Raw genomic sequence first — 56,211 nt, 5'->3', positions numbered from 1 at the left:
GCGCTTCGTCGCCATTCGACACCGCCGTTGACCAGCACGTTCCCTGTTGCCTCACGCTGCCTCCGGCCGCTGATCGGACACCGCCAGCGCGGCCAGGGCCGACGCCACCGCGTGGGAGGCGGACAGGTCCAGCCGGGCGCTGGTGCCGCGCGCCTTGTGGCGTACCTCGGCGGCGGCGAGGGCCAGAAGTTGCGGCAGCAGGTCCGTGCAGCGCCTGGCCACCCAGCCGGTGCCCGCGGTGGCCAGCCACCAGAGGCCGGCGCCGCGGCCGGGTGCCGCGGACTCGGGCTCGGCGGAGGGCGCGGGGCCGAGGGCGATCCCCGCCTCGGTGAGCAGGGCGTGGAAGCGGAGGGCGAGCTGCCGGTGCCCCCGCTCCCCGGGGTGCAGCCGGTCCGCGCTCCACATCGCGCGGTCCGTCAGCCAGGCGCCCTCCGAGGCGTGCAGATGAACGGCTCCGTGGCGCTCGGACAGGGCGTGCACCACGGTGTTGACGGCCCGCTGCCGCCGGGCGAGGGGCCTGGCGAGCGCCCCGGGCAGGCCGAGCATCGCCCCGGGATCGGGCAGGCAGGCGGTGAGCAGCACCGCTCCGCGCTCCCGGAGGGCCCCGTAGACCGCGTCGAGGCGGGCGGTGACGGCGTGGATGTCGAAGGTGCACCGCAGGGTGTCGTGACGCCGATGACGACCGAGGCGACGTCCGGGCGGAGTTCGAGCGCGGCGGACAGCTGCCGGTCCAGGACGTCGCGCGTCTGGGCGCCGCTGACGGCCAGGTTGACGAACTCCACGCCCGGCCGCACGCCCACACCCACGCCCGGCCCCTCCCCCGGCCCCTCCCCCGGCCCCGCGTCCGCTCCGAGGCCTTCGGCGAGCAGCGCGGCCCAGCCCCGCCGGCCGCCTTCGACGGGGTCACCCACGCCCTCGGTGAGGGAGTCACCGAGGGCCACGAACCGCGGGGCTCTCATCCCACGCCCTCCCGCACCGGGCGCCCGACGGTCGCGTCGTGCGCGGCGAGAAAGGAGTCCACCGCGGTCCCCCAGCCGAAGCACTCGGCACGCGCGCGTGCCGCCTCCCGGCGTTCGCCCTCGGACCGGTCCAGCAGCAGTTCGACGGCGTCCGCGAAGGACTCCCCATTGTCGGCCGCCGTGGCGCCGGCCGATCCGATGACCTCCGGCAGCGCGGAGGAGAAGCTGGCCACCACGGGCGTACCGCAGGCCATGGCCTCCAGAGCAGCCAGCCCAAACGTTTCGGCGGGACCGGGCGCCAGGGCCACATCGGCGGAGGCCTGCAGCGCGCCCAGCGTCTCGCGGTCGCCCACGTGCCCCAAGAAGGTCACCGGCAACCCCTTGGCCCGCTGTTCGAGCCTGCCGCGCAGCGGCCCGTCCCCGGCGACGACCAGTACGGCCCGCCGCCCGCGCGCGAGCAGCGCCTCCAGGGCGTCGACGGCCGTGCCGGGCCGCTTCTCCACGGACAGCCGGGAGCACATCACCAGCAGGACCTCGTCCACGCGCGCGTGCCGTTCCCGCAGCCCACGGTCGCGCAGGGCGGGGTGCCGTGCCACGAGGTCGACGCCCAGGGGCGCCCGTACGACGTTGCGCGCACCGATCCGTACGAACTCCCGTTCGGCGAACTCGGTGGTGCACACCACCCGCGAGTAGGTGTGGCCCGTACGGACGTTGAGGGCGTCCGACGCCCGCCGGGCCATCCCCTCCGGCAGCCCCCAGGTCCGCAGCACGCCGTCGGCGGTCTCGTGCGAGACCATCACCGCGCGCACCCTGGCCCGCCGCGCCCACTTCCCCGTCCAGCGCAGCGTGGTCCGGTCGGAGACCTCCAGCCGGTCGGGCTCCAGCGACTCCAGGAGGCGGGCCACCCGGCCCTTGTCCGTGAGAACCCGGTAGCCACCGGTCCCCGGCAGCAGCGGTCCGGGCAGGGTGATCACCCGGCCCTGCTCGGTCGCGCGGTCGGTGTACCGCTCGCCGGGCACGACCAGCACGGCCTCGTGCCCGGCCGCCTCGTATCCTCGGCCCAGCTCCCGCAGGGCGGTCCGCAGTCCGCCCGAGGAGGGCGCGACGAAGTTGGCGAGCCGCACGATCCGCAGCCCCGTCCGGGCACCGTCCGTCCGTGCCCCCTCGACAGCGGCCCCGCTCATGCCGCCACCGCCGTCCGCGCCGTCAGCACGTCGGCGTAGTGCCCTATGAGCTGATCGCCGACGGCCGCCCACGTGCGTCCCTCGACCATGGCCCGTCCGGCGGCCCCGTAGGCGGCCCGCAACGCCGGGTCGGCGGCGAGCGACCATACGGCATCGCGTACGGCGGCCGCGTCGCGCGGCGGGACGAGGAGCCCCGTGCGCCCGTGGGCGACGAGGTCCAGCGGCCCCCCGGCGGCGGGAGCCACCACCGGCACCCCGCTGGCCATGGCCTCCTGCACGGTCTGGCAGAAGGTCTCGAAGGGCCCGGTGTGGGCGAAGACGTCGAACGAGGCGAAGATCCGCGCGAGTTCGTCGCCGGTGCGGCGGCCCAGGAAGACAGCCCCCGGCAGGGCTTCGCGCAGCCCGGGTTCGCTCGGCCCGTCGCCCACCACCACGACCCGCACGCCCTGCAGACCGCACACTCCCGCGAGCAGTTCGATCTGCTTCTCGGGCGCGAGACGGCCGACGTATCCGACGATCAGCTCACCGTTCGGCGCCAGCTCGCGGCGCAGCGCCTCGTCGCGCAGGTCGGGGCGGAACCGGACGGTGTCGACGCCACGCGGCCACAGACTGACCCGGGGCACACCGTGTGCCTTCAGGTCGCGCAGGGCCGCGCTGGACGGGGCGAGGGTGCGGTCGGCGGCGGCGTGCACGGAGCGGATGCGCCGCCAGGCCGCCGCCTCACCGGCGTGCACGTAGGTGCGGGCGTATCCGGCGAGGTCGGTCTGGTAGATGGCGACGGCGGGAACACCGAGACGGGCGGCGGCCGCCATGCCGCGCACGCCGAGGACGAAGGGACTGGCCAGGTGGACGATGTCGGCCCGGTGCTCGACGATCGCCGCGGCGACCCGGCGGCTGGGCAGGGCGACGCGGACCTGGGGGTAGCCCGGGAGCGGGAGGGAGGGGACGCGGACGACGGGGCACGGCGCCTGGAGGTCGGCTCCGGCCCCCTGGGCGGTGGCCGGGGCCACGACGAGCGGGGCGTGCCCCCGCGCGACGAGGTGCCGTGCGGTCTGCTGGGCGCAGTGGGCCACACCGTTCACATCAGGGGGAAAGGACTCGGTCACGATGACGACACGCATACCCGTGTTGTCGTCGGGCTGGACGTGGCCGCGTCAACGTGGATCTTTCCGCGCGGGGAACGTCCCATGAGCGTTGCGCTGCACACCTGTCCAGGTCAGGCCGTGTCCATGCCCTCCTGACCTCCGGGTCGCCGGATGTTCACACTGCGGGCATGTCAGGACCGATCCGACTGCGTACGGCTGTCTGTACGTCGTCCTCCTCGGCCGGGTCGGCGGCGAGCCTGCGGAGTTGGTCGACGACTCGCGCGTCTCCCGTCTCGGCGTGCCGGGCGGCGATCTCGCGGGTGGTCTCCTCGCAGTCCCAGAGGCACTCGACGGCGAACCCGGCCGCGAAGGAGGGGTCGGTGGCGGCGAGCGCTCGGGCGGCGCGGCCGCGGAGGTGGGAGGAGGCGGTCTCGCGGTAGATGTGGCGCAGGACGGGCGCGGCGCAGACGATGCCCAGGCGCCCGGCGCCGTCGACGAGCGTCCACAGGGTCATCGCGTCCGGTCCTTCGCCGCGCACGGCCTCGCGCAGCGCGCCGAGGACCAGGTCGCCGTCCTTGGCCCCACCGAGGCAGGCGAGCATCCGTCCGGCCGCGGCGCCGAGCGGATCGGGCCGGTGCACCCAGCCGCGTGCCCGGTCGACGGCGGCCACACTGCGCATCCGTTCGAAGGCGTCGACGGCGGCCTCCACGACCATCGCCGTACCGTCGGTCACGGCGCCCTCGATCAGGTCGAGGGCGTCGGGATCGTTGCCGTCGGCGAGGTAGCGCAACGCGGTGCAACGGGCGCCGTCGTCGCCCGACCTGGCGGCGGAGAGGATCTCGGGCCGATCCTCGGGGCCCGCGACGGCGGTCAGACACCGGGCGGCCGGCACATGGAGCACCGCGCCACGTTCGATGCCCTGCTGGGCCCACTCGAACACGGCCCTGACGCTCCACCCCGGCCGGGGTCCGCTCGGCCGCATCTGTCGCTGCCAGCGGTCGAAACAGCCCGTCTCCTGGGCGGCGCGCACGCGGGTGGCGATCGCCTCGCGGGGATCGTCGGCCCACAGCCGCCAGGGCCGTGGTTCGAAGGCGTCGCGGACGGTGGCGGCCAGCTCGGCCTCGCCCTCCGGATCGGTGGTGAAGCGGGCCAGGACGGGTTCGGCGAGGGAGCGCAGCCCCTCGTCGTCGTCCCTGAGGGCCAGCTCGTCCAGGGCCCAGGCCCAGCTGGTGCCCACGGCGGCGTACCTGCGCAGCAGTTCGAGTGCGTCCCGCCTGCCGTACGAGGCGAGGTGCCCGAGGACCGCGAGGGCAAGCCCGGTGCGCGACTCGTCGGTGTCGAGCACGTCCTCGGCGTCGAAGAGGTGCCGCTCGATCTCGTCGAGCTCGCCGCTCAGATCGAGGTAGAGACGGGCGTAGTACAGGGAGCGGTTCTCCACCTGCCAGTCGTGGCGGGGGTCGCTCAGCACACAGTGGTTCAGTGCCGCGAGCGCCTCGGCCCGCGGGGCGGTGAGCGCGTGCAGGGTGCCGTCGCCGCGGCCCCGCTGCAGCAGGCCGAGCAGCGTACCGCTGGGCGCTATGACCGGTTCGAACATGGGAAACAGCCTCACATCAAGCGTCGACGCAACCGGGAATCCTGCATTACCTGGCCGCGTGACCACACGTCGGAGCGCCCGCCGTCTCTTGCTTGCTGAAGACCATCTTCCTCTGCCTCTCGTCGGTGGCCCATGCGGACCGCATCACGGCCCACGCGGTGCGGCAACACCTGCCCAGCCATCATGTCCGTGAATCACGACGTCATGATGACCCGGCGGTTCTCGCTGCCGCGACCGAAATTTCCGGCGGCCCCGTACCGCCTCCCCCGTCTTTCGTGTTGTGCCTGGTCAGAACATGTTGATCAGTGTGCCGCGAACAGTTCGAGCAGTTCCGTCTTGCCGAACATGCGGGCGGTGTCGACCGCGTTCGGAGTGCCCGCGGCCGGGTCGGCCCCGCCGTCCAGGAGGACCCGGATGACACTCTCCTCGCCCTTGAAAACCGCCCCCGCGAGAGGGGTCTGGCCGCGGTCGTTGACGCGGTCGGCCTCGCCGCCGCGGGCCAGGAGGGCCCGTACGGCGTCGGCGTGACCGTGGTACGCGGCGAGCATCACGAGCGAGTCGCCGCGGTCGTTGGTGAGGTCGGCCGGCACACCCGCGTCGACGTACGCCACGAGCGCCTCGGTCTCGCCCCGCCGGGCCAGATCGAAGATCTTGGTCGCCAGCTCCACGACCTCCGGGTCGGGGGCTTCGCTCATCGCCGGGACCACCTCTCACATACGCGCTTCGAGCCGAACGGGTGAATCGCCAGGGTACTGGCTCGAAGCGCACATCAGGGGACAGAGCCGAGGCAAAGATCACACCGAGTCCCCTCGCGCGCAACAGCCCAGCTCGGACGGCCCAACGCCGATTCGGCCGCCAGGGTGAAATCTTCGGAATTTCACCCATATGCACCTTTTATCGTATGGATACATGCTGTGACCTTGGAAGAACTCATGGTGATTGTCCCCATCAACCAGGAGAGCCCAAATGATCCTGAACATCTCAGGCGTCGTCCTGCTCGGCGTCATCGTCTTCCTGTTCTTCCGCAAGGACGGACTGAAGGCCTCGCACTGCATCGTCGTCACGCTCTTCGGCTTCTACCTCGCCAGCACGAACATCGCCCCGAGCATCACAGCGGGCGGCGAGAGCCTCGCGAGCCTCCTCGGCGGGATCAAGTTCTGACCCGCCCCCTCTTCCGCACGCACCCCCAGGAGACAGCCGTGGCCCGGGTCCCCCTCCCCCGCATTCTGAGCACCGGTGGCGCGCACCTCGCCAGGAGCCGGGAGCTGGCCCGGACGGCGGCCGACGGCGCCACCGACGTCCTCCACCCGTTGATCACGATCACGCGTGGACTGCGCCGGCTGGTCGCCGCCGGGCGCCGCAGATGGGCCGAGACCCCGAAGGAACGTCGCGGGTCACTGCTCTTCCTGGCGGCCTCGATCGTCCTGGTCGTGACCCTGGTGCCGTACGGCCTGCTGCTCGCCGTCATCGCCCTGATGGCGGCGGCAGCCTGGGCGGGCCGCGGGAGCGCCGCCACCGAGCCGGCCGGCCCCGACGAGTCCCAGACCCAGCGCCTGCGCTCCCTCTACGAGGCCCTGGTCCCCTGCTTCTCGGCCGCCGAGGACCCCGAGCCGCTCTACGCGCACGGCGGGGCCTGGGACAAGGCCTTCCCCACCTACGCGTTCGACGCCACCGGCCGTGTCTGCCATCTGCTGATCCGCTACCCGGCGTACTTCACGGACGGCGATCCCGAGGCCCGCGCGCGCATCGAGCAACTGCTGCACACCAAGGCGGGACGCGGCCGCGAGTACCGCTTCACCTGGGACGAGGAGGGCAACGAGCTCACCGTCGCCGTCCTCCCCCCGCTCGCCACCGACATCACCGCCCAGCGGTTCGTGACGGCACCGGGCGAGACGGTCCTCGGCTTCACCGACGAGACCCACGTCCAGCGCACCCTGCCCCTCTCCTTCGGGGAGGAGCAGCGGGATGTGCCGCCGGTCGTCTGGCGCACCGGCGCCCGGTCCACCGAACCTCATCTGCTGGCCGTGGGCGAGCCCGGCAGCGGCACCACGACCCTGCTCCGCTCGATCGCCCTCCAGGCGCTCCAGCACGGCGACGTCGTCATCGTCGAGGGCGGTGGCAGCGGTGAGTACGCGTGCCTGACCGGCCGCGACGGGGTGCTCGCCGTGGAGAGCGGGCTCTCGGGGGCCCTGGCGAGCCTGGAGTGGGCGTCCCAGGAGACGGAGCGCCGGCTGATCGCCACGAACCGGGCCCGCCAGGCAGGCAGGCCGGCGCCGGACGACATCCGTCGCCCCCTCTGGCTCCTCCTGGACCGCCCGAGCGTGCTGACCCACCTCGCCGCGGCCGAGGGCCGGCCCGACCCGCAGTCCCTCCTCCAGATCCCCCTCAGGCACGGCCGCGCGGTCGACGTCACCGTCGTGATCACCGAACAGTTCGACCACCTGGACGCCCTCACGGACGCGGTACGTCAGCACACCCGCGCGCGTGTCGTCCTGGGTCCCGCCTCCCCCGAGCAGGTCGAGACGGTCCTGGGCGCCGCACCTCCCACCACGCCCACCCCGGACATGCCCCCGGGCCGCGGCTACGCCCGCCTGGGCCTCGCCCCCGCCCTCCGCCTCCAGGTGCCCACCACCCCGGACCCCTACGACGACATCACCCCCGAACCCCACCGCCAGGCAGTCCTCGACCTGCTCCCACCCCACACGACCCCGGCGGACGCCCTCACGAAGACGGCCCCGGTGGAGACCTGAGCCCCGCACGTCCCGTCCGGCCCCAGGCGCGCGACCGTCCCCGCCGCAGGCTCCTCCCCCGCCGCCGGTCGTGCCGCCAGGGGGCGGCGTGAGGGTCCGGCGGATGGACGGCGCGACGCCCGGCTAACTCCGGTGGGCGAACCAACTCCCGTCCCGCTCCCGCCGCCGTCCACCCACCCACCGGACCCTCACGCCACGAACGTCCGCGGCCCCTCGCCCCCGCCGGACGCCCCGTCCCGCACCAACCGCGCCGCCGCCGCCAGCCGCGCCGCCGCCTCCTCGGCCACCGCTCCCCCCACGGTGAACGGCAGCCGCACATACCCCTCGAACGCCCCGTCCACCCCGAACCGAGGCCCGGACGGCACCCGAACCCCCACCCGCTCCCCCACCTCGGCGAGCCGCGACCCCGAGAGCCCCCCGGTGCGGACCCACAGCGTCAGCCCACCCCGAGGCTCCGAGAACTCCCAGTCCGGCAGCTCCCGGCGCACCGCGGCCACCAAGGCGTCCCGGTTCTCCCTGGCCTGCTCCCGCCGCACCCCCACGGCCTGCGTCCAACCCCCCGTGCTCATCAGCCAGTTCACGGCCAACTGCTCCAACACGGGCGTCCCCAGATCCGCGTACGCCCGAGCCGCGACCAGACTCCGGATCACATCCGGCGCCGCCCGCACCCACCCGATCCGCATCCCCGCCCAGAACGCCTTGCTGGCCGACCCGACCGTGATCACCGTGGACCCCGCCGGATCGAAGGCGCACACGGGCCGCGGCATCTCCACGTCGTCGAGCCACAGCTCGCTCATCGTCTCGTCCGCGACGAGCACCGTCCCGGCACCCCGAGCCGCGTCGACGAGCCCCCGCCGACGGTCCTCGTCGGCGAGCGCCCCCGTCGGGTTGTGGAAGTCGGCGACGACGTACGCCAGTCGGGGCGCCGCGTCCCGCAGCACCTGACGCCACCGGTCCATGTCCCACCCGGCGAGCCCGTCCGCCATGGCGACCGGCACCAGCCGCGCCCCCGCCTCCCGCATCAACTGCAGGATGTTGGCGTACGACGGCGACTCCACCGCGATCCGCTCACCGCGCCCGGCGAAGAGGTGGCAGATGGCGTCCATGGCGCCCATCGCGCCGGTGGTCACCATGATCTGCTCGGGCATCGTCGGAATGCCGCGCGCGGTGTACCGGTCGGCGAGCATGGAGCGCAGGGCGGGCAGTCCGGCCGGGTAGTCGCCGTGCGTGTGGGCGTAGGGCGGCAGTTCCTCCAACGCGCCCTGCACGGCCCGGGTGAGCCAGGGCTCGGGAGCGGGCAGGGCGGCACAGCCCAGGTCGATCATCGAGCCGAGCGCCTCGGGGGGCAGCGGCTCCAGGCCACGCGCGGGCAACGGCTTCCCCGCCGGTACCGCGGTCCAACTGCCCGCTCCCCGCCGGGACTCCAGGAACCCCTCCGTGCGCAGCGCCTCGTAGGCCGCCGCGACGGTCGTACGGCTCACGGAGAGGGAGAGCGCCAGCTCCCGCTCGGCGGGCAGCCGGGCGGCGACGGGCACACGGCCCTCCAGCACCAGCAGACGGATCCCGTCGGCGAGCGCACGGTAGGCGGGCGGGCGGCGGGTGCCGGGGCCGGCGGGACGCTCCTGCTGCGAGGTGAGCAGCCGCGCGAGCTGCGCCGCGCCGACCGCCGAAGTCCACTGCGCCATGATTCCAGTCCACCTTCCGCGAATTGGCCATGGATGCCATCTTTCTTCAAGCCACAGAGTGTCATGCGTCAGGCCACCGGCACCACCAGGGGGGAACGTCTTGCCCGCACAGCACGAGCCACAACAGGATCCGCATCAGGACCCACAGCAGGACCCACCGGCATCCGCACAGCGGCATCGAGGTCGCCGGTTGGTCCAGCTCTACATCGGTCTCGCGCTGTACGGCGCCAGCTCCGCGCTCCTCGTACAGGCCGGTCTCGGACTGGAGCCCTGGAACGTGCTGCACCAGGGCCTGGCGGAGCTGACCGGGCTGACCATCGGGGTGGTGTCGATCGTCGTGGGGGCGGTGGTGCTGCTCCTGTGGATCCCGCTCCGCCAGCGCCCGGGCCTCGGCACGGTCTCCAACGTCTTCGTGGTGGGCATCGCGATGGATGCCACCCTGGCGCTGGTGCCGGAGGCGCACACCATGGTCGTCCGGATACCCCTGCTGGCCGCCGGGATCGTACTGAACGGCGCGGCGACCGGGCTCTACATCGCGGCCCGCTTCGGCCCGGGCCCGCGTGACGGCCTGATGACGGGGCTGCACCGGCGTACCGGCCGCTCGCTCCGGCTGATGCGGACGGCCGTGGAGGTGGCGGTGCTGGCGAGCGGCTTCGCCCTCGGCGGCACGGTCGGGGTGGGCACCCTGCTCTACGCCCTCTGCATAGGCCCCCTCGCCCAGTTCTCCCTGCGGGTGTTCGCCGTACCCTCGGAATCCGGCAGCACGGTCGTCGCCACCGGTCCATCGAAGCGAGCCATACTGCCCGGGTGACCGCCCTCATACGCCACCCCTACCTCGACCACCCGGGCCCGATCGCCTTCGCCCACCGGGGCGGAGCGGCCGACGGCCTGGAGAACACCACGGCCCAGTTCCGGCGGGCGGTGGAGTCGGGCTACCGCTACATCGAGACCGACGTCCACGCCACGCGCGACGGCAAGCTCGCCGCCTTCCACGACGCGACCCTGGACCGGATGACCGACGGGGCCGGTCGGATAGCCGACCTGACGTGGAGGGAGATCCGCCACGCGCGCGTGGCGGGCGTCGAACCGGTCCCCCTCTTCGAGGAGCTCCTCGAAGAGTTCCCCGACGTCCGCTGGAACGTCGACGTCAAGGCGGAGCCCGCGCTGCACCCGCTGCTCAATCTGATCGCCCGTACCGACTCCTGGGACCGGGTCTGCGTAGGCTCCTTCGCCGAGTCCCGAGTGGCCCGCGCCCAGCGCCTCGCCGGTCCGCGCCTGGCCACCTCGTACGGCACGAGCGGCGTGCTGGCGCTGCGGCTGCGGTCGTGGGGTGTCCCCGCCACGGTGCGCCGCTCGGCGGTCGCCGCGCAGGTGCCCGAGTCGCACGCCGGGGTGCCCGTGGTCGACCACCGTTTCGTACGGGCGGCCCACGCGCGCGGGCTGCAGGTGCACGTCTGGACCGTGAACGAACCGCAACGCATGCACCGGCTCCTGGACCTGGGTGTCGATGGCATCATGACCGATCACATCGACACGCTGCGCAAGGTGCTGGAGGACCGGGGGACCTGGGTCTGACACCCTCGCGCGGCCCGTTCACGGGGAAGCGAGGGGCACGGGTGGGCACCGACACCGTGCGGACGGACGCGGCCGACGAGGCCGCGGGCAGACGGCGCGAACAGCGCGGCTGGTACTTCTACGACTGGGCCTGCTCCGTCTATTCGACCAGCGTCCTGACCGTGTTCCTCGGCCCCTATCTGACCGAGGTCGCCAAGGCCGCCGCCGACCCGGACGGCTACGTCCACCCGCTGGGCATACCGGTCCGCGCCGGCTCCTTCTTCGCGTACTCGGTGTCCCTGTCGGTGATCCTGGCCGTGGTGATCATGCCGCTGGTGGGCGCGGCCGCCGACCGTACGGGCCGCAAGAAGCCGCTCCTGGCCGCGACCGCCTATGTCGGCGCCGCCGCGACGGCGGGGATGTTCTTCCTGGACGGCGAGCGCTATCTGCTCGGCGGCGCCCTGCTGGTCGTGGCGAACGCGGCGCAGTCCGTGGCGATGATGCTCTACAACTCCTACCTGCCCCAGATCGCACCGCCCGAGGAACGCGACGCCGTCTCCTCCCGGGGCTGGGCCTTCGGCTACGCGGCCGGCTCCCTGGTCCTGGTCGCGAATCTGATCCTCTTCACCGCCCACGACTCCTTCGGCATCTCCGAGGGCATGGCCGTCCGCATCTGTCTGGCTTCGGCGGGCCTGTGGTGGGGCGCCTTCACCCTGATCCCGCTGAACCGCCTGCGCGACCGGCGCCGCCCGGCCGGAGAGTCCGCGGGGGCCGAGGGCGCGACAGCCCCGGGACTGCGTCAACTGGCCGCGACCGTCCGTGACATGCGGCGCCACCCGCTGACCCTGAGCTTCCTCCTCGCCTACCTCGTCTACAACGACGGCATCCAGACGGTGATCTCCCAGGCCTCGGTGTACGGCTCCGAGGAACTCGACCTGGAGCAGTCCACGCTCATCGTGGCCGTGCTGCTGGTGCAGATCCTGGCGGTGGGGGGCGCCCTCGGCATGGGCCGGCTCTCCCGCCGCTACGGCGCCAAGCGCACGATCCTCGGCTCCCTGGTCGCCTGGACCCTGATCCTCGCCGCCGGCTACTTCCTCCCGGCGAGTGCCCCGCTGTGGTTCTTCGTCCTCGCCTCGGGCATCGGTCTGGTCCTCGGCGGCAGCCAGGCCCTGTCCCGCTCCCTCTTCTCCCATCTCGTCCCGCCGGGCAAGGAGGCCGAGTACTTCGCCGCGTACGAGATGAGCGACCGCGGCATGAGCTGGCTGGGCCCACTGCTGTTCGGCGTGACCTATCAGCTGACCGGAAGTTATCGAGACGCGATCATCTCGCTGGTGGCCTTCTTCGTCCTGGGATTCGCCCTGCTCACGAGGGTCCCGGTGCGCCGGGCGATCAGCGACGCGGGCAATCCCGTGCCGGACAGGATTTAGCGCCGGAGGCGAAAGGGCTGTAGTGTACGCGTTTGGCCTGCCAGGCGTACCGTTACTGCGCGTCAAAGATGCCGAAACGCTGGGTGACATCTGCTGTCAGATGTGACAAACCGGGCGCCGGTGGGTACTGCACTGGTTGACAAGGCTGCGGCTACGACGGCGACGCACTACCCGGAACGGGACACGGAACGGGAATCTTTACCGCCGACCGGACGTTGACCGGATGACGACGACAGCGACACCTGTCCTGTGGGCGACAAGCCCGGGAGGCACGATTCATGAGTGAGCGAGCTCTTCGCGGCACGCGCCTCGTGGTGACCAGCTACGAGACGGACCGCGGCATCGACTTGGCTCCGCGCCAGGCCGTGGAGTACGCATGCGAGAAGGGGCACCGCTTCGAGATGCCCTTCTCGGTCGAGGCGGAGATTCCGCCGGAGTGGGAGTGCAAGGTCTGCGGGGCCCAGGCACTCCTCGTGGACGGCGACGGCCCTGAGGAAAAGAAGGCCAAGCCCGCGCGTACGCATTGGGACATGCTGATGGAGCGGCGCACCCGTGAGGAGCTCGAAGAGGTCCTCGAAGAGCGCCTGGCGGTTCTCCGCTCCGGCGCGATGAACATCGCGGTACATCCGCGAGACAGCCGCAAGTCCGCCTGACCCCTCCGGGGGCCGGACGGACACACAGCGCAACCGATGACCGCGGGCGCCGTACGATCATGTACGGCGCCCGCGGTCTTCGGCATGCCTATGTCGGGCCCCGAAAGGGCCGCAGACCGTGAAGGGGCGCGGGGAACTGCGCGAGAACCCCCACCGGACGATCAGCTGCAGGCCGAAGGGCACAGGCCCTTGAGGACGGGACGGGTAGGGGCGGCGGGGGGCGAGGACCCGCTTCAGCGATTCAGCGGAGGACGAGGCCCCTCCGACGAGCCCTCCCCGGCACCCGCGTCGTCCCGGATGACCTCCCCCTGTACGACCTTCCCGTCAGGCCGATGCATACGCGCCTGCTGAAAGGCGTCCCCGAAGGTCCCCGCACCGGCCGCACGGATCTTCCGCTCGAAGGTCCGCTCCGTATAGCGTCCCAACGCTTTCTGCACCGGCGGAATCAGCAGCACCAGCCCCACCGCGTCCGAGACCAGCCCCGGCAGCATCAGCAACAGGCCCCCCAGCATCAGGAAGCCGTTGCCCTCACTCTTCCCGGAGCCAGAGCCGGAGTCGGAGCCGGGACCGGCAGCGGCCGCCCCGCCCTGCTGTTGTTGCAGCGTCTCGGACAACGCCCGGAACGCCCGCCGCCCGGCCCGCTTGACCACTGCCGAGCCCCCGACGAAACCGGCGACGAGCAGCAGGAAGACCGTGAACCCGCCGGCCGCGCCCGCGACCACCGTGAGCAGCCAGATCTCCAACACCAGCCACGCGGCGACGCCCAGCGGCAGAAACGTGCGCAGCCGGGAACGCCGGGGCCGGGCGGGGTGGGTCGAGGACGGAACGCCAGTCGTCATGCTCCCAGTGTGCCTGGCCCGGGCTCAGCACGGGATAAGGGGATGATCAGGCCTTCTTGCCGTCCCGTCCCAGCACCTTGCCGACCCGCTCCCCCACGCCCCACGCCGTGACCCGCCACAGCGCCTCGACGAGGATGTCGCGGCTCATCTTGGAGTCGCCCAGCTCGCGCTCGACGAAGGTGATGGGCACCTCGACGACGTGGTAGCCCGCCTTGATCGCGCGGCGGGCGAGGTCGACCTGGAAGCAGTACCCCTGGGAGGCGACCTCGTCGAGGCCCAGTCCTTCGAGGGTCTCGCGGCGGAACGCCCGGTAGCCGCCGGTGACGTCACGGACGGGGACGTCGAGCAGCACTCGGGAGTAGAGGCTGCCGCCGCGGGAGATGAACTCGCGGGATCTGGGCCAGTTCACCACGCGCCCGCCCGGCACCCAGCGGGAGCCGAGGACGAGGTCGGCTCCCTTGAGCGCGGTGAGCAGCCGCGGCAGTTCCTCGGGCTGGTGCGAGCCGTCGGCGTCCATCTCGATGAGGACGCCGTAGCCGTTCTCCATGCCCCAGCGGAAGCCCGCGAGATAGGCCGCGCCGAGCCCTTCCTTGCCCTTGCGGTGCAGCACCTGGACGTGATCGTCCTCGACAGCCAGCTCGTCGGCGAGCTTGCCGGTGCCGTCGGGGCTGTTGTCGTCGGCCACCAGGACGTGCGCGTCGGGAACGGCCTTGCGCACCCGGCCCACGATCGCCTTGATGTTCTCCGCCTCGTTGTAGGTCGGGATGATCACCAAGGCCGTGCCGAGCGGGCCGAACCGCCTCTCCTGGCCTTGAGCCGCGAGGGTCCCGTCGCCGTCGTTCACTGCTGCCCCTTCGAGTCCTCCGTACGCAGGGGACCACCATAGTGGCCGCGGCCTGCGATGGAGTGTCGGCCGGTGTCCAGAGGGGTGTCGATTCAACAGGGGGTGTGCGGGAGCGGGCTCTGTGTAGCCTGTGCGCCGCCGCAGCAGATCTCGCACGCCCGGCGAGGCGGCCGCGGGGTGGGGGACCGCCGCTGCGGATGGGGGCCCGACGCCCTTCGGGCCGACCTGGGGCCCGCTGGCTGCGGGTCGACCGAAAGCCGTTGTCTACTGAGCGTCCGGGCCCCACCCGGGTCGCACCTACCCGACCGGGCCGGAACGTTCCCTCGCCGGAGCGCGAACCCTGGGCCTGGCTGCCAGCGGTGGTGCGCCGGTGCGGCACACCGCCCCTGACCCAGCGGCGCTTCGACGACCGCGCGGAAGTTCCCCGGTCGGACGTCCGGTGGTGGACCCGGCAGAACCTACCCGCCCCCTGCCGCCAACTGTCAACTGTCGTTTGACCTGCGACGATTCCCTCACATGCCTGGTCGGCGGGGAGGATCCGCAGGTGGCGCGGCGCGCCGAACGGCCATGATCGGTTTCTTGTCGTCCGGCGAGATCACTCGCCCGGCCGTACGAAAACCGTTCGCCCCGCGACCACGGTCCGCAGGCAGACGGGCAGGTCGGAGCCGGGGCTCAGGTCGGGCAGGCCAGGGGTGCCCGAACGGGGGTCGGTGGACCAGCGGGCGACACGGTCGTCGGGAGCCTGGACGACGAGTTCGCCGGTGCGCCACACCGCGTAGTCCGCGGGGGCGCCCGGCACCAGGACCCCCGCGTCGTCCCGCCCGATCGCCCGCCAGCCGCCCCGCGTGTGCGCCGTGAACGCGGCGCGCACGGAGACCCGGTGCTCCGGCGTGCGATGGAAGGCCGCCGCGCGGACGGTGCCCCAGGGGTCGAGGGCCGTGACCGGGCTGTCGGAGCCGAACGCCAGGGGTACGCCGGCGCGCAGCAGGGCCGCGAACGGGTTCAGGGTGCGGGCGCGGTCGACGCCGAGCCGCTGGGCGTACATGCCCTCCTCCCCGCCCCACAGCGCGTCGAACGCGGGCTGGACGGAGGCGGTGAGGCCGAGTTCGGCGAAGGCGGCGACGGTGTCCGGGGTGAGCATCTCGGCGTGCTCGACACGGTGCCGGGCCGCCCGCACACGGGCCAGGCCGACCTTCTCGGCCGCCTCCCGCACGCCTTCGACCACCGAGGCCACCGCGGCGTCCCCGATGGCGTGGAAGCCCGCCTGGAGCCCCGCCTCCGTGCAGGCGACGACATGGGCGGCGACGGCGCCGGCGTCCAGGTAGGCCGTGCCGGTGTGGGCGGCGTCGGCGTACGGCTCGTGCAGGCACGCCGTGTGCGAGCCGAGGGCGCCGTCGACGAAGAGGTCACCGGCGGCGCCGACCGCGCCGAGGGCGCGCGCCTTCTCGACGTCGCGCTCCGCCCAGTAGCCGACCACGCGCGGGCCGGGCTCCTCGGCGGCGAGCCGCAACAGCCCCGTGAAGTCGTCCTCGGAGGAGATCTCGGGTCCCGCGCACTCATGGACCGAGCCGATGCCGAGCGAGGCGGCGTGGGCGAGCGCGGCGCGCTGGGCCTCGATGCGCTGGGCGGGGGTGACGGCCCCGAGGGCGGTGGCACGTACGGCGTGGTGGGCGTCGCGGGTGAGCGGGCCGTCCACGAAGGCGTCGGCGCCCGGGACCAGGTCCAGCAGGGCGGTGGTCACGACGGCCGAGTGGACGTCGATCCGGCTCAGGTAGAGCGGGCGTCCGCCGGTGGCCTCGTCGAGTTCGGCGCGGGTCGGGGGGCGGCCCCCGGGCCAGCGGGCGGCGTCCCAGCCGTGACCGAGGAGGACGCGGTCGGAGGGACGGGCGGCTGCGAATTCCCGTACGAGAAGGAGCGCGGCCTCCAGGGAGGGGGCGGCGGAGAGGTCGAGACCGGTGAGCGCGAGGCCGGTGGCGGTGGTGTGCACGTGGGCGTCGGTGAAGGCCGGGGTGACCAGGGCACCTTCGAGGTCCACCACCTCGTCGACGCCGGCCGCGAAGGCGTCGGCTGCACCCTCGGAGCCGACCCAGGCGATCTGGCCGCGCTCCACGACCATCGCGGTGGCGAACGGGTCGGCGGGGCTGTGGACTTCTCCACCGCGGAGCAACACGGTGTTCGACGGGGCGGTGCGATCACTCATGGGGACAGTCTTGCGTGTGCCGGCCGCCGCGTTGCACCAGGGCCGCGGTTCCGGGGCACCCGGTGCCGCCGCCGCGCCCACCGTTCCGCCCGCGCAACGACCGACCACAGCGGCGAACGGCCGTCAGATCCTCGGGGGCCTGGCCTCGTACGGGGTCGACAGGACCACGGTCGTGCGGGTCGAGACGCCCGCGAGGGAGCGCAGTCTCGCGAGGAGTTCCTCCAGCTCGTGCGGGGTCGCCACGCGGACCTTGAGAATGTAGTTCTCGTCGCCGGCGACGCTGTGGCAGGCCTCGATCTCCGGGACGCCGGCGAGGCGTTCGGCGATGTCGTCGGGGGCGCTGGGGTCGAACGGTTTGACCGAGATGAACGCGGTCATCGGCAGCCCCACGGCCTCCGGGTCCACGACCGCGGCATAGCCCCGGATGACGCCACGCTGCTCGAGTCGGCGCACACGCTGATGCACCGCCGACGTGGACAGGCCCGTGGCCTTGCCCAGGTCGGTGTAGCTCATCCGCCCGTCCGCGACGAGCAGCTGCACGATCTGTCGGTCCAGCTCCTCCATGGCGCAAGAACCTACAGGGCGCTTGATCTCCTCCGATACCTGAGCGGCGCAGGTCATACCCGCTTCGTGATGTGCCTGAGAGCCACCTGTGCGCCATACGGGTGACAGCCGGACCATGTGGGGCACCTGCGAGCGGCATGTGACGAAGACCACAGCACCCGAACAGGCTTCGTGATGATCTCGTGATTACCGCCGAGACGGGGCGGGAAGTGCTTGCTGTGGTCGAGGCCGCAGTGCCTTCACGGCCCAGCCCGAGGGGGAGAATCCCATGCAGAGTCTTAAGCGCCCTGGTCGTACCGCACCCAAGCGTCTCCAGGCGGTCGTCGAACCCGAGCCGGAGGGCGTCGAACCGGACGACGAGTTCGACGCGTACGACACCTTCGAGATGTACCGGGTGATCTGCCCGGACTGCGCTCAGCCCATCGCGCTGCTGTCCGACGAGGACAGCCTGCCCGAGCACGCGCGCGTCGTGTCGCCGTGGAACCCGTTCGGGCTCACGGCCTGCGCCGGCACCGGTCGTTCGGCGAGCGAGGCCCGGTCGGCGGACGAGTCCGTGGAGCCGCAGGAGCAGGACACCGCGCTTCTGTTGACGCTCCCTCAGGGCCTGGACTGGCGGACCCAGCCCTTCTCGCACGTCGGCGGCCCGGGCTCGCGCCCGATGCGCGTGCCGGTGATGCGGCGTCAGCAGCCCGATCAGCGCCAGGCCGATCAGCGTCAAGCCGCCTGATTCCGGGCCCGGTTCGGCCCACCACCTCCGCGCCCGGCGGGGCGGGCCCGTCCTGCCCCGTTCGGTTCCGGCGCGAACTCAGACACGATTCCCGGGAACGGTGACCGGCTCGCCCTCGTGCGCGTTGTCCCGGTATGACCCCAACTTTTTCGGTGACCGGGAGTCGGCGTCACATCTTCGTGCCGGCTTCGGCAGAATCGCTTCCGCAAGGGTCGGCCCAGCATCAGGACCCGCCCATCTACCGGGCGCTGATGCGCACTTGGGCCGACCGGGGCCGCACCCTGCCGGGGCGTCACGATCCGGAGTGGGTGCGACTGGCGACGCCGCCGAGCGGCCTCGACCAGTTCGGCACCCCCACGGACCCCTTCGCGGCGCCCGACTTCTTCCGTGGTTCGTTCAGCGTGACTCGGGCCCCGCGAGGTGACGGGCGATGACCATCCGCTGGATCTGATTGGTGCCCTCGACGATCTGGAGCACCTTGGCCTCGCGCATGTACCGCTCGGTGGGGAAGTCCGCCGTGTATCCGTATCCGCCGAGGATCTGGACGGCGTCCGTGGTGACCTTCATCGCGGCGTCGGTGCACAGCAGCTTCGCCATGGCCGCCTGCTTGGAGAACGGCCTGCCCGCGTCGCGCAGCCGCGCGGCGGAGAGGTAGAGCGCGCGGCCCGCCTCCACCTGTGTCGCCATGTCCGCGAGCATGAAGCGCAGCCCCTGGAAGTCGGAGATCGGCCGTCCGAACTGCTGCCGCCCGGTGGCGTAGGCGACCGCTTCGTCCAGTGCCGCCTGGGCCACGCCGATCGCGCAGGCCGCGATGCCGAGGCGCCCGGAGTCGAGCGCGGACAGGGCGATCGCGAAGCCCTGGCCCTCCTCGCCGATGCGCCGGCTGTCGGCGACGCGCACCCCGTCGAAGTGGAGCTGCGCGGTGGGTGAGCCCTTCATGCCCATCTTCTTCTCGGGTGCCGCGGCGCTCAGGCCCTCGGCGTCACCCGGCACCAGGAAGGCCGTGATGCCCCGGGAACCGGAGCCCTCGCCGCCCGTGCGGGCCATCACCGTGTAGAAGTCCGCGATGCCGCCGTGAGTGATCCAGGCCTTGGTGCCGCTGATCACCCAGTCCTCGCCGTCGCGGACGGCCTTGGTCCGCAGGGACGCGGCGTCCGAGCCGGACGAGGGCTCGGAGAGGCAGTACGCACCGAGCAGACGGCCGCCGAGCATCGCCGTCAGATGCTCGATCTGCTGCTCCTTGGTGCCGTAGTTGGCGAGGGCGTGGCAGGCGAGGGTGTGGACGCTGACCCCGAGGCCGACGGTGAGACGTGCCGTCGCCAGCTCTTCCAGCGCCTGCAGATAGACCTCGTACGGCTGGTCTCCACCGCCGTGTTCCGCGTCGTACGGCAGGCCGAGCAGTCCCGACTCGGAGAGCAGGCCGAAGAGTTCACGAGGGAAGCGGCCGGCGTCCTCCTCCTCGGCCGCGTGCGGGGCGATCTCTCGCTGCGCGATCTCACGGACGAGCGAGATCAGATCCCGGGCCTCTTCCGTGGGCAGTTGACGGTCCACCGGCTGCGCGGCGCGGTCGGGCATGTCGACGCTCTCCTCCCTGTCGGGCACTGCGGCGGACACACACCGGGGATGAGGTGGCGCCGCCGGGTCTCACGTGCCACAGCCGATGGTCCTCCTCCGGATCACGGAAGCCGCTGATCAGCGGCGGTGGCGCTTGGAGTATGCCCGATCCGGAGCAGCCAGTCACCAGTTAACGACCGTTCATTAGGACACATTCGGCGACCGCCGCACCCGGCCCGGAATTGGTCCGAACCATTGACCCCAGTGGTCTAGTCCTCTACGTTCTCCCCCAACAACGCGACATCGCGTTCATGCCATCGGCACAGCAGGTCCAGGCAGCACCCCCTCCCCGCCTCGCTCCCCTCCCCCGGAGTCACGATGCTCAGACCGCACAGCCCCCGCGTCCCCGTCAGGACGCTCGTCGCCGCCACGTGTTGCGCCGCCCTCGGCGCCGGGCTCCTCGCCGGAGCGGGCACCGCGACCGCCACGTCCGCGAAGCCCGACTCCCAGCAACCCGCGCCCAGTGCCGCCCGGTCCAAGGTCGTCGGCTACTTCATCGACTGGGGCATCTACGGCCGCAAGTACTACGTCAAGAACATCGAGACGTCCGGCTCGGCGAAGAAGCTCACGCACATCAACTACGCCTTCGGGAACGTCGTCGACGGCAAGTGCGCCCTCGGCGACGCCTGGGCGGACACCGACAAGCCCTTCACCGCCGAGGAGTCCGTGGACGGCGTCGCGGACACCGCGGACCAGCCGCTGAGCGGCAACTTCAACCAGCTGCTCAAGTTGAAGAAGCTGCACCCGAACCTCAAGATCGTGTGGTCGTTCGGCGGCTGGACCTGGTCCGGCGGCTTCGGTGAGGCGGCGAAGGACCCGGAGGCCTTCGCGAACTCCTGCTACGACCTCGTCGAGAACTCCAGGTGGAAGGAGGTCTTCGACGGGATCGACATCGACTGGGAGTACCCCAACGCCTGCGGCCTCACCTGCGACACCAGCGGCAGCGAGGCCTTCGAGGACCTGATGGCCGCACTGCGCAAACGATTCGGCAAGAAGGAGCTCGTCACCGCGGCGATCACGGCCGACGCCAAGCCCGGCGGCAAGATCGACGCGGCGGACTACGCGGGCGCCGCGAAGTACGTCGACTGGTACAACCCGATGACGTACGACTACTTCGGCGCGTGGGACTCGACCACCGCCCCGCACTCGCCGCTGTACCCCTACCCGGGCATCGCCGACAAGCACTTCAACACCGCCGCCACCATCCGGAAGCTGAAGGGCCTCGGCATCCCGTCCTCCAAGCTGCTGCTCGGCATCGGCTTCTACGGCCGCGGCTGGACCGGGGTCACCCGGTCGGCGCCCGGCGGCACGGCGACCGGCCCGGCGGCGGGAACGTACGAGGCGGGCTACGAGGACTACAAGGTGCTCAAGGAGACCTGCCCGGCCAACGGGATCGTCGGCGGCACGGCGTACGCCAAGTGCGGTGACGACTGGTGGAGTTACGACACCCCGCGGACCATCAAGGGGAAGATGGCGTACAAGGACGCACAGGGCCTCGGCGGCACCTTCTTCTGGGAGTTGAGCGGCGACACCGCCGACGGTGAGCTGATCAAGGCGATCAAGTAACCACCGCGACGGGGGACCGGGGTGGGGGTCGGTCGGCGGACCCCCACCCGCGTGCGCTCCCGCTTGCCGGGGGCGCGCGAGGCGATCAAGTGTCCCGGCGGGCCGGCTCCGGCGCGAGATAGGCCGGCGCGAGTTCCTCGATGGCGCGCAGCGAGCCGCCCAGCATCTTGACGAGCAGGTCGCGCATGGTGTCGCGGGGCAGTTCCGGGCGGTCGATCCAGTCGAGGGTGGCACCCTCGACCGCGCACACCCAGCCGAACAGGCCCATGCGGGCGACCGGTTCGATGTCGGTCCTGCCGTACGCGCCCTCGGCGATGGTGGCGACGATCGCCTCGCGGACGCCGTCCCGGATGGCGTGCACCTGGGTGTCGAAACCGACACCGCCACTGACGATCGTGCGGTAGGCGGCCTGGTTGTCCTCCGCGTACCGCAGATAGCAGTCTATGGTCCGGTGGACCCTTTCCACGGGCGGCAGTTGGAGACCACTCGCCGCGAACGTGATCAGATCGGCCACCGAGTCCTCGACGATCGCGAGGTAGTAGCCGCGCTTGGACTTGAAGTAGTAGTAGATCAGTCCCTTGGCCACATGCGCCTGTCGCGCGATGTCGTCCATCGACAACGTGTCGTAGGAGGTGTCGGCGAACAACTTGCGCCCGATGGAGATGAGTTCGGCGCGGCGCGCCAGCGAACGGTCGGTGCCGCGGGCCCGCGGCGGTTCGACTCCACGCTGTTGACTGCTATTCAATTTCGGTCCTGGTCTCCAACTGCCAGCGGGACAACCGCAGTATGACAGACCCTCACCACCAGCTTGTTCGACTCTGATCGACAGAATCGACCGGCGGATCAGGTCACAGCAGACCCAGCTGGGCCACCAGCATCGCGACGACCACGACCAGGGTCCAGCCCATCACATGCTCGACGATCTTCGGGCCGTCGTCCTCGGGCCCGCCCGTGCGGGTCCGGACGCGGGTGGCGGTGGCGGAGGTCGCGGTCATGGCAGCTCGCTGGTGTGATCGGTGTGCGGTGGGCTCCCCCACCGCCCGTCCACCTTGCCACCGCATGGGCGGTTCGCGGCCGAGACCTTGGTCACACATCGGCGCGGCCCCCGCCGTCCGGGAGCCGCGCCGCGCGTGACCCGCTCCGTCAGCGGATGCCCACCGCCGAGAGCGCCGCGCGCTGGCGGGCCGTGGGACGCGCCGGGAAGTACAGGTAGCAGACGCCACCGGTGCCGGAGACGACCTTGCCGGCGGCGTTGTACCGCTTGGTCCGCAGCCAGATGTTCTCCCACTCGCGCCGCCGGTAGACCCGGCGCACCGCCTCGTTGGTCGGCGAGTTCGGGTCGTTGGCGATGACGTCGCCGTCGGCGGTGAAGCCGACCACCGTCATCAGATGCCCGGCGGTGCCGTATCCCGCGCCCGTCAGCTCCTCCGCCAGGAACGACTGGGAGGTGATCGCCGGGATCCCCGCCGCGATCAGCGTCTCCAGGTCGGTGAGCGAGCCCAGCCGGGTCACCACGCCCTGGATGTCCTTGTAGGTGGCGGCGTACGCGGCGTTGAAGGGCCAGTTGCCGCATCCCTCGTACTGGTAGTCGAAGGTGAACCGCGCCGCGTGGCACACCTGCGGGTCCGCGAACGCCGGGTCGACCCAGGCCAGGTCGGCGGCGGTGGGCTTCCGGCCCCAGAACTCTATGACCATCTGCGACGAGGTGGGGCTGCACCAGGCCTCGCCCCCGTTGTCGTACTCGGGGTACTGGCCCTTGTGGATCTCCTGCGAGTAGCGCGGGACGTCCAGCTCCCGGGCGAGGCCGGGTGTCGAGGCGGGGACGGTGAAGCGGTCGGGGACGTCGGAGCCCATCGCGCCGAGCCGCCAGACCGTGGGGGTGAGCCGGGTGCCGGGCGTGCGGTACAGGGTCAGGCGCAGCCGGTACGACGCCAGGCGCAGGCCGGTCGCCGGGTCGTCGATCGCGAAGGTGTCCGTCCAGACGCTGCTCCGGCCGTCCTTCTGGTCGTCGACGGACGTGCGTCTGATGTCCCGGTCCCCGGCCGCCCACCGGCCGAGCACGTACCAGGGCGTGTCGGTGCCGTCGGAGTACGTACCCCGCAACTCGATCCCGATCCAGGTGCCCTCGGGGGTGTGGGCGTTCCAGGACGCGATGGCCTCGGTGGCGGGCACCGTGAGCCGGTGGACCGGGGAGGTCCAGGTCGCGTACTCCCAGGCGGCGGTGCGCCCGGTGTGCGGATCGGTGTAGTCGGCGGTCCCGAGCGGGGTGTCGATCACCAGCCCCGGCCGTGTCCCCGCCTTCGCCAGGGTGCCCCGGGCGCTGCCCGAGCACCAGTCGGGATACGAGGTCCAGGCGCGGTAGTCCGTGAAGCGTTCCGGTGCTCGCGCGGGGCGGACGAGGGCTTCGCCCCGGCCGCTCGTGGTGTCTGCGACCGCCTGATGCGTCGCTCCTCCGACCGCCGCGGCGGCGGTGGTGGCGACGGCTGCGGTCAGGACGGTCCTGCGGGACGGCTCGGAGAGGCTCGTCATCTGTGGGTGACCCCCAGTGGTCCGGAAGGAACGGTTCAGACGCACGGCTGTTCGCCCACTATGGACGCCGGGGAACGACTTCTGCCAGCACCTCGCGCCGCGCCACGCCCGCCAATATTGGTCGACACCAGTGGCGTACCCGAGGCCGCGGGGCACGGTGTTCAATCCATGTATGCACGCCTCCCCCGCTCCCGTGGACCCCGCCGTCGACGAGCTCGCCGCCCGGCTGCGGCGGCTGCCGCCCTCCTGCGGGCCGGTCCGGCTGGTGGGCGTCGACGGGCACGCCGGGTCCGGGAAGAGCACCTTCGCCGGGCGGCTGGCCGACGCGCTCGGCGGCGCCCCCGTGCTGCACCTCGACGACATCGCCACGCACGAGGAACTGTTCGCCTGGACGGACCGCCTGCTGGACCAGGTGATCGAGCCGCTGCGCCACGGGCGGAGCGCGCGCTATGCCCCCTACGACTGGCGGGAGCGCCGCTTCGGCCCGGCGCGCATGCTGCCGAGCGCGCCCGTGGTCGTCGTCGAGGGGGTGGGCGCGGGCCGGCGGGTGCTGCGGCCGTTTCTGGCGTGGCTGGCGTGGATGGAGGTGGCGGAAGGGGAGGCCTGGGCGCGGGGGCAGGAACGGGACGGGGCGGAACAGGGCGACTTCTGGGCCGGCTGGGTCCGGGCGGAGCGTCGGCATTTCGCCGAGGATCCTTCTCGGCCGTTCGCCGATCTGCTGATTCGGCCGGGAAACAAGGGGTACGAGGTGCTCACGGGACCTGCGACGACTCCCGGATCGGCACCTCACCTCACTCAGGGTGACGGGCCATCCGCAATGTGCTGAACTTGTGAAGACGGCCGTCCGAGAAGTTCCCCGAGTGCCCCAACTCGGCTTGACCGGGGGGCCGTACAGGACTTACGTTCTCAATGTGCGGTCATTCGACACCGCCCACATACGCGAAGCCCCCGGTTGTTCCCCCGTGATCGGGGGCTTCGTTCTGCCTTTTCGCGGCTTTCCGGAACTCCTGGGGCACCATTCCTTCACCCTCGGTCACCGTCCGCAATGCGCCCCGTCTGCCCCGACCTCGGAGAACGAGGGTTGCGGCACCCTTCGAAGGGCGACCGACCCGCAGGTACGATGCCCAAGGTGCGACCTTCGGACGGCTGCAGCAACGCACCGGCGCAACTCCCGTCCGCGGCACAGCGGTTCGACGAAGGCTGCCGACGGGCACCGGCCCGTTCGGTTTCCAGCGGGGGCACGGTTTGTGGGGGACGTGATGGACTTCGGCTCGCGGGGCCCCGAGGCCCCGGCCGACCTCGCCTGGCTGCGAGGCGTGGACGCCTACACGATGGGCGCCTATCCGCAGGCGGAGGAGGAGTTCCGCGCCGCGGTGCGGATGGATCCCGGGATGGCCGACGGCTGGCTCGGGCTGCACGCGCTGCGGGTGGACACGACCACCGCGCTGCTGCGGATGTTCCGGCACCGGGAGCGCTTCGGGGAGCAGCGCTCCCGGCACCGCCGCACCCTCAACTCCTGGTACTGGCTGGGCTGGTGGGTGCAGCCGGTGCTGGAGAGTCCGCGTGATCTGCTCCTCGCGCACGCCTCGCACTGGCTGGACGGGCGCCATGTGCCCGAGCTGGACCGGGCGCTCGCGGGGCTCCCGCCGGTCGACGCGGACCACCAGGTGCGGTTTCTGCACGCCTGCCGCGCCTACCTGGTCAAGGACTGGGAGCAGCTGGTCCGGCACACCGATCCGCTGCTCGACGATCCCCTGCTGGGGATCGAGGCCGGCCTGTTCGGCGGGATGGCCCGGGTCCGTCTGGAGACGTACGGGCAGGCCGAGCCGCTGCTCTCCGCGGCGCTGATGCGTTGCCGCAGCGAGCAGCCGCAGCGCAAGGAGCTGCGGTACTGGCTGGCCCGCGCGCACGAGGGCACGGGGCGCAGCGCGGCCGCGCTTCCCCTGTACCGGGCCGTGCACCGGGTCGACCCCGCCTTCATGGACACGTCCGCGCGGCTGGCCGCGATCTCCGAGGGCGACGGGTACGACGACGACGCGAGCGACTTCGCCGCGATCGCGCTCGCCGGGATCGGGCAGGACGTCCTCGACGGCGACGGCCTGGAGCCCTTCTTCGACGCCGAGGGCCGGGACCTGAAGGTGTCCGAGCCCGGACCGCCGCCGTCGGGCGGGCTGCCGCCCGAGGCCGGCGACACCTTCGTACGGGAGAAGTCCGTCGTGCCGGTGGAGCCGCTGTCCCTGCCGGCGGGGCCGACGGATCCGGAGCTGCTGGAGGAGGCGCTGGCGGAGCTGGAGCGGATGGTCGGGCTGGAGCCGGTGAAACGGCAGGTCAAGGCGTTGTCCGCACAGCTGAACATGGCAAGGCTGCGGGCGGGGCAGGGGTTGCCCGTGCAGCCGCCCAAGCGGCATTTCGTCTTCTCCGGGCCGTCGGGGACCGGGAAGACCACCGTGGCGCGAATACTGGGCCGCGTCTTCTACGCGCTCGGGTTGCTGGGCGGTGACCACCTCGTCGAGGCGCAGCGCGCGGATCTCGTGGGCGAGTACCTCGGGCAGACCGCCGTGAAGGCCAACGAGCTGATCGACTCGGCGATCGGCGGGGTGCTGTTCGTGGACGAGGCGTACTCCCTGTCCAACACCGGGTACGGGAAGGGGGACGCGTACGGGGACGAGGCGCTTCAGGTGCTGCTGAAGCGGGCCGAGGACAACCGGGATCATCTGGTCGTGATCCTGGCCGGCTATCCGGAGGGGATGGACCGGCTGCTGACCGCGAACCCCGGGCTGTCGTCCCGGTTCACGACGCGTGTCGACTTCCCCTCCTACCGGCCGCTGGAGCTGACCTCCATCGGGGAGGTGCTCGCGGCGGAGAACGGGGACGTGTGGGACGAGGAGGCGCTCGACGAGTTGCGGTCCATCTCCGGGCATGTCGTGGAGCAGGGGTGGATCGACGAGCTCGGGAACGGGCGGTTTCTGCGGACGCTGTACGAGAAGAGCTGTGCGTATCGGGATCTGCGGCTGTCGGGGTACCCGTCGATTCCGACGCGGGACGATCTGTCGACGCTTCGGTTGCCGGACTTGATGCAGGCGTACGGGGAGGTCCTGTCGGGGCGGGGTCCGCAGGATCCGTCGGCGATGTGAGTTCCTCGCCCCCGCGCCCCTACCACCGGACCCCGTTCGCGCAGTTCCCCGCGCCCCTTGAGAGGGGCGCGGGGAACTGCGCGAGCTGGGGCGGATTCAGCTCGCGAGGGCTTCCTCCGCGGTTTCGCTGCCCCTCGGCTCCGTCACGCGGACCGGCTGGACCTCTCGGTGGGCCGGGTCGCGGACCTCGCCGACCAGGAGCTCCAGGACGTCCTCCAGGGCGGCGAGGCCGAGCACCTTGCCGGAGGCGTCCGCCACCTGGGCCAGATGGGTGGCGGCCCGCCGCATGACCGTCAGCGCGTCGTCCAGCGGCAGCTCCGCGCGCAGGGTGGTCATGGGGCGCCAGATCTGCTGGGGGACGGCACGGTCGGAGTCCTCCAGGTCGAGGACGTCCTTGACGTGGAGATAGCGGCCCATGAACGCGCCGTTCTCCGCGACCACCGGGAAGCGGGAGTAACCGGTGCGGGCGGTCAGCGCCACGACCTGCGCGGGAGTCACCGAGGGAACCACCGTCACCAGGGTGTCCCGCTTGAGCAGGACGTCCGTCACCGGGCGGGAGCCCAGCTCCAGCGCGTCCTCCAGGCGCTCCTGCTCCTCGGGGTCGAGCAGCCCGGCCTGTCCCGAGTCCTCGACCAGCCGGACCAGCTGGACGCTGGTGAAGACGGCTTCGACCTCGTCCTTGGGCTCGACGTGGAAGAGCTTCAGGACCAGGCGGGCGCAGGCACCGAGACCGATCGTGATCGGCTGGCACAGCCTCGCGAAGGCCACCAGCGCCGGGCTCAGCCACAGCGCGGTCTTCTCCGGCGCCGCCATCGCCAGGTTCTTCGGCAGCATCTCCCCGATGACGAGGTGGAGGAAGACGACCACGGCCAACGCGATGACGTAGCCCAGGGGGTGAATCATGCCGTGCGGCAGGTGGATCGCCTCGAAGACCGGCTCCAGCAGCTTGGCCACCGTCGGCTCGGCCACCGCGCCCAGCGTCAGTGAGCAGACGGTGATGCCGAACTGGGCGGCCGCCATCATCTGGGGCAGGTTCTCCAGGCCGTAGAGGACCTGGCGGGCCCGGGTGGTCCCCAGTGGTTCGATCTGGCTGCGGCGGACGGAGACCAGGGCGAACTCGGCGCCGACGAAGAAGCCGTTGGCGAGCACGAGGAGCAGGGCGAACAGGAGTTGGAGCATGCTCATCGGGTTGCCTCCACGGCCGAGGCGGGGTCCGTGACGGGGTGGGGTCCCCTGCCGCGGTTCGCTCGCTTGACGGGGGTGGGTACCGAGCCGCGGGCCCCTTCCGTGCCGGGGACGGTGTCCGTGACGGAAGCGGTGCGGACGAGGCGTACGCGCTCCGCTCGGTAGTGCCCCACCTGGCGCACCGCCAGCCGCCAGCCGGGCAGCTCGGCGCGGTCGCCGGGGGCGGGGATACGACCGAGCAGGTCGGCGACGAGGCCGGCGACCGTCTCGTAGGGGCCCTCCGGGACGTCGAGGCCGATGCGCTGGAGCACATCGACCCGGCAGCTGCCGTCGGCGTCCCAGGCGAGGCGGCCGTCCTCGGGCGGGGCCGCGGCGAGTTCGGGCCTCTCGTGCCCGTCGTGCTCGTCGCGCACCTCGCCGACCAGTTCCTCGACGATGTCCTCCAGGGTCACGACACCGGCCGTACCGCCGTACTCGTCGACGACGACGGCGATGGGCTGCTCGCTGCGCAGTCGGGCCAGCAGCGGCTGCACGGGCAGCGACTCGGGGACGAGGAGCGGGGTCCTGGCGATCCGGCCGACCGGGGTGTGCAGCCGGTCGTGGGCCGGGATAGCGAGGGCGTCCTTGAGGTGGACCATGCCGACGATCTCGTCGATCCGTTCCCGGTAGACGGGGAAGCGCGAGAGACCGGTGGCGCGGGTCAGGTTGACCACGTCCTCGGCGGTGGCCGACGACTGCAGGGCGCTGACCTTGACGCGCGGCGTCATCACGTTCTCCGCGGTCAGCTCGCCCAGGGAGAGCGTGCGGACGAAGAGGTCGGCCGTGTCCTGTTCCAGGGCGCCGGCCTGGGCCGAGTGCCGGGCGAGGGAGACCAGTTCGCCGGGGGTGCGGGCGGAGGCCAGCTCGTCCGTGGGCTCTACGCCGAAGGCGCGGACCAGGCGGTTGGCGACCGCGTTGAGGGCGGCGATGACCGGGCGGAAGAGACGGGAGAAGACGTGCTGGGGGCCCGCGACGAAGCGGGCGACCTGCATGGGCTTCGACACCGCCCAGTTCTTGGGGACCAGTTCGCCGATCACCATCTGCACGGCGGAGGCCAGCAGCATGCCGACGACCACGGACACCCCGGACACGGCGCCTTCGGGTATGCCGATGGCGGTGAAGGGGCCGTGGAGTATCTCCGCGAGCGCCGGTTCGGCGAGCATGCCGACGACGAGGGAGGTGATGGTGATGCCGAGCTGCGTGCCGGAGAGCTGGAACGACAGCTCCTTGAGCGCGCCCACCACCTTGAGGGCCCGGCGGTCGCCCTCGGCGGCGGCCTTCTCGGCCTCCGGTCGCTCGACCGTGACGAGGCCGAACTCGGCGGCCACGAAGAAGCCGTTGGCGAGGATGAGCAGGAACGCGGCTCCGAGGAGCAGCAGGGGGATGGTCATGCCGCCGCCTCGATATGCCGGGAGGGGGCGGCGCAGGTACTACAGGACGATCCGTCCATCGCTGGAGGGAGTCACTCCTCGAATAGCAGGGAGCCCCTGCCTTCCGGGGTGGAACGACAGAGGCGGAGGCGCAACGAAAACGCCTCCGCAAACAGATTAATCAAGACAGGGGCCGGTGCGGCAGGGGCGACGGCCACGAGTCGGCCCTGATCTTGCCCGGGTCGTCCCCGACGCGGGTCCGGGGCCGTCCCGGACGTCGGGTCGGCTCAGCCCTGGCGCGGCTCGGGCTCGGCGACCGAGCGGTCCTCCACCAGCGCCCGAAGCGTCCGGGCGTCCTCGATGGCACGCTGCTTGGCGATGCCCGGCTGGATGCCGAGTGCGGGCAGGCTGGTGCCGTCGGTGAGGTCGAGGAAGACCCAGGGGTCGCCGACCCGCAGGTTCACCTGCACGATCTCCGCCCAGCCCAAGCGGCGCCTGGCGGTGATGTTGACGACGGTCACCCCGGACTCGTCGGCGACCACCTTGGGCCGGGAGAGCATGCACAGCACCCCGGCGAGCATGGCCGCCGTGAAGACGAAGCTGAGCCGCTCCCCCGGGCCGAGCGTGGGCAGCAGCAGCGCGACGACCGTGATGACCACGAAGATCGCGCCCGCGGCGGTCAGCAGCACGGCCCGGGTACGGCCCGGCCGAAAAGTGACGGGCAGGGCGGGCAGGGGGGACTGGTCCGGCATGACGTACGACTCCCCGGCCGTCAGAGGCGGCAGGCGTGGATGGCGGTGGTCAGGATGGCCCGGGCGCCGATGTCGTAGAGGTCGTCCATGATCCGCTGGGCCTCCTTGGCCGGGACCATCGCCCGGACGGCGACCCAGCCCTCGTTGTGCAACGGCGAGACGGTCGGGGACTCCAGGCCCGGCGTGAGCGCGACGGCCTTCTCCAACTGCTCGACGCGGCAGTCGTAGTCCATCATCACGTAGGTCCGGGCCACGAGGACGCCCTGGAGGCGACGCAGGAACTGCTGCACCTTGGGCTCGTTCTCCGAGGACGTGTCGGCGTCGACGCGACGGATGACGACGGCCTCGGACTTCATGATCGGCTCGCCGAAGACCTCCAGACCGGCGTTCCGCAGGGAGGTGCCGGTCTCGACGACGTCGGCGATGACCTCGGCGACGCCCAGTTCGATGGCGGTCTCGACGGCTCCGTCGAGGTGGACCACCGAGGCGTCGATGCCGTTGTCCGCGAGGTGTCCGGCGACGATGCCCTCGTAGGACGTGGCGACCGTCTTGCCCTTGAGGTCGGCGACGCCGTTCGCCGTTCCCGGCTTGGAGGCGAAGCGGAAGGTGGAGCGGGCGAAGCCGAGCGGGAGGATCTCCTCGGCGTTGGCGCCGGAGTCGATGAGCAGGTCCCGGCCGGTGATGCCGATGTCGAGGCGGCCGGAGGAGACGTAGATCGCGATGTCGCGGGGGCGGAGGTAGAAGAACTCCACCTCGTTGGCCGGGTCGACGATCCGCAGCTCCTTGGACTCCCGGCGCTGCTGGTAGCCGGCCTCATGCAGCATCTCCCCCGCAGGTCCGGACAGGGAACCCTTGTTGGGGACGGCGATGCGCAGCATGAGGCGAGCTTCCTTCGTTCGGTTTCGTACGGATTCGTTCAGCGTGGTGTGCGGGGTACGGCTCAGAGGTGGGCGTACACGTCGTCCAGGGAGATGCCGCGGGCGACCATCATCACCTGGACGTGGTAGAGCAGCTGCGAGATCTCCTCGGCGGCTGCTTCCTTGCCCTCGTACTCGGCGGCCATCCAGACCTCGGCGGCCTCTTCGACGACCTTCTTGCCGATGGTATGGACGCCCTTCTCGACCAGCTCAGCGGTGCGGGAAGTGGCGGGGTCGCCGGTGGCGGCCTTGTGCTGGAGCTCGGCGAACAGCTCCTCGAACGTCTTCTTGGACATGGTGAGGCTCAGCCTACGCGCAACCGCCCCTGCCTCAGCGCCAGGGTTCAGATACTGAGCGGAGGGTGGCCGCGGTCGCCACCGCCGCCGTCACCGCCTCGTGGCCCTTGTCCTCGTTCGAGCCCTCGATGCCCGCGCGGTCCAGGGCCTGCTCCTCCGTGTCGCAGGTCAGTACGCCGAAGCCGACGGGGACTCCGGTGTCGACGGAGACCTGGGTGAGGCCCTGGGTGACGCCCTGGCACACGTACTCGAAGTGGGGGGTGCCGCCGCGGATGACGACACCGAGGGCGACGATCGCGTCGTAGCCGCGTCCGGCCAGGACCTTGGCGACGACGGGGAGTTCCCAGCTGCCGGGGACCCGCAGGAGGGTCGGCTCGTCGATGCCCAGGTCGCGCAGGGCACGCAGGGCGCCCTCGACGAGGCCGTCCATCACCTTCTCGTGCCACTGGGCCGCGATGACCGCGACGCGCAGGTCGCCGCAGTTGCGTACGGACAGTTCGGGTGCGCCCTTGCCGCTCACGTTGCTCCTTGGTTCTGAAAACGCTGTGCTTGAAACTCGTACTCGCTGGTCCTACTGGTTGCCGCAGGTGGACGCGGTGGTCGTGTCCAGCCAGGGCAGGTCGTGGCCCATCCGGTCCCGCTTGGTGCGCAGGTAGCGGAGGTTGTGCTCGCCCGCGCGGACGGGCATCGGCTCGCGGTCGGTGACGTCGAGGCCGTGCCGGACGAGGGCGTCGGTCTTCTCGGGGTTGTTGGTCATCAGGCGCAGACTGCGCACACCCAGGTCCCGCAGGATCTGCGCCCCGGCGCCGTAGTCGCGGGCGTCGGCGGGCAGGCCCAGTTCCAGGTTGGCGTCGAGGGTGTCACGGCCGAGTTCCTGGAGTTCGTACGCGCGCAGCTTGGACAGCAGTCCGATGCCGCGTCCCTCGTGGCCGCGCAGGTAGACGACGACGCCGCGGCCCTCGGTGGCGATGCGCTGGAGGGAGGTCTGCAGCTGGGGGCCGCAGTCGCAGCGCAGCGAGTGGAAGATGTCGCCGGTGAGGCATTCGGAGTGGACACGGACGAGGACGTCCTCGCCGTCGCCGATCTCGCCGTGGACGAGGGCGACGTGTTCGACGCCGTCGACGGTGGAGCGGTAGCCGTAGGCCGTGAAGTCACCGAAGGCGGTGGGGAGTTGGGTCTTCGCCTCGCGCCTGACGGTGGGCTCGGAGTCACGGCGGTAGGCGATCAGGTCCTCGATGGAGATGATCGTCAGGCCGTGCTTGCGGGCGAACGGGATCAGTTCGGGCAGGCGCAGCATGCGGCCGTCCTCGCCGGCGATCTCGACGATCGCGCCGGCCGGGCGCAGGCCCGCGAGGCGGGCGAGGTCGACGGCGGCCTCGGTGTGGCCGTCACGCACGAGCACCCCGCCGGTGCGGGCGCGCAGCGGGAAGATGTGGCCGGGGCGGACGAAGTCGCCGGGCTCGGCGGTGCCGCTCGCCAGGAGTTGCAGGGTGGTGGCGCGGTCGGAGGCGGAGATGCCGGTGGTGACGCCGTGCTGGGGGCCCGCGTCGACGGTGACGGTGAAGGCGGTGCGCATGGACTCGGTGTTCTGCTGCACCATCTGCGGCAGTTCGAGCCGGTCCAGCTCGTCGCCCTCCATGGGGGCGCAGATCATGCCCCGGCACTCGCTCATCATGAAGGCGATGATCTCGGGGGTGGCCTTCTCGGCGGCGATGACGAGGTCACCCTCGTTCTCGCGGTTCTCGTCGTCCACGACCACGACGGGCCGGCCCGCCGCGATGTCGGCGATGGCCTGCTCGATCGGGTCGAGCCCGAAGTCCTCGATGCCGTCGGTGCTGTACAGGATCGGCGCCGTGCTCATGCGGGAGCTCCTTCCAGGGCGGGCTTGCGGGAGCGCAGCCACCAGTCGCGCATGCCCCACAGGACGAGCGCGCCGTAGATGATGTAGACGAATCCGGAGAACGCGTAACCGTTGGCGAAGTTGAGGGGTACGCCGACGAGGTCGACGAGCAGCCAGGCGAACCAGAACTCGACCATGCCGCGCGCCTGGGCGTACATGGCGACGATGGTGCCGGTGAAGATGTAGGCGTCCGGCCAGGGGTCCCAGGACAGGGTCGGGAAGGCGGTGAAGAGGCCACCGACGGCGAGGGTGCCGAGCACGGCGCCGGCGACCAGGTAGCCGCGCTCGCGCCAGGTGGCGAAGCGCGGGGTGATGGCACCGTCCGCGGACTGCCCCTTCGTGCGGTTCCACTGCCACCAGCCGTACGCGGCGACGGCCATGACGATGACCTGCTTGCCGGCACTGCCGGTGAGGTGGCCGACGAAGGCCCCGAAGAGGACCAGGCCGGAGAGGAACTGCACGGGCCAGTTCCAGATGGAGCGGATCGCGCCGAGGGCGAGGGCGATCAGCCCGAGGATGTTGCCGATCATGTCCGACCAGAGGATCTGCTGGCCGAAGGCGGTGAAGGCGACGGCGTTCAGGGAGTTCACTGTCCCGCTCCCCGGGTGCCCGCCGCCCCCTGGCTCCCGAGCAGGCGCTCGACGTACTTGGCGATGACGTCGACCTCCAGGTTCACCGGGTCGCCGGGCTGCTTGCGGCCGAGTGTGGTCAGGTCGAGCGTGGTCGGGATGAGGCTGACGGTGAAGTAGTCGGGGCCCGCGTCGACGACGGTGAGGCTGATGCCGTCGACGGTGATCGAGCCCTTCTCGACCACGTACCGGGTGAGGTCCGCCGGGAGCGAGATCTTGACGATCTCCCAGTTCTCGGACGGCTTGCGCTCGATGACCTGGCCGGTGCCGTCGACGTGCCCCTGCACGATGTGCCCGCCGAGGCGCTCACCGACGGCCATCGGGCGTTCGAGGTTGACGCGGGAGCCGACGCCGAGGGCGCCGAGGCTGGAGCGTTCGAGGGTCTCCGCCATGACGTCGGCGGTGAACCAGTCGTCCTCGTGCTCCACGACCGTGAGACAGACACCGTTGACGGCGATGGAGTCGCCGTGCTTCGCGCCCTGGGTGACGACGGCGCCGCGCAGACGGAAGCGGGAGGAGTCGCCGAGATTCTCGACGGCGGTGACCTCACCCAGCTCTTCGACGATTCCGGTGAACACTTCCCGGGTCCTCCTGCCTCGTGGGGCACGGACTCCGGGGCTGTCGAAGACGACAGACAGAGCGGACCACGGCACAGGGAGCGACGCCGTGTGGAAGACCCACCCCTGTCGAGGTAGGCCAAAAACAGACGGCGGCGCGCACGAATGCCCGCCCGCCGCGCACTGCCTCCCATCCGGACTTTAACCGTCGGTCCAGGAATTTCACCTGGTCAACCGGCCGCTGGAAGCGACCGGGTCGCGGACTGTAACCGCCGGTTCGGACTTTCACCGACCCCGGAGTGCGCTGCTTCTGGTACATGGCCAGTGTGCCACGCCCGGTCTGCACCCATGCGGGTGAGGGCTGTGGGGTGGCTCACAGACAACATCACTGGACTTCTCCGGCGGGCAGCGACGCCCTTCGACTATTACTGACCAAGGGTCAACTTCCGTGACGGGGACTCCACTCGAAGGGGTCATGACCCATTGACCAGCTTGGTCTAGTCCTTTTAAAGTCTGCGGTCGCGGTACCCGCCTCGAACGGCCCGGCGGCGGTGACGACGGCCCTTGCCCCGCCGCCGGGTCCCCCGCACTGCCGGCCCGGGCCGGGACCCGCAAGCTGGAGTCGTGGGACGGCAGCCGAGCGGGGCGGTTCCGACCGCCTTCCGCCGCGCCCGTTCCCGTCGACGAGTCGCGTCGACGCGAAGGGGATGGACAGCATGACCACGATCCTGGTGACCGGTGGCACCGGCGTCCTCGGCCGGCCCGTCACCGAGCGGCTGCGGGCGGACGGACACGACGTGCGGGTGCTCAGCCGGCACGCGCGGACGTACGCCGTCGATCTCGTCGCGGGCGGGAGCGGGCTGGACGCGGCCGTGGCGGGGGTGGACACGGTCGTGCACTGTGCGACCTCGCCGCGCGGCGGCGACGAGAAGGCGGCGGAGCATCTGATCGAGGCGGCGCGGCGGGCCGGGGTACGCCATCTGGTCTACATCTCCATCGTCGGCGTGGACCGGGTGCCGCTCGGCTACTACCGGTCCAAGCTGGCCGTCGAGCGGATGGTCGAGGGGTCCGGCCCCGGCTGGACGATCCTGCGCGCCACCCAGTTCCACGATCTTCTCGTGCTGCTCTTCCAGAGTCTCTCCAAGCCGCCGGTCATGATGCTTCCCGCCGGGGTGAGCGACCAGCCCGTCGCCGTCACCGAGGTCGCGGACCGTCTGGCGGAACTGGCCGTGGGCGCCCCCGCCGGCCGCGTCGACGACATGGGCGGCCCCGAGATCCTCACCTTCCCCCAGCTGGCCCGCGCCTACCTGACGGCCACCGGTCGCCGCCGCCCCCTCCTGAACGTCCCCCTGTTCGGCAAGGCCTACCAGGGCTTCAGGGACGGCGGTCACCTCACCCCGGGGCGGGCCGTGGGACGGGGGACGTTCGCGGAGTACCTGGAGCAGCGGTTCGGGGCGAGGCCGGGCTGAACGTCCGAGCTGGGGGTGTTTCGAAAGTCCTGTGCGGTGCCCGCGGTGTCCGGTGCGTGCTCTCGGCGTGCCGGACGAAAGCCCTCGTACCGGACGTACTTGGGGTTTCGGCCGGTGCGGCGGTGGGGGTCCCTCCCGCTCGAGCGGAGCCGAGAGTGGGGGAGCGTGCCGGGCGCCGTGGATGCTGTGCGGGACCTCCGAAATACCCCCTAGCGCGCGGGCGGTCCGAACAAGTCGTCCTGGGCCGTCTCCCGGGCCATGAGCAGCGCGCCGCGCAGTACGGCGGCCCCGCCGAGGCCGCCGGCCCTGACCTCGGTCGGTAGCGGCGACATCGCCGCCAGCCGCCTCCCCACCCTGACGGCGAGCTCCTCCCCACCGGCCTGCCCGACCTCACCGCCGAGCACCACACAACCGGGGTCGAGCACGGCGACGACCGAGGCCACGCCGATGGCCAGGCGGTCGGCGAGGGCGTCGAGGAAGGCGGTGTGGGGGGTGGCCGGCGACGAATTCGCCGCGCCGTCCACCGCGAGGGCGGTCGCCGCGCGCACCAGCGTCGCCGCGTACGGCTCGTGCGTCGCGGCCTCGGCCGTGACGCCGTGTGCGGCGGCCAGCGCGACCACCGCCGCCGCGCCACCGAGGGAGTGGAAGCCGCCCTCGCAGTCGACGGCCGAGGGGACCGTGGCCGTCCCCGGGACGGGGAGGAAGCCGATTTCTCCGGTGCCGCCGGAGGCACCGCGCCGGAGGTGGCCGTCGAGGACCACTGCGGCGCCGGTGCCGAGGCCCAGCCAGAGGAGGACGAAGGTGTCGCGGTCGCGGGCGGCGCCGTCCCGCTGTTCGGCGAGCGCGGCGAGATTGGTCTCGTTCTCCACGAGGACGCGGGCGGGGAGCCGTTCGCCGAGGGCGGCGACCAGGCGTCGATGCCATGCGGGGAGGCCGCTGGAGTCGCGGAGTTCGCCGGTGGCCGGGTCGATCAGACCGGGGGCGCCGACCGCCACCGTGTGCAGCCGGTCGGCGCCCGCCTCCTTGGCGGCGCGCTCGACCAGGGCGACCGCCTGTTCCACCGCGGGCCCGGTGCCGGCGTCGTCCGCGATCGGGACGGACGCCCGCGCCAGCTCCGTACCGATCAGGTCGGCCACGACGACCGAGACCCCCTCGGTGCGGACATCGAGCGCGGCGAGGTGCGCGCGGTCCGCGACGATGCCGTGAACGCGGGCGTTGGGCCCCCGCCGCTGCTCCCCGGACTCCCCCACGACCTCGATCAGCCCGGCGGCCGTGAGGCGCTCCACCAGGTCGGCGACGGTGGGCCGCGACAGACCGGTGAGCTGCTTCAACTGGCCTGCCGTCAGCGGCCCTTCCTGCTGCAGCAGCCGCAGGGCGAGCCGGTCGTTGATGGCTCGGGCGGTGCTGGGTGATGCGGGCATGGCGGGATCCTCCCAGATGGGCGGCACGACCGGGCGCTCGGCCCAGGGGCGCCTGCTCCCCGCCTCGCTCCCTATCTATCAGGCAGGGTTCCTGATAGTTTACGTCGGCACTACGGGTCCGCGTGGGCCGAGGGCTTCGTGGAAACCGGAGGGTCGAGGACGGCGGACGGGCGGCTGGGCGCCGAGCGGTGGGGTGGGCGACAGGCCGACCGCATCATGGGGCGGGGGATCCCCGAGACGTCGGGAGCGTCGCCGGCGAGGGCCGGGCGCACCGTCGTCCCACAACGGCCGCGGGCGAGCGCCTGTGCTCTCTCGGCGGAGCGCAAGCGGGCGCGGCGCCCTCGCGGCGCACCGAGGATGAGGATTCAGGGAGGCGGAGAATGAGTGCGGTGATCCACGAGCAGCGCGAGGTGAGGCGGGCACGGTACGCCGTGGCGGCCGTGTTCGCGGTGCACGGCGCCGTCACCGGCTCGTTCGCGACCCGCGTGCCGTGGATCCAGGACCATGCGGGGGTCAGCGCGGGCCAGCTGGGTCTCGCCCTGGCCTTCCCGGCGATCGGCGCCTCGCTGGCGATGCCGCTCGCGGGCCGGATCAGTCACCGGTTCGGCGCCCGTACGGCGCTGCGCGGACTGCTCTCGCTGTGGACGCTCGCGCTGGTCCTGCCCTCCCTCGCGCCGAGCCTCTGGACGCTCTGCCTCGCGCTGTTCGTGTACGGCGCCTCGGCGGGCATGGCGGACGTCGCCATGAACGCGCTCGGCGTCGAGGTCGAGAGCCGCCTCGGGAAGTCGATCATGTCGGGCCTGCACGGCATGTGGAGCGCGGGCGCCCTCGTCGGCTCGGCGGGCGGCACCCTCGCCGCGCACCTCGGATCGGACGCCCGGCTGCACCACGCGCTCGCGGCGGTCGCGCTCACCGCCCTCGGGCTGGTCGCCTGCCAGTGGGTACTGGATCTGCGGCCCACCGAGGACGAGGAGCCGCCGCCCCGGTTCGCGCTGCCGCCGAAGTCGGCGCTGCTGATCGGCGCGGTCGGGTTCTGCGCGGTGTTCGCGGAGGGGGCGGCCCTGGACTGGTCGGCGGTCTATCTGCGGGACCAGTTGGAGACCTCGGCGGGGCTCGCGGCGGCATGCACCACGGGGTTCATGCTGACCATGGCGGTGGCCCGGCTGGCGGGCGACTCGGTGGTCGACCGCTTCGGCTCGGTCCGTACCGTCCGGGCCAGTGGTGTCCTGGCCGCGGTCGGCGGAGTCCTCATCGTCGTCGCGAACGAGCCGGCGGTCGCGATGACCGGGTTCGCCCTGATGGGCCTCGGCATCGCGGTCGTCGTACCGCTCTGCTTCGCCGCCGCGGGCCGCAGCGGGCCGAACCCCAGTCAGGCCATCGCGGGGGTCGCGACCATCACGTACACCTCCGGGCTGGTCGCGCCGAGCGCGATCGGCGGTCTGGCGCAACTGACCAGCCTGGTCGTGTCGTTCGGCCTGGTGACGGTGCTGGCCTGTGGCCTGGTCGCCTTCGCGGGCGTCCTGCGCACCAGCGAGAGGGACCGCCCCCAGGTGTCCCGGCCGAACGTGACGCTTCCCGATCCGAAGGGCTGATCCGGCCGCCCCCGACCGCCGGCCCTCCCTGCCTCACCGGCCCCACCACCGAACGCCGCTCACCCCGGGACCGGCCCGCTCGCCCCGGGACCGGCCCGCTCGCCCCGGGACCGGCCCGCTCACCCCCGCGCCAGCTCGTACGCGTACCCCGGTGAGAACGTCCCCGCCCTCCCCCGGCAGCCGTCGGACTCGCCGGGCAGTTTCACCCACAGGTAGGCGTGGACGCCGGGCTCGCCGGTGGTGAGCGTGGGTGGGCGGCCGAGGCCGCGGCCGCTGGGGTCGCACCACTCACCGTCGGCCGGGGCGCCGTTGCCGTTGCGGCTGGTGTCGATGACGGCGCCGAGACCGGGGGGAGCGCCGAGTGCGTCGAGGACCCTACGGGTGTAGGCGACCTCCGATTCCGTGCGGTTGAAGTTCGAGACGTTGCTGAAGACACCGTCGGAGCCGTCGGGGTCGGCGGCGCCCGCCTGTCGCAGGAGCGCGGCCTGCTTGCCCGGGGTGTTCCATGCGGAGTGCCCGGCGTCGTAGTAGACGCGGGCGCCCGGGTTGGCCGCCTTGACGACCCTCCCCGCGCGGGCGAGCGAGGCGAAGCGGTCGGTGCGGCCGGCGGCAGCGAGACAGTCGGACTGGGCGATCGCGTCCGGTTCCAGGATCACGATGACGTCGTCCGAGCCGAGTCCGGCGGCGAACGCGTCGATCCAGGCGTCGTACGCGTCCAGGCTCCGCGCCCCGCCCTGCGAGGCACCGCCGCAGTCGCGGTCGGGGATCGCGTACGCCACGAGGACCGGTACCTGGTCCCGCGCGGCACCCCCGGAGGCGACCGCCGCGACCTGCGCGGTGACGACGGCGGGCGTGGGGTCGGTGAACCAGACGGCCGCGGGGCGGTCGGCGATGCCGGTCTCGATGGCGGCGCCGCGCGGGTCGTCGGGGTGGTCACGGACCCAGTCGAGGACCTGGGAGTCGGGATGGCGGTAGAGCACGCCGGGGCCGGTCCCAGGTGCCGCACGCCGTTCGGTCCGCTCCGCCGACGGCCGCACACCGGCCTTCACGGAGGGGCCGGGCGAGTTCGAGGGCGGCGGCGAGGTCCGCCGCGGGGAGGAGCCGTCCGCACCCGGCCCGGCCTTTCGGGTGGGACCGGAAGGACCGGAAGGGCCGGAAGGGCCGGAAGGGCCGGAAGGGCCGGAAGGGCCGGAAGGGCCGGAAAGGGTGGCGGGGTCGGACGGCGGACCCCCTGCGCGGCTCGTCAGCGGCCGGGCCTCGTCGGCGGTTCTCTCACCGCCCATCGCCGCCACCATGCCGGTGATCGTCCCGACGACGGCCACGATCGCTGCCGCGGCCGTCATGACGCCGCGCCTCGCCGCCCGCCGGCGTTCGGCTCGGCGTGCGGACAGACGCTGGGCGCGTAAGCCTGACACGTGGTGCTCCCCCCCTGCTCCCCGGACCGCGCTCCGTCGGCTTCCCGGCACTTCCCGCCGCGCCCGCGTTACCCCGTTCCGGGGACGCGCCGGACACGGCGGCACCGGTGTCAGCGTAGGCCTGCGACCCTGCCCCCTATGGCGCAGTGGGAACAATTCACCAATTCCGTGGACTCGACGGACACCTCCGTGGACCTGGTGGAGGTGAGGGAGGCGGCGGACACGGCAGCCGGGTCCGACGCCGTGGACACGGTCGTCTCCCGCATGCGCGCCCTGGACGCGACTCTTCCCGCACGGGACGGGATCGCCGTCTTCAACTGCGTCTACCTCGCCGTCACGGAGGCCATCGGCCGGCGCCTGGACACGGGGCACTTCCCGGACGCCGAGGCCGCGATCACCCTGGACGTGCTCTTCGCCGAGCGGTATCTGAGGGTCGCCGAGGGCGGCCGCGCACCCGCGTGCTGGCGGCCGCTGCTGCAGTTCCGGCGCCATCCCGGGGTACAGCCGCTGCAGTTCGCCCTCTGCGGCATCAACGCGCACATCGGGCACGATCTCGCGCTGGCCGTCGTGGACACCTGTCGTACGCTCGGCTGCGAACCAGCCGATCTGGAGGACGAGTTCGAGCAGGTGGGCGATGTCCTCGTCTCGCTGGAGGAACGTATCCGCGAGGAGCTGATGCCGGGTCCCGATCTTCTCCAGATCGCGGATCCGCTCACCCATCTGCTCGGCGCGTGGAGCCTGGAACGCGCGCGCGAGGCCAGCTGGTCGGCAGCCCGCGCGCTGTGGGCGCTGCGCGCGCTGCCCGATCTGGCCGAGGAGTTCGCCCACCGACTGGACGCGGCGGTGGGCCTCGCGGGCCGCATGCTGCTGACCCCGATGCCCGAGAGGGCCGACTGCCGCTCTCTCATGTGAACGTCATACGTTCGACTGGGGAACATGCGGCGGTACGGCATCGGAAACGCCTCAGTCCTCCGGGAGTTCGACGGGGGCGATCGTGTCGTAGACGTCTCCCGGACCGGGGTTGGTCGCGTCCGTGGTGCCGCCGAAGTGGTGCATGACCCCCCAGACCGCGTTGAGCGCGGTCTGGATCGCGCCCTCCGCCCAGCCTGCCGTCCAGGAGATGTCGTCGCCTGCGAGGAAGATGCCCCGCTTGTCGTCGGGCAGCCGGTCCTGCATGAAGTGGGTGAACAGGCGCCGCTGGTAGCGGTAGTGGCCGGGCAGGTTCGCCTTGAACGCGCCCATGAAGTAGGGCTCGTTCTCCCAGGAGACGGTCACCGGGTTGCCGATGACATGGCTGCGGATGTCGACGTTCGGGTAGATCTCGCCGAGCGACTTCAGCATGACCTCCATCCGCTCGTTCGCCGACAGCGGCAGCCACTTCAGGCTGTCGTCGCACCAGGTGTAGGAGAGGCAGATGACGGCGGGCCTGTCCGGGCCGTCGTCGAGGAGGTAGGTGCCGCGCGTCATACGGTCGGTGAGCGTCATCGACATGACGTCACGGCCCGTCGGATTCCCCTGGTCGTCGACGGCCTTGTCGAGCCAGAACGGCCGGTCGACGGGCACGAAGAGCTTGCTGGACTCCATGTAGTGCGTCCGCTCGATGGCCGTCCAGTGGTCGATCGGGAAGAGCGAGTCGTCGCAGGCGATCTTCGACAGCAGCATCCAGGACTGGGCGGTGAAGATCGCCGCCCGGTACGTACGGATGTCACCGTTCGCGTCCGTCACGGTGATCCGGTTGCCGGCGGTCCGCTGGAGCCGGGTCACGGCGGGCCGCGGCTCCCCCGCGGCGTGCAGGGACCTCAGCGAGGTGCCGTACGGCCAGTGCACGATCTTCTCGGGCTCACGCTCCCAGAGCCGCAGCGGGAGTTGCTGGCTGCCGCCGACGATGCCGCGGTGGTGGTCGTCGGCCTCGGTGTAGACGACGCGCAGGATCTCCAGGATGGAGTTGGGGAAGTCGGTGTCCCAGCCGCCGGTGCCGAAGCCGACCTGGCCGAAGATCTCGCGGTGCCGGAAGGACTTGAAGGCCTCGGAGTCGCAGAGGAAGCCGTAGAAGGTCTGGTTGTCGAGCCGTTCGACGAGCTTCGCCCAGATCTCCCGGATGCGCGGCAGGTCCCGCTCACGCAGCGCCCGGTTCATGTCGGAGAAGTCGGCGCCCTCTTCGAGGCAGGCCTTCCAGGCGGCGGCCACGTCCCGGTAGACCTGCGGCAGGTCGTCGATGGTCTCGGCGTAGTGGGACTCGCCCTTGAGGTCGACGACGGTCGACGGCGTGGCCTCCGCGAGGGGGTTGGGGAACGGACGGGTCTCCAGACCCGCCAGGTCGATGTAGTGCTGCAGAGCCGTGGAGGACGGCGGGAAGCGCATCGCCCCCATCTCGGCGGTGAGCGAGGGATCGCACCCGTCGAACCCGACCGTCCGCAGGCGCCCGCCGATCCGGTCGGCCTCGTAGACAACCGGCTTGAGCCCCATCTTCATCAGCTCGTACGCCGCCACGATGCCGGACAGTCCACCACCGATGACCGCGACCTCACAGCCGTGCTCGGTGGCCGGTATCTGGCCCAGACCGGCCGGGTGGGCCAGGAAGTCGTCGTACGCGTACGGGAAGTCCGGGCCGAACATGGTGATCGGCGGCTGCTGCTCGTCTGCGTGCTCGACGGCGTTGGGCACGGTGGACGTCATGGGGTACGGACTCCTTGCGGCGAAACGGGTGTGCGAAGTGGGGCGGGGCTCAGACGAGGGAGCCGTAGAGCCCGGGGCGGCGGTCCTGGAGATACGGGTTCGCCTCGCGGGAGGCCGCGAGGAAGGCGGGGTCGACCTCGGCGAGGACGAAGTCCTCCCCGCGTCCGGCGCGGGTGCGCGCGATCCCGTCCGGCCCGGCCAGTGTGGAGAGCCCGACGAAGTCGAACTCCCCTTCGCGGCCGACCCGGTTGACGTACGCGACGTACATCTGGCTCTCGAAGGCCCGCACCGGGATCATCGACTCGGCGACGAACTGGAACGGATGCATCTGGGCCGTCGGCACCACCAGCAGATCCGTGCCGGCGAGGGCGTGGGCGCGGACGTTCTCCGGGAACTCCACGTCGTAGCAGATCAGGATCCCGACGCGGAGCCCGCCCAGTTCGACCTGGACGACGCTCCGCTCTCCCGGCGTGAAGTGGTCGCGCTCGAAGCAGCCGAAGAGGTGGGTCTTGCGGTAGTTCGCCAGCCGGACGCCGTCGGCGGAGACGAACTGCGCCGAGTTGTGGACCGCCTCACCGGCGCGCTCCGGGTATCCGTAGACGATCGCGACCCCGTGCCGCCCCGCGATCTCGGCGACCGCGTCGGCCGAGTCGCCGTCGGCCGCCTCGGCGAGCCGCGCGATGTCGTCCCCGATCGCGTACCCCGTCAGGAACATCTCCGGTGCCACCACCAGCCCGGCCCCCGCCTCGGCGGCCCGCCCCACGGCCTCGTCCAGCACCTTCAGGTTCCCGACGACCGAGCCGGGCCGGCCGGAGCTCTGGAGCAGGGCGGTACGCATGCGTGTTCCTCACCGGGACAAAGGGGGATTCGGGGGCCAGGAAGACGGTACGGCCGCCGCGCCGAACCGGACAAGCGGCGGCCATTGCGCACCGATGGGGGATTCGTTGCGTGCGGGACGGACCGCACGACGATTCGTTGCGCGGCCCTCACACCCCCTCCCCCTAGTACTCCAGCAGTACTTCGTGGCTTGACCTGGGGAAACGTCGAGCGGTGGGAGTGTAGCGGGCGGGAAGTCGTCACGGACGGCTTCTGCCCGCACGCCCCTCGAAGGAGTGCCCCCGACGTCGGTAGTGGCAGCGGCGGGCCACCGCTTGGCGTCGTCGGCGCCAGTGCGACCAGCTCAACACGTGAGTGAGGGTGTGAAGGTCTCGGGGTGTGTGAGCTGCCAGGAGTCGCCGCACTTCTGCCACGGTGAGCTCGATGACCGCGGCATCCTCACCGGTGGATCCCCTTTTTCGGCTGCTCGCGCGCTCATCGCAACGAGGAAGGTGTGGGCGAGCATGGCCAGGGTGATGTGCCGGTACCAGCCCACGTAGCGGCGGACTTCGTACTCGTCCAGGCCGCACTCGTTCTTCGCTGCCTGGAAACACTCTTCGATCGCCCACCGGGCGCCAGCGACGCGCACCAGTTCGTCCACACCGACATCCAGCGGTGCGTAGCCGAGGTAGTAGGCGATCTCGTCCGGCCGACTCAAGCTGCGCCGTGCCAGCGCCCACCGTCGACGGATCAACACGCCGCCCTGGTGGTCGTACTCGACCACTGGGCGCAACTTGACGGCTGCCCAGTCGTATTCGCGCTGTCCCTTTGCGCCCGCGCCGCAGGAACGGCGTTCCCATGCCTGGTCGGGGGCCTGCTCGAAGGCCTTGTCGATGCGTGGGCCGGCCAGGGAGAACTGGGACTTGGGGACGGCCAGGACGTAGCCGACGCCGGATGTTTCCAGCATCCGGCGGAAGCGGTTGTCCTGTCCGTAGGCGGCGTCCGCCGTGACCCAGGCGACCGGCAGTGGCGAGGCCAGAGCTCTGCGGACGATCGTTGCCGCGAGGGTGTTCTTGGTGGCGAACTCCCGCTCGTCGGGGATCTTGGCGGCGCGGCATCGGTCACGGTCGTCCGTCCAGGACTTGGGCAGGTAGAGCTCCCGGTCCACCAGGGCGCGGCCGACTGTGCTGGTGTAGGCGGCGAAGACGCCGATCTGGCAGTTCTCGGTACGGCCGGCGGTGCCGGAGTACTGCCGTTGGACTCCGGCGGATGTAGTGCCCTTCTTCAGGAACCCGGTGTCGTCGATGATCAGTACCCCGTCGGGGCGGCCAAGGTGTTCGGCGACGTAGGTCTGCAGGTCGTCGCGGATGTCGTCGGGGTTCCAGCGGGCTCGGGAGAGCAGGTGCTGCAGGCCGTCCGGGGTGGCGTGGCCAGCGTGTTCGGCAAGTTGCCAGCTGTTTTTCGGGCCACCGGGGCGAGCAGTGCGCGCACGTAGTCCCGCATGCGGCGGCGTGGTTCGACACGGCCGAAGTGGCGCCCGATGGTGGTGAAGAGGTGGTCCAGGTCGCGGTCCCAGGTCTCGGCTGCCTGTTCTGTGATCACGACCGGAGGCTTCCCAGGCCCGGGGCGACCTTGCCATCGGGGGCACTCCTTCGAGGGGCGTGCGGGCAGAAGCCGTCCGTGACGACTTCCCGCCCGCTACACTCCCACCGCTCGACGTTTCCCCAGGTCAAGCCACGAAGTACTGCTGGAGTACTAGGCGCCCTTACGCGCCCCTCCGCGCCACCAGCACACCCGCCGTCACGAGATACGGCACCGCGAAGACGGCGAACGCGACCCCGTGCGCATGCCCCGCACCGATGGCGGCGTAGGCCGCGAAGACGGCGACCGTCGCCGTCTCGGTCCCCATGCTCGCCACGGACGTCAGCGTCGCCCGCCGCGCCCCCTCGATGCGGTCCTGCAACCGCGCGTCGGCGAGCACATTGACCAGCTGGAAGCCCCCGAAGGCGACGGCGACGAGCCCGATGCCGGCCGGGGTGCCCAGCAGCGCCCCCACGGCCAGTGCGACCGCCGAGCCCGCCAGCACCACCCCCAGCCCGGCCGTGCCCAGCCGCTCCCCCGCCCCGGTCAGCAGGCTGCCGACCGCCGGCCCCACCCAGATCACCAGCAGCAGATACGGCACGGTCTGTTCGGCCACCCCGGTCTCCCGGACCAGCAACGGCGTGTACTCGTCGAGCGCGCCCCAGACGGCCCCGACGGCCGGCACGAGAAGCATCGCTCCGCGTACGGAACGGTCCCGGCGGACCTCGGTGAGCCCCGCCCGCAGGGTGGAGAGGGTCGAGGCGTGTTTCGGCCCCGGCACCGCTGCCCGGTGTTCGGGGAACCGCGTGGCCGCCATCGAGGTCAGCACACAGACCAGGACGCTCGCCGCGCCCACGGCCGGGTATCCGCCGAGGTCGAGGACCGGTCCGGCCAGCGCCATCGCCGCCATCACGGCGACCATCCCGACCGCTTGGGCCCGACCGACGACCCGGGCGTACCGGTCGGCCGCGCCCAGCCGGTCGAGTTCGTCGTAGACCAGCGCTTCCAGCGCACCGGAACCGAGGGCGCCCCGCACCCCCCACAGGACGAACCCGAGGGCGAAGGCCCAGTACGAGGGAGCGATCAGCCACAGCGCGAAGCCGACGGCGGTCAGCAGCGGCCCCACCCACAGCAGCAGACGCCGGGAGACGGCGTCGGCCCAGGCGCCGGACGGCACCTCCAGCACGATCCCGGTGACGGACCACAGGGCGAACAGCGAGGAGATCTGCCAGATCGACAGCCCGGTGTCGCTGAACAGCAGCGCGTACACCGGGTAGAGCAGCACGAAGTCGTCGAGGAACGCGTACCCGTACAGCGTGGCCGTGAGCCGCCGGACACCACTGGTCGCGGCACCGGGCGCACGCGCAGGTGAGAGAGTCATGAGGCCTTCCCGAAGGAGCGAATCGGACGTCGTCGAAGCGGCGTCCGAGGCGGTCCTCGGGAGGCGCGGCGGGTGGATCAATGTCGCCAGGTCATGGCACCGATGTTAGCCGGGCCGCCTCGCCCGGCCCAGGGGGTTTTCGGGGGTCACTCCCGGACCACGGGGTCCAGCGCGAACGTGGTGATCACCGCGGCGTGGTCCGACGGCCAGTCGTTGTCCGCCACGTCCGGCCAGGTCCGGGGGACGCCGCCGACATGGGTCCGGGAGTCGAGGACCGCGAGGCCCCGGTGCAGGACGAAGTCGATCCGGTCCTGCGGCTCGGGCCGGCCGCTGCCGTCCTCGTGCTCGACGTGGATGGGCGACCAGGTGTGGCCGGGCTGCCGTACGGGGTCGGGGTGGACCTCCCGGTAGGAGTCGCGGAGGCCGCTCGCCTCGGCGGCCCTGGTCACCGGCCAGTCGACGTGCGGCCGGTCGAGGTGCGAGGGGCTGTTGAAGTCACCGACGAGCACGACCGGCACCGCGGGCACGGTGTCGTCGACCCGGCGCAGGCAGTCCCGCAGCTGGGCGAGCCGCACCTCCTCGTGCGCGATCAGCTCGGCGGCGGGCAGCCCGTCGAACGCGGCCTCGTAGGGTCCGTACGGCTGGTGGTCGAGGTGGACCGTCCAGATGTCGACCTCGGCGCCGGAGTCGGTCCTGATGCGGACGCCGGCGGCCCCGTAGAAGCCGACGTCGGGGTCGCCGAGGCGGGCCGTGATCGGGTGTCGGCTGATGATGCCGAGGTTGTCGCCGGCCCTGTGGTGGTGCCAGCCGAGGGCGTCGGCGAGTTCCTGGGCGGCGGTGCCGTACGTCTCCTGGAGGCCGACCACGTCGACACCGGTCTCGGTGATCACTTTGAGCTGCTTGGCGCGGTGGTCGCGCACCTTGGTGCCGCCGTACCAGAGGTTCCACGTCATCACGCGCAGGGCGGGACCGTCGGGCGCGACCAGCCGGCGCAGGCTCGCCGGAGTCACGGCCTGAAGGCTCTCCCGTACGGTCCGCCCCGGAGCCTCCTCGATGGGGGCGAGCGAGGGAACGGCGAGGACCACGCAGCCCGCGGCCTCCGCGGAGGTGACCCCGGTCGTGGTGTCCTCGACCGCGACACAGGCGGCGGGGTCGACGCCGAGGGCGCGGCAGGCGGCGAGGTAGGGGTCGGGGGCGGGTTTGGTGTGCTCGGTGTCGTCGGCGGTGACGGAGACGGCGAACAGGTCGCGGCCGAGGACGTCGAGGACGGTGTCGGCGACGGCGCGCGGCGACGCGGTGACCAGGGCGGTGGGGACGCCCTCGCGGGCCAGGGCCCGCAGCAGCTCCAGGGCGCCCGGGCGGGGCACGATCCCGGTACGGACCCGGTCGGCGAACTCCCGGTGCAGTTCGGCGGCGAGCGCGGCCCCGTCGGCGCCGGTGCGGGCGGCGAGCCAGTCGGCGGTGTGCTCGACGGGGCGGCCCAGGACGTCAGGCTGGTCAGCCTCGGTCAGCGCGCGTCCGAGGCCGGCGGCCACCTCTGCCACCGCCTCCCACCACAGCCGCTCGGTGTCGACGAGCGTGCCGTCCATGTCGAACAGGGCGGCCTGGAGCGCGGATCGGGACAAGGGACCCTCTTTCCGTGGGGGCGTCGGTTCCGTGAGGCGTCGGTTCCGTGGGTGTCGGGGCGGAAGCCCGGTTGTGGGGGGCAGGGCGGCCGTGTCTCAGCGGGTGGGGCGCGCGGCGACGAGCACCGGCCGCGCGGGGAGGCTCACGGTCACGGAGCTCCCGGCGCCGAGGGCCGCCGCCTCGTGGGTGGGCAGGTCGGCCTTGACCTCGGTGCCGTCGGCGAGCCGTACGGTGAGGCGGGTGGCGGCGCCGAGGAACGCGGATGCGACGACCCGGGCGTCACCGGTGTCGTCCGGCCGCACGGCGACCGTCTCCGGCCGGACGAGGACGTCGACCTCCGGGGTGGTCGGCGCCGTCCCGTCGACGGGCAGCCGCATGCCCAGCACCTCGACCGTCGTCCCGTCCAGCCGTCCCGGGATGCGGCTCATGGTGCCGACGAACTCGGCGACGAAGGCGGTGGCCGGGCGGCCGTACAGCTCGACGGGCGTGGCGCACTGTTCGAGCCGTCCGGCGTGCATGACAGCGACCCGGTCGGCCATGGACAGGGCCTCCTCCTGGTCGTGCGTCACGAAGAGGGTGGTGATGCCCAGCTCCTGCTGGAGTCGGCGGATCTCCTCGCGGAGGGTGAGCCGCACCTTGGCGTCGAGGGCGGAGAGCGGCTCGTCGAGCAGCAGCACGCGGGGGCGCAGCGCGAGCGCCCGGGCGAGCGCGACGCGCTGCTGCTGGCCGCCGGAGAGCTGGTGGGGGTATTGGGCGCCCTTGTCGGCGAGGCCCACGAGGTCGAGCAACTCGGCTGCGCGGGACCGCCGTTCGGCCGTGCGCACCTTGCGCATGCGCAGGCCGAAGGCCACGTTGTCGAGGGCGCTGAGGTGCGGGAAGAGGCTGTACGACTGGAAGACCATGCCGGCGTCGCGCCGGTGGGCGGGGACGCGGGTGACGTCCTCCCCGTCGACCAGCACCTCGCCGGCGTCGGGGTGTTCGAAGCCGGCGAGCATCCGCAGGGCGGTGGTCTTGCCGCAGCCGGAGGGGCCGAGCAGGGCGAGCAGTTCGCCGGGACGGACGGTCAGGTCGAGGCCGTCGAGGGCGACGGTGGCGCCGAACTCCCGGCGCAGCCCACGGAACTCGACGGTGGCGGCGGTGTCGGCCGCGGTCTTCTCAAGCACGGTCATGGTTCATCCCCCGGAGGCGGAAGCGGTTCGGGTACGTCCGCCGAAGGAGGCGAGCGCGAGGAGCATGGCCCAGGTGACGAGCAGGCTGAGCACCGAGACGGCCACGGACAGCTGGGCCTGCGAGCCGCTGACGTTGACGATCCACACGGCGAACGGCCGGAAGCCCAGCAGTTGGGCGACGGTGAACTCGCCGAGGACGAGCGCCAGGGTGAGGAAGGCGGAGTTGAGCAGTGCCCCGCGCAGGTTGGGCAGCACGGCCCGCACCAGCGCCTGCGGCCAGTTCGCCCCGCAGCTGCGGGCGGCCTCCACGAGGGTGCGTACGTCCATGGCGCGCAGCCCCGCGTCCAGCGCCCGGTGCACGAAGGGCAGCGCCATCACGACGTAGGCGAGGACCAGGACGATGGGGAAGTCGGGGTTCTGGACCGCGACGAAGGTCTGGAACAGCGGGGTGCGGGAGAGGTGTTCGGGCCCCCACTTGAGCACGGTGCCGAGGCCGGCGACGAACGCGATCGGCGGCACCACCAGCGGCAGTGCGCACACCACCTCCACGACGGGCCGCAGCCTGGGGGCGCCGAGCCGCAGCGCGACCATGGCGGGCACCATCAGCAGCAGCACGACGGCGATGGTCGCGGCGGCCAGCTCCAGGGAGAGCAGCAGGCTGGTCACGAAGCCGTCGGTGCCGAGGATCTGGCTGTAGGCGTCGAAGGTGACGCCCTCGCCGGGCACATCGACCGTGAAGATCACGGAGGCGGCGAGCGGGACGAGGAAGTACAGCCCGGCGCAGGCGAGGACGAGCGGGCGCCACAGAGCGGGGCGGCGCGTCGCCGGGCGTCCCGGGGTCAGGCCAGCCATCGCGCACTCCGTCGTTGCAGGGGCAGGTAGACGGCCATGACAAGCCCGGCGATCAGGACCATGTCGAGGCTGAGGGCGAGCGCCACGTTCTCCTGGCCGACGAGGACGTTGCCGGAGATGGCGTCGGCGATCTGCAGGGTGACCAGTGGGATCGAGCTGCCGACCATGGCCGCGGCGGTGGCGTACGCGGCGAAGGCGCTGCCGAAGAGCAGCACGAGCCCGCCGAGCAGCGAAGGCGCGAGGACGGGCAGGGCCACGTGGAGCCAGTACTGGAGGCCGGTGGCGCCGTTGTTCTGGGCGGCCTCCCGCCACTGGACGCGCAGTCCGTCGAGGGCGGGGGTGATGGTGAGAACCATCAGCGGGATCAGGAAGTACAGGTAGACGATGACCAGTCCCCAGAAGCTGTACAGGTCCCAGCCCTTGTCCGTCAGGCCCAACTGCCTGGTCAGCACACCGGAGTTGCCGAGGGTGGCGACGAACGCGAAGGCGAGCGGGACTCCGCCGAAGTTGGCGAGCACCCCGGAGGCGGTGAGCACGGCCTCGCGCAGCGCGGGGAAGCGGGAGGTCACCACGGCCTGGGCGAGCGGCAGCCCCAGGACGGCCGCGAGCCCGGCCGCGACGGCGGACAGCTTCACACTGCCGAGCATGGCCGTGAGGTAGGCCCCCTGCACGGAGGCCGTCATGTTCGCGGTGGTGTAGGACGTGGCGCCCGTGGCCGGGTCCTTGACGGTGAACGCGCCGTTCAGCATGGCGACGGCGGGCAGTCCGAAGGCCAGCGCGACGAAGGCCAGCAGCGGAACCACGGCGAGCCATCCGCCGCGGCGGGGCCGCCGCTTCACGGAAGCGGCGGCCACGAGTGCCGGGTCGGCCTCGGTGACGACGGCGGTCACCCGGAGACCGCCTTGGCCCAGCCCTGCGCGAGCGCGTCCTTGGCCTTGGTCTGCTGCTCCTCGGTCGGGAACTCGGGGGTGCCCGACACCTTCGGCAGCTTGGCCGCGGCCTTCTCGTCCAGCGTGCCGGCCTTCTCCATGGCGGGCATCAGGGCCGGGCGGGCGTAGCCGGCGAGCCACAGGTTCTGGCCCTCGGCGCTGTAGAGGTACTCCTGCCAGAGCCGGGCGGTGGCCGGGTGCGGGGCGTCCTTGTTGATGGCCTGGGAGTAGTACTGCGAGAACTTGCCGTCCTCCGGGACGACGACCTTCCAGTCGACGCCCTTGGACTTGAACTCGTCGGCGTACCCGGCGTTCAGGTAGTCCCAGTCGATGCTGATGGGCGTCTCGCCCTTCTCGACGGTCGCCGGTGTCGACTCGACGGGCGTGTAGTTGCCGTTCTTCTTCAGCTCGGCGAAGAAGTCGAGGCCGGGCTGGATGTCGTCGAACGAACCGCCGCTCGCCAGGGAGGCCGCCCAGACGCCGCCGAAGGCCGAACCGGACTTGGTGGGGTTGCCGTTGAGCGCGACCTGCCCCTTGTACTTCGGCCGCAGCAGGTCGGCGAAGGTCTCCGGGCACTCCTTGACCCGCTTCGCGTCGCACCCGATGGATATGTAGCCGCCGTAGTCGTTGTACCACTGGCCCTTCGGGTCCTTCTGGCCCTCGGGGATGTCGGCGAAGGCGGCCACCTTGTACGGCGCGAGCAGCCCCTGCTGGGCGGCGCTGATGGCGAAGGAGCTGCCGAGGTCGAGCACGTCGGGCGCGCGGTCCTGGCCCTTGCGCGAGGTGACGGCGTTGATCTCGTCCTGGCTGGCGCCGTCCGGGTTCTCCACCTCGATCTCGATGCCGTACTTCTTCTCGAAGCCGTCGATCAGCGCGCCGTAGTTGGCCCAGTCGCGGGGCAGGGCGATCGCGTTGAGCTTGCCCTCCCGCTTGGCGGCGGCGACCAGCGCGTCCATGCCGCCGAAGTCTTCCGCCGAGGTCGCGGTGGCCGCGTTGACGCCGTCGTCGGTGGTCGTGGTCTCGGGTGCCGCGCCACAGGCGCTGAGGGTGAGTACTGCGGCGGCGAGGGCGCCGCCGATGACGGCGGTTCTCGGCGGGAAGAGGTTCACGGGCTCTCCAGGGGTACGCGCAGGGACGATCTGGGTGGAGCACTTGTCTGAACAAGTTGGCCTCATTAGGTCCGCGCTTCATATCACGCGCGTAAACAGCGGCGAAATACTCGTGCACGTTTTCCCGCACAAACACCGGCCGGAGGGAGTGTTGGGCGACCTCTTCCCCACCTCGTTAGGCTGGTCGCGCTGCACACAGCGGACGAACGGAGGGGGACCATGGCGGCGCGACACGAGGAGATCGCCGAGGAGTTGCGGCGGGCGATCGACCGTGAGGAGTACACGGTGGGCAGTCTGCTGCCGCCGGAGACCGAACTCGCGGCCCGCTACGGCGTCTCGCGCGGCACCGTCCGCCAGGCGGTGGCGACCCTGACCGCGGAGGGCCTCATCGGTTCACGTCAGGGTGCCCGCCGTGTGGTCCTGGCCGGCCGCCGCAGCCAGAGCTTCGCGGAGCTGCGCAGCTTCGCCCAGTGGGCGCGCGCGATGGGCCGCGAGGCGACGGGCCGGGTCATCGCCCAGGAGTACCGGACGGCCGCCGCGGAGGACCGCGTACGCCTCCAGCTCGCCCCGGGCGCCCGGGTCCTGCACGTGCTGCGGCTGCGCGGGCTCGACGGGCAGCCCGTCCTGCTGGAGCGCACGGTCTACGCCGACTGGATCTCCCCGGCCGTCGAGCCCATCGAGGCGGACTGCCCCTCGGTGACCCAGCGCCTGCTCGACGACACGGGTCTGGTCTTCGCCTACGGGGAGCACGTCATCGACGCCGTGGCGGCCGGCGCCCGGGACGCCGAGCTCCTCACCGTGCGCCGCACCAGCCCCCTCCTGCGGGTCCGGCGGGTCACCACCACCCGCGAGGGCCGCCCGGTGGAGTGGTCCGACGACCGCTACCGCCCGGACGCGGTGAGCTTCAGCGTGCACAACTCGATCGGCAACAACGCGTTGGCGAGAAAGACCGCGGAGTGACGTGAAGGCCCCGGCCCGCTCAGGGGCGCGGGGCCGCACTCTCAGGCGGGCGACCCGGAAGAGAACCGCCGCAGCAAAGGAGAAAGGACGAGCACGGACTTCGTCCGCTCCACGAACGGCTCCCCGGCGATCCGCTCCAACACCCGCTCGAAGTGCCGCATGTCCGAGGCGAAGACCTGCACCAGGGCATCGGCCTCGCCGGTGACGGTGGACGCGGCCACGACCTCCTGGTACCGCTCCAGCCCCCGTTGGATCGTCTCCGGCGAGGTGTTGCGCCGGCAGTAGATCTCGACGAACCCCTCGGTCTCCCACCCGAGCGCGGCCGGGTCCACCCGGACGGTGAAGCCGGTGATCGCCCCGGTCGCCCGCAGCCGGTCCACCCGCCGCTTGACCGCGGGCGCGGAGAGCCCCACGAGTTGGCCGATGTCGGAGTAGGAGCGGCGGGCGTCCTCGGCGAGGGCGTGCACGATGCGTTCGTCGAGATCGTTCAGCACTGCGGGTGGATCACTTCTCTGGAGTCGCGAGACGGGAACGGCGGTAGCCGTAACTGAAGTAGAACACGAGCCCGGCGGCCATCCAGACCCCGAAGACGACCCAGGTCACGGTGTCGAGGCTGCCCATCATCCAGACGCAGAACGCCAGTCCCAGGGCGGGCAGCACCGGCGACAGCGGCACCCGGAAGGTCCTCGGCATGTCGGGCCGCGTCCGCCGCAGCACCACGACCGCCACGTTGACCAGCGCGAACGCGAACAAGGTACCGATGCTCGTGGCGTCGGCGAGTTGCCCAAGCGGGATCGCGGCGGCGAGGACACCGCAGAACAGCGAGACGATCACGGTGTTGACGCGCGGCGTGCCGGTCCTCGGGTGGACCCGCGAGAACACCTTGGGCACGAGCCCGTCGCGGGACATGGCGAACAGGATGCGGGTCTGCCCGTACAGCACGGTGAGCACCACACTCGCGATGGCGATGACGGCCCCGGCCGCCAGCAGCGTGCCCCAGAACGCGTCCCCGGTGACGTCCTTCATGATCCCGGCGAGCGCGGCCTCGGACTCGCCGAACCGCTCCCACGGCCGCGCCCCGATCGCGACGGCGGCGACCAGCACGTACAGCGCGGTGACGATGACCAGCGACAGCATGATCGCGCGCGGCAGGTCGCGCTGCGCGTCCTTCGCCTCCTCACCGGCGGTCGAGGCCGCGTCGAACCCGATGTACGAGAAGAAGAGGGTGGCCCCGGCCGCGCTGACACCCGCCATGCCGAGCGGCATGAAGTTCTCGTAGTTGCCGGACCGGAAACCCTGGAGGCCGATGAGGCAGAAGAGCAGCAGGGCGGCGACCTTCACCACGACCATGATCGTGTTGGCTCGGGCCGACTCGCGGGCGCCGCCCAGCAGGAAGGCCATCGCCAGCAGGACGACGATCAGCGCGGGCAGGTTGAAGACGCCCCCGTCGCCGGGCGGCGCGGACAGCGCGGCCGGAATGGTCACGCCGAGGGTTCCGTCCAGCAGCTCGTTGAGGTACTCGCCCCAGCCGACGGCGACCGCCGACACCGACACCCCGTACTCCAGCACCAGACACCAGCCGCAGACCCACGCGACCAGCTCGCCCATCGTTGCGTACGCGTACGAGTACGAGGACCCGGAGACCGGGATGGTGCCGGCCAGCTCCGCGTACGACAGCGCGGAGAACAGCGCGGTGAGACCGGCGATCACGAAGGAGAGGGTGACAGCGGGACCGGCCTTGGGGACGGCCTCGCCGAGGACGACGAAGATGCCGGTGCCGAGCGTGGCGCCGATGCTGATCATCGTCAGCTGCCACAGCCCGAGGGAGCGCCGCAGCGACCCTCCCTCGCCCTGGCCACCCTCCGCGACCAGGCGTTCCACGGGTTTGCGGCGCATCAGCCGCGCCCCGACGCCTCCGGACGGCAGGGCGGGTCGATTCTCTCGCTGCGGGGGTGCGCCTTGGTCGAGCACGCGTGGCTCCTTCATCGCTGCCGGTCAGGGCGGGTGAGGACCGACAGCACCGAACAGCAGGGGGCCACCGAGCAGGAGGTCCCCGCCACGCCACGTACAGCGCCTGACCCTATGAGCCAGAGCTTCACGAGCGTAATGCGGCAACCTTGCGCGCCGACGCAAGATCGTTGCGTTACTCGCGGGTGCGCGAAGGTTCGTTGCACGGCCGGTTCAGACTCTTGTCCGCCTTCGAAGCAAGGGGACCGCAGCGAACCCAGGGGCGCGGGGAACTGCGCGACAAGCCACGACGAACCCGCACCCGCCAACTCACAGGTCCCCCCGAGCTCTCAGGCGCTCCTAACTCCAACTCGCGTGCAACGGCTTGCCCTCCGCGTACCCCGCCGCACTCTGGACCCCGACGACCGCCCGCTCAGCGAACTCCTCCAACGACCCGGCCCCCGCGTACGTGCAAGAAGACCGCACTCCCGCGATCACCGAGTCGATCAGGTCCTCGACGCCGGGCCGCGCCGGATCCAGGAACATCCGCGACGTCGAGATGCCCTCCTCGAACAGCGCCTTGCGCGCCCGGTCGTAGGCCGACTCCTCGCTCGTGCGGTTACGGACCGCCCGCGCGGACGCCATTCCGAACGACTCCTTGTACAGCCGGCCGCCGGCGTCCTGCTGCAGGTCGCCCGGTGACTCGTACGTCCCC

The 56,211-nt window shown here is 71.8% G+C and carries 51 protein-coding genes, 2 pseudogenes and 1 riboswitch (2 of these 54 only partly in view); of the genes and pseudogenes, 16 read left to right on the top strand and 37 right to left on the bottom strand.

Going from position 1 to position 56,211, the window contains the following annotated elements; all coding sequences use genetic code 11:
* On the top strand, nt 1–31 hold the 3' end of the coding sequence (locus tag K1J60_RS37350) for a 5-oxoprolinase subunit C family protein (RefSeq protein WP_220650068.1). The gene continues 842 nt to the left of window position 1, outside the view; 31 of the gene's 873 nt are visible here — the last part of the coding sequence; its start codon lies off the left edge, out of view; its stop codon occupies nt 29–31.
* A 20-nt stretch (nt 32–51) separates the two neighbouring features.
* On the opposite strand, the pseudogene K1J60_RS37345 reads toward K1J60_RS37350, so the two are convergent.
* From K1J60_RS37345 to K1J60_RS37325, 5 genes and pseudogenes are all read right to left on the bottom strand, one after another.
* Nucleotides 52–959 (bottom strand): annotated as a pseudogene (locus tag K1J60_RS37345) (SGNH/GDSL hydrolase family protein).
* Nucleotides 956–2,143 (bottom strand): glycosyltransferase, encoded by a 1,188-nt coding sequence (locus K1J60_RS37340; RefSeq protein ID WP_220650067.1) that lies wholly within the window; start codon nt 2,141–2,143, stop codon nt 956–958. Before K1J60_RS37340 ends, K1J60_RS37345 begins: the two are co-directional and overlap by 4 nt.
* The gene (locus K1J60_RS37335) at nt 2,140–3,264 is read right to left on the bottom strand and encodes a glycosyltransferase family 4 protein (RefSeq protein WP_220650066.1); all 1,125 of its coding nucleotides are present in this window, start codon (nt 3,262–3,264) and stop codon (nt 2,140–2,142) included. Before K1J60_RS37335 ends, K1J60_RS37340 begins: the two co-directional genes overlap by 4 nt.
* Nucleotides 3,265–3,403: 139 nt before the next feature.
* Nucleotides 3,404–4,822, bottom strand: a complete 1,419-nt coding sequence (locus tag K1J60_RS37330) for a HEAT repeat domain-containing protein (protein WP_220650065.1) — start codon at nt 4,820–4,822, stop codon at nt 3,404–3,406.
* 302 nt (nt 4,823–5,124) lie between these two features.
* The gene (locus K1J60_RS37325; RefSeq protein ID WP_033532515.1) at nt 5,125–5,517 is read right to left on the bottom strand and encodes an ankyrin repeat domain-containing protein; all 393 of its coding nucleotides are present in this window, start codon (nt 5,515–5,517) and stop codon (nt 5,125–5,127) included.
* A gap of 271 nt (nt 5,518–5,788) precedes the next feature.
* On the opposite strand from K1J60_RS37325, the gene K1J60_RS37320 reads away from it, so the two are divergent.
* Together K1J60_RS37320 and K1J60_RS37315 are read left to right on the top strand one after the other, a co-directional pair.
* On the top strand, nt 5,789–5,983 hold the full coding sequence (locus K1J60_RS37320; RefSeq protein ID WP_220650064.1) for a hypothetical protein: 195 nt from the start codon (nt 5,789–5,791) through the stop codon (nt 5,981–5,983).
* 38 nt (nt 5,984–6,021) lie between these two features.
* Nucleotides 6,022–7,572, top strand: coding sequence for a hypothetical protein (locus K1J60_RS37315; RefSeq protein WP_220650063.1), 1,551 nt, complete (start codon nt 6,022–6,024; stop codon nt 7,570–7,572).
* Between the two features lie 188 nt (nt 7,573–7,760).
* Here the strand turns inward: K1J60_RS37315 and K1J60_RS37310 are convergent, their stop codons facing one another.
* Entirely contained in the window at nt 7,761–9,257 is a 1,497-nt protein-coding gene (locus K1J60_RS37310) for an SCO1417 family MocR-like transcription factor (protein WP_220650062.1), read from the bottom strand.
* A gap of 190 nt (nt 9,258–9,447) precedes the next feature.
* On the opposite strand from K1J60_RS37310, the gene yczE reads away from it, so the two are divergent.
* The 4 genes from yczE to K1J60_RS37290 all read left to right on the top strand — a co-directional run bounded on the left by yczE (nt 9,448) and on the right by K1J60_RS37290 (nt 12,891).
* Complete coding sequence (gene yczE / locus K1J60_RS37305) at nt 9,448–10,068, top strand: membrane protein YczE (protein ID WP_220650061.1); 621 nt, start codon at nt 9,448–9,450, stop codon at nt 10,066–10,068.
* Nucleotides 10,065–10,832 carry a glycerophosphodiester phosphodiesterase gene (locus K1J60_RS37300; protein WP_220650060.1) on the top strand — a complete coding sequence of 256 codons (768 nt, stop codon included), beginning with the start codon at nt 10,065–10,067 and terminating at the stop codon, nt 10,830–10,832. The genes yczE and K1J60_RS37300 overlap by 4 nt, the downstream gene beginning before the upstream one ends.
* A 41-nt stretch (nt 10,833–10,873) precedes the next feature.
* The gene (locus K1J60_RS37295; RefSeq protein ID WP_220650059.1) at nt 10,874–12,238 is read left to right on the top strand and encodes an MFS transporter; all 1,365 of its coding nucleotides are present in this window, start codon (nt 10,874–10,876) and stop codon (nt 12,236–12,238) included.
* Nucleotides 12,239–12,516: 278 nt separating this feature from the next.
* A complete protein-coding gene (locus tag K1J60_RS37290) occupies nt 12,517–12,891 on the top strand; it encodes an RNA polymerase-binding protein RbpA (protein WP_003977404.1) in 375 nt (124 codons plus the stop codon).
* A gap of 233 nt (nt 12,892–13,124) precedes the next feature.
* Here K1J60_RS37290 and fxsA read toward each other — a convergent pair whose 3' ends face one another.
* From fxsA to K1J60_RS37270, 4 genes are all read right to left on the bottom strand, one after another.
* Nucleotides 13,125–13,730 (bottom strand): FxsA family membrane protein, encoded by a 606-nt coding sequence (gene fxsA / locus K1J60_RS37285; protein ID WP_220650058.1) that lies wholly within the window; start codon nt 13,728–13,730, stop codon nt 13,125–13,127.
* A 46-nt stretch (nt 13,731–13,776) separates the two neighbouring features.
* Complete coding sequence (locus K1J60_RS37280) at nt 13,777–14,574, bottom strand: polyprenol monophosphomannose synthase (protein ID WP_033532522.1); 798 nt, start codon at nt 14,572–14,574, stop codon at nt 13,777–13,779.
* A gap of 595 nt (nt 14,575–15,169) precedes the next feature.
* Entirely contained in the window at nt 15,170–16,774 is a 1,605-nt protein-coding gene (locus K1J60_RS37275) for an amidohydrolase (RefSeq protein ID WP_220650057.1), read from the bottom strand.
* A gap of 123 nt (nt 16,775–16,897) precedes the next feature.
* Entirely contained in the window at nt 16,898–17,338 is a 441-nt protein-coding gene (locus K1J60_RS37270) for an Lrp/AsnC family transcriptional regulator (protein WP_033532524.1), read from the bottom strand.
* A 268-nt stretch (nt 17,339–17,606) separates the two neighbouring features.
* Between K1J60_RS37270 and K1J60_RS37265 the strand changes: the two genes are divergently transcribed.
* Both K1J60_RS37265 and K1J60_RS46330 read left to right on the top strand, forming a co-directional pair.
* The gene (locus tag K1J60_RS37265; protein ID WP_220650056.1) at nt 17,607–18,065 is read left to right on the top strand and encodes a hypothetical protein; all 459 of its coding nucleotides are present in this window, start codon (nt 17,607–17,609) and stop codon (nt 18,063–18,065) included.
* Between the two features lie 134 nt (nt 18,066–18,199).
* Nucleotides 18,200–18,499, top strand: coding sequence for a hypothetical protein (locus K1J60_RS46330; RefSeq protein ID WP_259408075.1), 300 nt, complete (start codon nt 18,200–18,202; stop codon nt 18,497–18,499).
* Here K1J60_RS46330 and K1J60_RS37260 read toward each other — a convergent pair.
* Nucleotides 18,462–19,640 (bottom strand): acyl-CoA dehydrogenase family protein, encoded by a 1,179-nt coding sequence (locus tag K1J60_RS37260; RefSeq protein WP_220650055.1) that lies wholly within the window; start codon nt 19,638–19,640, stop codon nt 18,462–18,464. The two genes, K1J60_RS46330 and K1J60_RS37260, sit on opposite strands and share 38 nt — an antisense overlap.
* Nucleotides 19,641–19,997: 357 nt before the next feature.
* On the opposite strand from K1J60_RS37260, the gene K1J60_RS37255 reads away from it, so the two are divergent.
* A complete protein-coding gene (locus K1J60_RS37255; RefSeq protein WP_220650054.1) occupies nt 19,998–21,245 on the top strand; it encodes a glycoside hydrolase family 18 protein in 1,248 nt (415 codons plus the stop codon).
* Nucleotides 21,246–21,330: 85 nt separating this feature from the next.
* On the opposite strand, the gene K1J60_RS37250 is transcribed toward K1J60_RS37255, so the two are convergent.
* The 3 genes from K1J60_RS37250 to K1J60_RS37240 form a co-directional block, all read right to left on the bottom strand.
* Nucleotides 21,331–21,990, bottom strand: coding sequence for a TetR/AcrR family transcriptional regulator (locus K1J60_RS37250; RefSeq protein ID WP_220650053.1), 660 nt, complete (start codon nt 21,988–21,990; stop codon nt 21,331–21,333).
* 103 nt (nt 21,991–22,093) lie between these two features.
* Nucleotides 22,094–22,240: an SCO1431 family membrane protein gene (locus tag K1J60_RS37245; RefSeq protein ID WP_107073705.1), complete on the bottom strand. Its 147-nt coding sequence runs from the start codon at nt 22,238–22,240 to the stop codon at nt 22,094–22,096.
* A gap of 148 nt (nt 22,241–22,388) precedes the next feature.
* A complete protein-coding gene (locus K1J60_RS37240; RefSeq protein WP_220650052.1) occupies nt 22,389–23,774 on the bottom strand; it encodes a peptidase C39 family protein in 1,386 nt (461 codons plus the stop codon).
* A gap of 172 nt (nt 23,775–23,946) precedes the next feature.
* Here K1J60_RS37240 and K1J60_RS37235 point away from each other — a divergent pair, with 172 nt between their 5' ends.
* Nucleotides 23,947–24,600, top strand: a complete 654-nt coding sequence (locus K1J60_RS37235; protein ID WP_220650051.1) for a uridine kinase family protein — start codon at nt 23,947–23,949, stop codon at nt 24,598–24,600.
* A gap of 433 nt (nt 24,601–25,033) precedes the next feature.
* Nucleotides 25,034–26,908 (top strand): AAA family ATPase, encoded by a 1,875-nt coding sequence (locus K1J60_RS37230; protein WP_220650050.1) that lies wholly within the window; start codon nt 25,034–25,036, stop codon nt 26,906–26,908.
* Nucleotides 26,909–27,004: 96 nt separating this feature from the next.
* Here the strand turns inward: K1J60_RS37230 and K1J60_RS37225 are convergent, their stop codons facing one another.
* The 9 genes from K1J60_RS37225 to K1J60_RS37185 all read right to left on the bottom strand — a co-directional run bounded on the left by K1J60_RS37225 (nt 27,005) and on the right by K1J60_RS37185 (nt 34,574).
* Nucleotides 27,005–28,093 carry a hemolysin family protein gene (locus tag K1J60_RS37225; protein ID WP_220650049.1) on the bottom strand — a complete coding sequence of 363 codons (1,089 nt, stop codon included), beginning with the start codon at nt 28,091–28,093 and terminating at the stop codon, nt 27,005–27,007.
* A complete protein-coding gene (locus K1J60_RS37220; protein ID WP_259408074.1) occupies nt 28,090–29,523 on the bottom strand; it encodes a hemolysin family protein in 1,434 nt (477 codons plus the stop codon). The genes K1J60_RS37225 and K1J60_RS37220 overlap by 4 nt, the downstream gene beginning before the upstream one ends.
* A gap of 266 nt (nt 29,524–29,789) precedes the next feature.
* A complete protein-coding gene (locus tag K1J60_RS37215) occupies nt 29,790–30,254 on the bottom strand; it encodes a PH domain-containing protein (protein WP_220650048.1) in 465 nt (154 codons plus the stop codon).
* 20 nt (nt 30,255–30,274) lie between these two features.
* Nucleotides 30,275–31,132 carry an ATP phosphoribosyltransferase gene (gene hisG / locus K1J60_RS37210; RefSeq protein ID WP_220650047.1) on the bottom strand — a complete coding sequence of 286 codons (858 nt, stop codon included), beginning with the start codon at nt 31,130–31,132 and terminating at the stop codon, nt 30,275–30,277.
* A gap of 62 nt (nt 31,133–31,194) precedes the next feature.
* Entirely contained in the window at nt 31,195–31,467 is a 273-nt protein-coding gene (locus K1J60_RS37205) for a phosphoribosyl-ATP diphosphatase (RefSeq protein WP_013005073.1), read from the bottom strand.
* A gap of 34 nt (nt 31,468–31,501) precedes the next feature.
* A complete protein-coding gene (gene ribH / locus K1J60_RS37200; protein ID WP_033532534.1) occupies nt 31,502–31,987 on the bottom strand; it encodes a 6,7-dimethyl-8-ribityllumazine synthase in 486 nt (161 codons plus the stop codon).
* 51 nt (nt 31,988–32,038) lie between these two features.
* On the bottom strand, nt 32,039–33,328 hold the full coding sequence (locus K1J60_RS37195) for a bifunctional 3,4-dihydroxy-2-butanone-4-phosphate synthase/GTP cyclohydrolase II (RefSeq protein WP_220650046.1): 1,290 nt from the start codon (nt 33,326–33,328) through the stop codon (nt 32,039–32,041).
* Nucleotides 33,325–33,957: a nicotinamide mononucleotide transporter family protein gene (locus K1J60_RS37190; RefSeq protein WP_220650045.1), complete on the bottom strand. Its 633-nt coding sequence runs from the start codon at nt 33,955–33,957 to the stop codon at nt 33,325–33,327. The genes K1J60_RS37195 and K1J60_RS37190 overlap by 4 nt, the downstream gene beginning before the upstream one ends.
* Nucleotides 33,954–34,574 (bottom strand): riboflavin synthase, encoded by a 621-nt coding sequence (locus K1J60_RS37185; RefSeq protein WP_220650044.1) that lies wholly within the window; start codon nt 34,572–34,574, stop codon nt 33,954–33,956. Before K1J60_RS37185 ends, K1J60_RS37190 begins: the two co-directional genes overlap by 4 nt.
* Before the next feature lie 155 nt (nt 34,575–34,729).
* A riboswitch (FMN riboswitch) is annotated at nt 34,730–34,860 on the bottom strand.
* Nucleotides 34,861–35,269: 409 nt separating this feature from the next.
* Between K1J60_RS37185 and K1J60_RS37180 the strand changes: the two genes are divergently transcribed.
* Nucleotides 35,270–36,022: an SDR family oxidoreductase gene (locus K1J60_RS37180; protein WP_220650043.1), complete on the top strand. Its 753-nt coding sequence runs from the start codon at nt 35,270–35,272 to the stop codon at nt 36,020–36,022.
* Between the two features lie 209 nt (nt 36,023–36,231).
* Here K1J60_RS37180 and K1J60_RS37175 read toward each other — a convergent pair whose 3' ends face one another.
* The gene (locus tag K1J60_RS37175) at nt 36,232–37,443 is read right to left on the bottom strand and encodes an ROK family transcriptional regulator (protein ID WP_220650042.1); all 1,212 of its coding nucleotides are present in this window, start codon (nt 37,441–37,443) and stop codon (nt 36,232–36,234) included.
* Between the two features lie 380 nt (nt 37,444–37,823).
* Here K1J60_RS37175 and K1J60_RS37170 point away from each other — a divergent pair, with 380 nt between their 5' ends.
* Nucleotides 37,824–39,035 (top strand): MFS transporter, encoded by a 1,212-nt coding sequence (locus K1J60_RS37170; RefSeq protein ID WP_220650041.1) that lies wholly within the window; start codon nt 37,824–37,826, stop codon nt 39,033–39,035.
* A 119-nt stretch (nt 39,036–39,154) separates the two neighbouring features.
* On the opposite strand, the gene K1J60_RS37165 is transcribed toward K1J60_RS37170, so the two are convergent.
* Entirely contained in the window at nt 39,155–40,378 is a 1,224-nt protein-coding gene (locus K1J60_RS37165) for a glycoside hydrolase family 6 protein (protein WP_220650040.1), read from the bottom strand.
* A 210-nt stretch (nt 40,379–40,588) separates the two neighbouring features.
* Here K1J60_RS37165 and K1J60_RS37160 point away from each other — a divergent pair, with 210 nt between their 5' ends.
* Nucleotides 40,589–41,362: a DUF5995 family protein gene (locus tag K1J60_RS37160; RefSeq protein ID WP_220650039.1), complete on the top strand. Its 774-nt coding sequence runs from the start codon at nt 40,589–40,591 to the stop codon at nt 41,360–41,362.
* Between the two features lie 51 nt (nt 41,363–41,413).
* On the opposite strand, the gene K1J60_RS37155 is transcribed toward K1J60_RS37160, so the two are convergent.
* The 9 genes and pseudogenes from K1J60_RS37155 to K1J60_RS37115 all read right to left on the bottom strand — a co-directional run bounded on the left by K1J60_RS37155 (nt 41,414) and on the right by K1J60_RS37115 (nt 52,589).
* Entirely contained in the window at nt 41,414–43,126 is a 1,713-nt protein-coding gene (locus K1J60_RS37155; RefSeq protein WP_220650038.1) for a flavin monoamine oxidase family protein, read from the bottom strand.
* 49 nt (nt 43,127–43,175) lie between these two features.
* On the bottom strand, nt 43,176–43,964 hold the full coding sequence (locus tag K1J60_RS37150) for a carbon-nitrogen hydrolase family protein (RefSeq protein WP_220650037.1): 789 nt from the start codon (nt 43,962–43,964) through the stop codon (nt 43,176–43,178).
* Nucleotides 43,965–44,306: 342 nt separating this feature from the next.
* Nucleotides 44,307–45,544, bottom strand: a pseudogene (locus K1J60_RS37145) (IS701 family transposase).
* Nucleotides 45,545–45,707: 163 nt separating this feature from the next.
* Entirely contained in the window at nt 45,708–46,904 is a 1,197-nt protein-coding gene (locus K1J60_RS37140) for an MFS transporter (RefSeq protein WP_220650036.1), read from the bottom strand.
* Nucleotides 46,905–47,050: 146 nt separating this feature from the next.
* A complete protein-coding gene (locus tag K1J60_RS37135) occupies nt 47,051–48,529 on the bottom strand; it encodes an HAD-IA family hydrolase (RefSeq protein ID WP_220650035.1) in 1,479 nt (492 codons plus the stop codon).
* Nucleotides 48,530–48,625: 96 nt separating this feature from the next.
* A complete protein-coding gene (locus K1J60_RS37130) occupies nt 48,626–49,699 on the bottom strand; it encodes an ABC transporter ATP-binding protein (protein ID WP_220650034.1) in 1,074 nt (357 codons plus the stop codon).
* Between the two features lie 3 nt (nt 49,700–49,702).
* Nucleotides 49,703–50,551 carry an ABC transporter permease gene (locus K1J60_RS37125; protein ID WP_220650033.1) on the bottom strand — a complete coding sequence of 283 codons (849 nt, stop codon included), beginning with the start codon at nt 50,549–50,551 and terminating at the stop codon, nt 49,703–49,705.
* Nucleotides 50,539–51,441: an ABC transporter permease gene (locus K1J60_RS37120; RefSeq protein ID WP_220650032.1), complete on the bottom strand. Its 903-nt coding sequence runs from the start codon at nt 51,439–51,441 to the stop codon at nt 50,539–50,541. Before K1J60_RS37120 ends, K1J60_RS37125 begins: the two co-directional genes overlap by 13 nt.
* Nucleotides 51,438–52,589, bottom strand: coding sequence for an ABC transporter substrate-binding protein (locus K1J60_RS37115; RefSeq protein WP_220650031.1), 1,152 nt, complete (start codon nt 52,587–52,589; stop codon nt 51,438–51,440). The genes K1J60_RS37120 and K1J60_RS37115 overlap by 4 nt, the downstream gene beginning before the upstream one ends.
* A 219-nt stretch (nt 52,590–52,808) precedes the next feature.
* Here K1J60_RS37115 and K1J60_RS37110 point away from each other — a divergent pair, with 219 nt between their 5' ends.
* Entirely contained in the window at nt 52,809–53,549 is a 741-nt protein-coding gene (locus K1J60_RS37110; RefSeq protein WP_220650030.1) for a GntR family transcriptional regulator, read from the top strand.
* Nucleotides 53,550–53,590: 41 nt separating this feature from the next.
* Here K1J60_RS37110 and K1J60_RS37105 read toward each other — a convergent pair whose 3' ends face one another.
* The 3 genes from K1J60_RS37105 to K1J60_RS37095 all read right to left on the bottom strand — a co-directional run.
* Nucleotides 53,591–54,043: an Lrp/AsnC family transcriptional regulator gene (locus K1J60_RS37105; protein WP_033532545.1), complete on the bottom strand. Its 453-nt coding sequence runs from the start codon at nt 54,041–54,043 to the stop codon at nt 53,591–53,593.
* A 10-nt stretch (nt 54,044–54,053) separates the two neighbouring features.
* Nucleotides 54,054–55,520 carry an amino acid permease gene (locus K1J60_RS37100; protein ID WP_220650029.1) on the bottom strand — a complete coding sequence of 489 codons (1,467 nt, stop codon included), beginning with the start codon at nt 55,518–55,520 and terminating at the stop codon, nt 54,054–54,056.
* Between the two features lie 336 nt (nt 55,521–55,856).
* A protein-coding gene (locus K1J60_RS37095) for a GuaB1 family IMP dehydrogenase-related protein (RefSeq protein WP_220650028.1) crosses the window boundary here: on the bottom strand, nt 55,857–56,211 show its end. The gene runs 1,088 nt beyond the window's last position; 355 of the gene's 1,443 nt are visible here — the last part of the coding sequence; its start codon lies beyond the right edge, outside the window; the stop codon is at nt 55,857–55,859.

Source organism: Streptomyces akebiae (assembly GCF_019599145.1).
Classification (GTDB): domain Bacteria; phylum Actinomycetota; class Actinomycetes; order Streptomycetales; family Streptomycetaceae; genus Streptomyces; species Streptomyces akebiae.
Note: the sequence above shows the minus strand (reverse complement) of the source record. Positions and strands in the feature narration are given on the sequence as shown.

What these genes read in the sequence shown, in the direction of transcription:
- K1J60_RS37340 (WP_220650067.1), bottom strand. Translation starts at nt 2,143, where the DNA reads ATGAGCGGGGCCGCTGTCGAGGGGGCACGGACGGACGGTGCCCGGACG.
- K1J60_RS37335 (WP_220650066.1), bottom strand. Translation starts at nt 3,264, where the DNA reads ATGCGTGTCGTCATCGTGACCGAGTCCTTTCCCCCTGATGTGAACGGT.
- K1J60_RS37330 (WP_220650065.1), bottom strand. Translation starts at nt 4,822, where the DNA reads ATGTTCGAACCGGTCATAGCGCCCAGCGGTACGCTGCTCGGCCTGCTG.
- K1J60_RS37325 (WP_033532515.1), bottom strand. Translation starts at nt 5,517, where the DNA reads ATGAGCGAAGCCCCCGACCCGGAGGTCGTGGAGCTGGCGACCAAGATC.
- K1J60_RS37320 (WP_220650064.1), top strand. Translation starts at nt 5,789, where the DNA reads ATGATCCTGAACATCTCAGGCGTCGTCCTGCTCGGCGTCATCGTCTTC.
- K1J60_RS37310 (WP_220650062.1), bottom strand. Translation starts at nt 9,257, where the DNA reads ATGGCGCAGTGGACTTCGGCGGTCGGCGCGGCGCAGCTCGCGCGGCTG.
- K1J60_RS37290 (WP_003977404.1), top strand. Translation starts at nt 12,517, where the DNA reads ATGAGTGAGCGAGCTCTTCGCGGCACGCGCCTCGTGGTGACCAGCTAC.
- fxsA (WP_220650058.1), bottom strand. Translation starts at nt 13,730, where the DNA reads ATGACGACTGGCGTTCCGTCCTCGACCCACCCCGCCCGGCCCCGGCGT.
- K1J60_RS37275 (WP_220650057.1), bottom strand. Translation starts at nt 16,774, where the DNA reads ATGAGTGATCGCACCGCCCCGTCGAACACCGTGTTGCTCCGCGGTGGA.
- K1J60_RS37270 (WP_033532524.1), bottom strand. Translation starts at nt 17,338, where the DNA reads ATGGAGGAGCTGGACCGACAGATCGTGCAGCTGCTCGTCGCGGACGGG.
- K1J60_RS37265 (WP_220650056.1), top strand. Translation starts at nt 17,607, where the DNA reads ATGCAGAGTCTTAAGCGCCCTGGTCGTACCGCACCCAAGCGTCTCCAG.
- K1J60_RS46330 (WP_259408075.1), top strand. Translation starts at nt 18,200, where the DNA reads ATGACCCCAACTTTTTCGGTGACCGGGAGTCGGCGTCACATCTTCGTG.
- K1J60_RS37260 (WP_220650055.1), bottom strand. Translation starts at nt 19,640, where the DNA reads ATGCCCGACCGCGCCGCGCAGCCGGTGGACCGTCAACTGCCCACGGAA.
- K1J60_RS37255 (WP_220650054.1), top strand. Translation starts at nt 19,998, where the DNA reads ATGCTCAGACCGCACAGCCCCCGCGTCCCCGTCAGGACGCTCGTCGCC.
- K1J60_RS37245 (WP_107073705.1), bottom strand. Translation starts at nt 22,240, where the DNA reads ATGACCGCGACCTCCGCCACCGCCACCCGCGTCCGGACCCGCACGGGC.
- K1J60_RS37240 (WP_220650052.1), bottom strand. Translation starts at nt 23,774, where the DNA reads ATGACGAGCCTCTCCGAGCCGTCCCGCAGGACCGTCCTGACCGCAGCC.
- K1J60_RS37235 (WP_220650051.1), top strand. Translation starts at nt 23,947, where the DNA reads ATGCACGCCTCCCCCGCTCCCGTGGACCCCGCCGTCGACGAGCTCGCC.
- K1J60_RS37230 (WP_220650050.1), top strand. Translation starts at nt 25,034, where the DNA reads ATGGACTTCGGCTCGCGGGGCCCCGAGGCCCCGGCCGACCTCGCCTGG.
- K1J60_RS37225 (WP_220650049.1), bottom strand. Translation starts at nt 28,093, where the DNA reads ATGAGCATGCTCCAACTCCTGTTCGCCCTGCTCCTCGTGCTCGCCAAC.
- K1J60_RS37220 (WP_259408074.1), bottom strand. Translation starts at nt 29,523, where the DNA reads ATGACCATCCCCCTGCTGCTCCTCGGAGCCGCGTTCCTGCTCATCCTC.
- K1J60_RS37215 (WP_220650048.1), bottom strand. Translation starts at nt 30,254, where the DNA reads ATGCCGGACCAGTCCCCCCTGCCCGCCCTGCCCGTCACTTTTCGGCCG.
- hisG (WP_220650047.1), bottom strand. Translation starts at nt 31,132, where the DNA reads ATGCTGCGCATCGCCGTCCCCAACAAGGGTTCCCTGTCCGGACCTGCG.
- K1J60_RS37205 (WP_013005073.1), bottom strand. Translation starts at nt 31,467, where the DNA reads ATGTCCAAGAAGACGTTCGAGGAGCTGTTCGCCGAGCTCCAGCACAAG.
- K1J60_RS37195 (WP_220650046.1), bottom strand. Translation starts at nt 33,328, where the DNA reads ATGAGCACGGCGCCGATCCTGTACAGCACCGACGGCATCGAGGACTTC.
- K1J60_RS37180 (WP_220650043.1), top strand. Translation starts at nt 35,270, where the DNA reads ATGACCACGATCCTGGTGACCGGTGGCACCGGCGTCCTCGGCCGGCCC.
- K1J60_RS37175 (WP_220650042.1), bottom strand. Translation starts at nt 37,443, where the DNA reads ATGCCCGCATCACCCAGCACCGCCCGAGCCATCAACGACCGGCTCGCC.
- K1J60_RS37170 (WP_220650041.1), top strand. Translation starts at nt 37,824, where the DNA reads ATGAGTGCGGTGATCCACGAGCAGCGCGAGGTGAGGCGGGCACGGTAC.
- K1J60_RS37165 (WP_220650040.1), bottom strand. Translation starts at nt 40,378, where the DNA reads ATGACGGCCGCGGCAGCGATCGTGGCCGTCGTCGGGACGATCACCGGC.
- K1J60_RS37160 (WP_220650039.1), top strand. Translation starts at nt 40,589, where the DNA reads ATGGCGCAGTGGGAACAATTCACCAATTCCGTGGACTCGACGGACACC.
- K1J60_RS37155 (WP_220650038.1), bottom strand. Translation starts at nt 43,126, where the DNA reads ATGACGTCCACCGTGCCCAACGCCGTCGAGCACGCAGACGAGCAGCAG.
- K1J60_RS37150 (WP_220650037.1), bottom strand. Translation starts at nt 43,964, where the DNA reads ATGCGTACCGCCCTGCTCCAGAGCTCCGGCCGGCCCGGCTCGGTCGTC.
- K1J60_RS37140 (WP_220650036.1), bottom strand. Translation starts at nt 46,904, where the DNA reads ATGACTCTCTCACCTGCGCGTGCGCCCGGTGCCGCGACCAGTGGTGTC.
- K1J60_RS37130 (WP_220650034.1), bottom strand. Translation starts at nt 49,699, where the DNA reads ATGACCGTGCTTGAGAAGACCGCGGCCGACACCGCCGCCACCGTCGAG.
- K1J60_RS37125 (WP_220650033.1), bottom strand. Translation starts at nt 50,551, where the DNA reads ATGGCTGGCCTGACCCCGGGACGCCCGGCGACGCGCCGCCCCGCTCTG.
- K1J60_RS37110 (WP_220650030.1), top strand. Translation starts at nt 52,809, where the DNA reads ATGGCGGCGCGACACGAGGAGATCGCCGAGGAGTTGCGGCGGGCGATC.